53 protein-coding genes and 1 riboswitch (2 of these 54 only partly in view) are annotated in these 57671 nt (G+C 35.7%); of the genes, 29 read left to right on the top strand and 24 right to left on the bottom strand.

Annotated elements, in window-relative coordinates:
• Positions 1–987 carry the 5' portion of a 1-deoxy-D-xylulose-5-phosphate synthase gene (locus OZP07_RS19710; RefSeq protein WP_281636440.1) on the bottom strand. It extends 795 nt beyond the left edge of the window, so 987 of the gene's 1782 nt are visible here — the first part of the coding sequence; its start codon is at positions 985–987; its stop codon lies beyond the left edge, outside the window.
• A gap of 252 nt (positions 988–1239) precedes the next feature.
• Here OZP07_RS19710 and OZP07_RS19705 point away from each other — a divergent pair, with 252 nt between their 5' ends.
• The gene (locus OZP07_RS19705; protein ID WP_281636439.1) at positions 1240–2289 is read left to right on the top strand and encodes a Fic family protein; all 1050 of its coding nucleotides are present in this window, start codon (positions 1240–1242) and stop codon (positions 2287–2289) included.
• Between the two features lie 16 nt (positions 2290–2305).
• On the opposite strand, the gene OZP07_RS19700 is transcribed toward OZP07_RS19705, so the two are convergent.
• Positions 2306–3223 (bottom strand): hypothetical protein, encoded by a 918-nt coding sequence (locus OZP07_RS19700; protein WP_281636438.1) that lies wholly within the window; start codon positions 3221–3223, stop codon positions 2306–2308.
• A 114-nt stretch (positions 3224–3337) separates the two neighbouring features.
• Here OZP07_RS19700 and OZP07_RS19695 point away from each other — a divergent pair, with 114 nt between their 5' ends.
• The 4 genes from OZP07_RS19695 to pbpC all read left to right on the top strand — a co-directional run bounded on the left by OZP07_RS19695 (position 3338) and on the right by pbpC (position 12704).
• Positions 3338–3538, top strand: a complete 201-nt coding sequence (locus tag OZP07_RS19695; RefSeq protein ID WP_281636437.1) for a hypothetical protein — start codon at positions 3338–3340, stop codon at positions 3536–3538.
• Positions 3539–3553: 15 nt separating this feature from the next.
• Positions 3554–3997, top strand: a complete 444-nt coding sequence (locus OZP07_RS19690; RefSeq protein WP_281636436.1) for a nucleoside deaminase — start codon at positions 3554–3556, stop codon at positions 3995–3997.
• A gap of 329 nt (positions 3998–4326) precedes the next feature.
• A complete protein-coding gene (locus OZP07_RS19685) occupies positions 4327–10008 on the top strand; it encodes an alpha-2-macroglobulin family protein (RefSeq protein WP_281636435.1) in 5682 nt (1893 codons plus the stop codon).
• A 302-nt stretch (positions 10009–10310) separates the two neighbouring features.
• A complete protein-coding gene (gene pbpC, locus OZP07_RS19680) occupies positions 10311–12704 on the top strand; it encodes a penicillin-binding protein 1C (RefSeq protein WP_281636434.1) in 2394 nt (797 codons plus the stop codon).
• A gap of 230 nt (positions 12705–12934) precedes the next feature.
• On the opposite strand, the gene OZP07_RS19675 is transcribed toward pbpC, so the two are convergent.
• From OZP07_RS19675 to OZP07_RS19650, 6 genes are all read right to left on the bottom strand, one after another.
• Positions 12935–14470 carry an ArnT family glycosyltransferase gene (locus OZP07_RS19675; protein ID WP_281636433.1) on the bottom strand — a complete coding sequence of 512 codons (1536 nt, stop codon included), beginning with the start codon at positions 14468–14470 and terminating at the stop codon, positions 12935–12937.
• On the bottom strand, positions 14470–14847 hold the full coding sequence (locus OZP07_RS19670) for a GtrA family protein (RefSeq protein ID WP_281636432.1): 378 nt from the start codon (positions 14845–14847) through the stop codon (positions 14470–14472). The genes OZP07_RS19675 and OZP07_RS19670 overlap by 1 nt, the downstream gene beginning before the upstream one ends.
• Complete coding sequence (locus OZP07_RS19665; RefSeq protein ID WP_281636431.1) at positions 14834–15556, bottom strand: phosphatase PAP2 family protein; 723 nt, start codon at positions 15554–15556, stop codon at positions 14834–14836. The genes OZP07_RS19670 and OZP07_RS19665 overlap by 14 nt, the downstream gene beginning before the upstream one ends.
• Before the next feature lie 143 nt (positions 15557–15699).
• Positions 15700–16482: a hypothetical protein gene (locus tag OZP07_RS19660; RefSeq protein ID WP_281636430.1), complete on the bottom strand. Its 783-nt coding sequence runs from the start codon at positions 16480–16482 to the stop codon at positions 15700–15702.
• 162 nt (positions 16483–16644) lie between these two features.
• Entirely contained in the window at positions 16645–18189 is a 1545-nt protein-coding gene (locus OZP07_RS19655; RefSeq protein WP_281636429.1) for a ribonuclease E/G, read from the bottom strand.
• Between the two features lie 394 nt (positions 18190–18583).
• The gene (locus OZP07_RS19650; protein ID WP_035634379.1) at positions 18584–18874 is read right to left on the bottom strand and encodes an HU family DNA-binding protein; all 291 of its coding nucleotides are present in this window, start codon (positions 18872–18874) and stop codon (positions 18584–18586) included.
• A 133-nt stretch (positions 18875–19007) separates the two neighbouring features.
• Between OZP07_RS19650 and mutY the strand changes: the two genes are divergently transcribed.
• From mutY to OZP07_RS19620, 6 genes are all read left to right on the top strand, one after another.
• The gene (mutY, locus tag OZP07_RS19645; protein WP_281636428.1) at positions 19008–20045 is read left to right on the top strand and encodes an A/G-specific adenine glycosylase; all 1038 of its coding nucleotides are present in this window, start codon (positions 19008–19010) and stop codon (positions 20043–20045) included.
• A 290-nt stretch (positions 20046–20335) separates the two neighbouring features.
• Positions 20336–20776: a single-stranded DNA-binding protein gene (locus OZP07_RS19640; RefSeq protein ID WP_194641578.1), complete on the top strand. Its 441-nt coding sequence runs from the start codon at positions 20336–20338 to the stop codon at positions 20774–20776.
• Between the two features lie 23 nt (positions 20777–20799).
• Positions 20800–22095 (top strand): gliding motility-associated protein GldE, encoded by a 1296-nt coding sequence (locus tag OZP07_RS19635; protein ID WP_281636427.1) that lies wholly within the window; start codon positions 20800–20802, stop codon positions 22093–22095.
• 6 nt (positions 22096–22101) lie between these two features.
• Positions 22102–22665: a gliding motility lipoprotein GldD gene (gene gldD / locus OZP07_RS19630; RefSeq protein WP_194641580.1), complete on the top strand. Its 564-nt coding sequence runs from the start codon at positions 22102–22104 to the stop codon at positions 22663–22665.
• Positions 22666–22950: 285 nt separating this feature from the next.
• On the top strand, positions 22951–23175 hold the full coding sequence (locus tag OZP07_RS19625) for a hypothetical protein (RefSeq protein ID WP_281636426.1): 225 nt from the start codon (positions 22951–22953) through the stop codon (positions 23173–23175).
• 48 nt (positions 23176–23223) lie between these two features.
• The gene (locus OZP07_RS19620; protein WP_281636425.1) at positions 23224–23853 is read left to right on the top strand and encodes a hypothetical protein; all 630 of its coding nucleotides are present in this window, start codon (positions 23224–23226) and stop codon (positions 23851–23853) included.
• A gap of 221 nt (positions 23854–24074) precedes the next feature.
• Here OZP07_RS19620 and OZP07_RS19615 read toward each other — a convergent pair whose 3' ends face one another.
• Entirely contained in the window at positions 24075–24455 is a 381-nt protein-coding gene (locus tag OZP07_RS19615) for a heavy-metal-associated domain-containing protein (RefSeq protein ID WP_281636424.1), read from the bottom strand.
• Between the two features lie 111 nt (positions 24456–24566).
• On the opposite strand from OZP07_RS19615, the gene OZP07_RS19610 reads away from it, so the two are divergent.
• The gene (locus OZP07_RS19610; protein WP_194644246.1) at positions 24567–25433 is read left to right on the top strand and encodes a DMT family transporter; all 867 of its coding nucleotides are present in this window, start codon (positions 24567–24569) and stop codon (positions 25431–25433) included.
• Between the two features lie 197 nt (positions 25434–25630).
• Positions 25631–26611, top strand: a complete 981-nt coding sequence (locus tag OZP07_RS19605) for an IS30 family transposase (RefSeq protein WP_281635297.1) — start codon at positions 25631–25633, stop codon at positions 26609–26611.
• A 104-nt stretch (positions 26612–26715) separates the two neighbouring features.
• Here the strand turns inward: OZP07_RS19605 and OZP07_RS19600 are convergent, their stop codons facing one another.
• Both OZP07_RS19600 and OZP07_RS19595 read right to left on the bottom strand, forming a co-directional pair.
• Positions 26716–28764: a M16 family metallopeptidase gene (locus OZP07_RS19600; RefSeq protein WP_281636423.1), complete on the bottom strand. Its 2049-nt coding sequence runs from the start codon at positions 28762–28764 to the stop codon at positions 26716–26718.
• A 13-nt stretch (positions 28765–28777) separates the two neighbouring features.
• Complete coding sequence (locus OZP07_RS19595) at positions 28778–30103, bottom strand: M16 family metallopeptidase (protein ID WP_281636422.1); 1326 nt, start codon at positions 30101–30103, stop codon at positions 28778–28780.
• Between the two features lie 255 nt (positions 30104–30358).
• On the opposite strand from OZP07_RS19595, the gene rplU reads away from it, so the two are divergent.
• The 3 genes from rplU (at position 30359) to OZP07_RS19580 (ending at position 32297) form a co-directional block, all read left to right on the top strand.
• Positions 30359–30796 carry a 50S ribosomal protein L21 gene (gene rplU / locus OZP07_RS19590; RefSeq protein ID WP_281636421.1) on the top strand — a complete coding sequence of 146 codons (438 nt, stop codon included), beginning with the start codon at positions 30359–30361 and terminating at the stop codon, positions 30794–30796.
• A gap of 22 nt (positions 30797–30818) precedes the next feature.
• Entirely contained in the window at positions 30819–31079 is a 261-nt protein-coding gene (gene rpmA / locus OZP07_RS19585; RefSeq protein ID WP_035634391.1) for a 50S ribosomal protein L27, read from the top strand.
• A 786-nt stretch (positions 31080–31865) separates the two neighbouring features.
• The gene (locus OZP07_RS19580; RefSeq protein WP_281636420.1) at positions 31866–32297 is read left to right on the top strand and encodes a YfiM family lipoprotein; all 432 of its coding nucleotides are present in this window, start codon (positions 31866–31868) and stop codon (positions 32295–32297) included.
• Positions 32298–32454: 157 nt separating this feature from the next.
• Here OZP07_RS19580 and ahcY read toward each other — a convergent pair whose 3' ends face one another.
• The gene (gene ahcY / locus OZP07_RS19575) at positions 32455–33771 is read right to left on the bottom strand and encodes an adenosylhomocysteinase (protein ID WP_281636419.1); all 1317 of its coding nucleotides are present in this window, start codon (positions 33769–33771) and stop codon (positions 32455–32457) included.
• Positions 33772–34043: 272 nt separating this feature from the next.
• Here ahcY and OZP07_RS19570 point away from each other — a divergent pair, with 272 nt between their 5' ends.
• From OZP07_RS19570 to OZP07_RS19545, 6 genes are all read left to right on the top strand, one after another.
• Positions 34044–34679 (top strand): 4'-phosphopantetheinyl transferase family protein, encoded by a 636-nt coding sequence (locus tag OZP07_RS19570; RefSeq protein WP_281636418.1) that lies wholly within the window; start codon positions 34044–34046, stop codon positions 34677–34679.
• Positions 34680–34732: 53 nt separating this feature from the next.
• Positions 34733–35446: a phosphoglycerol geranylgeranyltransferase gene (locus OZP07_RS19565; RefSeq protein WP_281636417.1), complete on the top strand. Its 714-nt coding sequence runs from the start codon at positions 34733–34735 to the stop codon at positions 35444–35446.
• An 11-nt stretch (positions 35447–35457) separates the two neighbouring features.
• Positions 35458–36090, top strand: a complete 633-nt coding sequence (gene pnuC / locus OZP07_RS19560) for a nicotinamide riboside transporter PnuC (protein ID WP_194643963.1) — start codon at positions 35458–35460, stop codon at positions 36088–36090.
• Positions 36042–38168 carry a DUF4301 family protein gene (locus tag OZP07_RS19555; protein ID WP_281636416.1) on the top strand — a complete coding sequence of 709 codons (2127 nt, stop codon included), beginning with the start codon at positions 36042–36044 and terminating at the stop codon, positions 38166–38168. The genes pnuC and OZP07_RS19555 overlap by 49 nt, the downstream gene beginning before the upstream one ends.
• Positions 38169–38573 (top strand): alternative ribosome rescue aminoacyl-tRNA hydrolase ArfB, encoded by a 405-nt coding sequence (arfB, locus tag OZP07_RS19550; RefSeq protein WP_281636415.1) that lies wholly within the window; start codon positions 38169–38171, stop codon positions 38571–38573.
• Positions 38574–38848: 275 nt separating this feature from the next.
• Entirely contained in the window at positions 38849–41020 is a 2172-nt protein-coding gene (locus tag OZP07_RS19545; RefSeq protein ID WP_281636414.1) for a TonB-dependent receptor, read from the top strand.
• Positions 41021–41197: 177 nt separating this feature from the next.
• Here OZP07_RS19545 and OZP07_RS19540 read toward each other — a convergent pair whose 3' ends face one another.
• The gene (locus OZP07_RS19540; RefSeq protein WP_281636413.1) at positions 41198–41620 is read right to left on the bottom strand and encodes a Rieske (2Fe-2S) protein; all 423 of its coding nucleotides are present in this window, start codon (positions 41618–41620) and stop codon (positions 41198–41200) included.
• 168 nt (positions 41621–41788) lie between these two features.
• On the opposite strand from OZP07_RS19540, the gene greA reads away from it, so the two are divergent.
• The 3 genes from greA to OZP07_RS19525 all read left to right on the top strand — a co-directional run bounded on the left by greA (position 41789) and on the right by OZP07_RS19525 (position 43973).
• Complete coding sequence (greA, locus tag OZP07_RS19535) at positions 41789–42265, top strand: transcription elongation factor GreA (RefSeq protein ID WP_194643974.1); 477 nt, start codon at positions 41789–41791, stop codon at positions 42263–42265.
• A gap of 66 nt (positions 42266–42331) precedes the next feature.
• Positions 42332–42721 (top strand): HIT family protein, encoded by a 390-nt coding sequence (locus tag OZP07_RS19530; protein ID WP_281636412.1) that lies wholly within the window; start codon positions 42332–42334, stop codon positions 42719–42721.
• Between the two features lie 85 nt (positions 42722–42806).
• Positions 42807–43973, top strand: coding sequence for a transglutaminase domain-containing protein (locus OZP07_RS19525; RefSeq protein ID WP_281636411.1), 1167 nt, complete (start codon positions 42807–42809; stop codon positions 43971–43973).
• Positions 43974–43975: 2 nt separating this feature from the next.
• Here the strand turns inward: OZP07_RS19525 and OZP07_RS19520 are convergent, their stop codons facing one another.
• A complete protein-coding gene (locus OZP07_RS19520) occupies positions 43976–45121 on the bottom strand; it encodes a sensor histidine kinase (RefSeq protein ID WP_194644009.1) in 1146 nt (381 codons plus the stop codon).
• Positions 45122–45381: 260 nt separating this feature from the next.
• Between OZP07_RS19520 and OZP07_RS19515 the strand changes: the two genes are divergently transcribed.
• From OZP07_RS19515 to aat, 3 genes are all read left to right on the top strand, one after another.
• Positions 45382–46257, top strand: a complete 876-nt coding sequence (locus OZP07_RS19515) for a flavin reductase family protein (RefSeq protein ID WP_194643980.1) — start codon at positions 45382–45384, stop codon at positions 46255–46257.
• 32 nt (positions 46258–46289) lie between these two features.
• Positions 46290–46664 carry a DUF3127 domain-containing protein gene (locus OZP07_RS19510; RefSeq protein WP_194643983.1) on the top strand — a complete coding sequence of 125 codons (375 nt, stop codon included), beginning with the start codon at positions 46290–46292 and terminating at the stop codon, positions 46662–46664.
• 136 nt (positions 46665–46800) lie between these two features.
• Positions 46801–47439 (top strand): leucyl/phenylalanyl-tRNA--protein transferase, encoded by a 639-nt coding sequence (gene aat, locus OZP07_RS19505; RefSeq protein ID WP_281636410.1) that lies wholly within the window; start codon positions 46801–46803, stop codon positions 47437–47439.
• 202 nt (positions 47440–47641) lie between these two features.
• On the opposite strand, the gene OZP07_RS19500 is transcribed toward aat, so the two are convergent.
• The 10 genes from OZP07_RS19500 to OZP07_RS19455 all read right to left on the bottom strand — a co-directional run bounded on the left by OZP07_RS19500 (position 47642) and on the right by OZP07_RS19455 (position 57152).
• A complete protein-coding gene (locus OZP07_RS19500; RefSeq protein WP_281636409.1) occupies positions 47642–48352 on the bottom strand; it encodes a HesA/MoeB/ThiF family protein in 711 nt (236 codons plus the stop codon).
• Positions 48353–48474: 122 nt separating this feature from the next.
• Entirely contained in the window at positions 48475–49611 is a 1137-nt protein-coding gene (thiH, locus tag OZP07_RS19495) for a 2-iminoacetate synthase ThiH (RefSeq protein ID WP_281636408.1), read from the bottom strand.
• A 103-nt stretch (positions 49612–49714) separates the two neighbouring features.
• A complete protein-coding gene (locus OZP07_RS19490) occupies positions 49715–50491 on the bottom strand; it encodes a thiazole synthase (RefSeq protein WP_281636407.1) in 777 nt (258 codons plus the stop codon).
• Positions 50472–51110 carry a thiamine phosphate synthase gene (locus tag OZP07_RS19485; RefSeq protein WP_281636406.1) on the bottom strand — a complete coding sequence of 213 codons (639 nt, stop codon included), beginning with the start codon at positions 51108–51110 and terminating at the stop codon, positions 50472–50474. The genes OZP07_RS19490 and OZP07_RS19485 overlap by 20 nt, the downstream gene beginning before the upstream one ends.
• A complete protein-coding gene (locus OZP07_RS19480; RefSeq protein ID WP_281636405.1) occupies positions 51103–51852 on the bottom strand; it encodes a hydroxymethylpyrimidine/phosphomethylpyrimidine kinase in 750 nt (249 codons plus the stop codon). The genes OZP07_RS19485 and OZP07_RS19480 overlap by 8 nt, the downstream gene beginning before the upstream one ends.
• Positions 51825–52424: a thiamine phosphate synthase gene (locus OZP07_RS19475; protein WP_281636404.1), complete on the bottom strand. Its 600-nt coding sequence runs from the start codon at positions 52422–52424 to the stop codon at positions 51825–51827. Before OZP07_RS19475 ends, OZP07_RS19480 begins: the two co-directional genes overlap by 28 nt.
• Before the next feature lie 83 nt (positions 52425–52507).
• On the bottom strand, positions 52508–54331 hold the full coding sequence (thiC, locus tag OZP07_RS19470) for a phosphomethylpyrimidine synthase ThiC (RefSeq protein WP_281636403.1): 1824 nt from the start codon (positions 54329–54331) through the stop codon (positions 52508–52510).
• A gap of 241 nt (positions 54332–54572) precedes the next feature.
• Positions 54573–54779: a sulfur carrier protein ThiS gene (gene thiS / locus OZP07_RS19465; protein ID WP_281636402.1), complete on the bottom strand. Its 207-nt coding sequence runs from the start codon at positions 54777–54779 to the stop codon at positions 54573–54575.
• Positions 54780–54842: 63 nt separating this feature from the next.
• A riboswitch (TPP riboswitch) is annotated at positions 54843–54939 on the bottom strand.
• Between the two features lie 98 nt (positions 54940–55037).
• The gene (locus OZP07_RS19460) at positions 55038–55601 is read right to left on the bottom strand and encodes a DNA-3-methyladenine glycosylase I (protein WP_281636401.1); all 564 of its coding nucleotides are present in this window, start codon (positions 55599–55601) and stop codon (positions 55038–55040) included.
• 492 nt (positions 55602–56093) lie between these two features.
• Positions 56094–57152, bottom strand: coding sequence for a Ppx/GppA phosphatase family protein (locus OZP07_RS19455; RefSeq protein ID WP_281636400.1), 1059 nt, complete (start codon positions 57150–57152; stop codon positions 56094–56096).
• A 252-nt stretch (positions 57153–57404) separates the two neighbouring features.
• Here OZP07_RS19455 and OZP07_RS19450 point away from each other — a divergent pair, with 252 nt between their 5' ends.
• On the top strand, positions 57405–57671 hold the 5' end (the start) of the coding sequence (locus OZP07_RS19450) for an MFS transporter (protein WP_281636399.1). The gene runs 972 nt beyond the window's last position; 267 of the gene's 1239 nt are visible here — the first part of the coding sequence; its start codon is at positions 57405–57407; its stop codon lies beyond the right edge, outside the window.

The raw sequence follows: 57671 nt of genomic DNA, 5'->3' as shown, positions 1-57671 counted from the left end.
GGCACGTTTCGGGAAAGCGTCCATCATGAATTTTAGTGAACTTCCGGAAGGCATTGCTGGAGTTATTCCAACTATTTTTTCGTTCTTTTTGGCCAAATCCAAAATGGTCAGACCAAAAACATCTTGGTATTTTGGAGGTAAATGTTCTTCGTGTTTCGGGATAATTTCGCCTGTTGTGGCATCAAATTTACCTGGCGCATGATATTTCACCTGATTTTCTTCTGCCTGTTGAAGTCCTTTGCCTTTGGTGGTGATAAGGTGCAAGAATTTTGGTCCTTTTATTTTTTGCAGGCGTTTAAGTTCTTTTATTACTGCAAAAATATCATTTCCATCAATTGGTCCCGAATAATTGAAATTCAGTGACCGAATCATATTATTTTGCTTCGGATTTTTTCCTTCTTTTACTGAAGTAAGATATTTTTTGAGAGCACCAACGCTCGGATCAATTCCGATGGCGTTGTCATTAAGAATAACTAACAAGTTAGCATCGGTAACACCGGCATGATTCAGCCCTTCGAAAGCCATTCCTGAAGCAATTGAAGCATCACCGATTACGGCTATATGTTGTTTTTCGAAATCACCTTTCAAATTCGAAGCAATCGCCATTCCTAAAACTGCTGATATGGAAGTGGAAGAATGGCCTACGCCAAAAGTGTCGTAAATACTTTCGCTTCTCCTTGGGAAACCCGAAATGCCTTTCAGTTGACGGTTAGTATGAAAAATGGTTCTTCTCTCAGTCAATATTTTATGTCCGTAGGCTTGGTGACCAACATCCCAAACCAATAAATCTTCAGGAGTGTTGAAAACATAATGCAAAGCAATAGTCAATTCGACCACACCCAAGCTGGCGCCAAGATGGCCTTCTTTGGTAGCAACAATATTGATGATAAAATCCCTTAATTCCTGTGCCAATTGCGGAAGTTGCGCTTCGTCAAGCTGGCGTAAATCGGTTGGGGAGTAGATATGTTCGAGTAAATTGCTTTTCATTATTATTTAAAAAGCGAATTTACGGTTTTAAATTTAAAGTTTTATAGCCACTACCCGAGCGATAGCGAATTGGCGAAGCAATTCACTAATAATTATTCATTCGTGAATTTGTGGCAAAAGAAATGAGGCAATTATTTGTTTTATTTGCCTCAAAAAATCACTATATTTGAGGCGAATAATCTATTTAATCGCCTCATGAACTACAATTGGCAACTTCCGAATTGGCCTAAATTTATATTTAACGATTCCGTTTTGAACTCTTTATGTGTGGATTTTGCATTGGAAACAGGCGAATTAAAAGGTCTTGTAGATTCATTGTCAGGTGAGGTTCAACAGGAAACGATTTTACAGTTTATGATTGCAGAGGCGATTAAAACTTCGGAGATAGAAGGGGAATTTTATAGCAGACAGGATGTAATGTCTTCGATTAAGAAAAACTTAGGGATGACGGAGGCGATAGGTCAAATTAGAGACAAAAATGCCCAAGGTATCGGAAAACTGATGGTGGAGGTTCGAAATTCCTATGCTGAAAAATTGACCGAGATTACCATTAAGGATTGGCATGCCACTCTTATGGAATTTTCTAAGCATATTAGCGTAGGAGAGTATAGATCAGGAAGTGAGTCAATGCAGATTGTTTCTGGTTCTTTTGGCAAAGAAATTATCCATTTTGAAGCGCCTCCTTCCAATGAAGTACCTTCCGAAATGGAGAAATTCATTAATTGGTATAATGATTTTGAAATAAAACCAACTGATATTAAAAATGTACTGATCAAAACTTCGATATCGCATCTTTATTTTGAAAGTATTCACCCTTTTGAAGACGGAAACGGAAGAATTGGGAGGGCTATTGCCGAAAAATGTCTTTCGGAGTCTTTGAACCGACCTGTATTGATGAGTATTTCAAGTACTATCGAACAAAATAAAAAACAATACTATGATTCCCTGAAACAGGCGCAACTAACCCTCGAAATTACGGATTGGATTTTATATTTTTCCACATTGATTTTGGAATCTCAAAAAAGCGCCAAACAAACGGTACTTTTTACATTGAACAAAACAAAATTTATGGACAAGTTCAAAAGTCAGATGAACGAAAGACAAGCAAAGGCCGTTTTGAAAATGTTTGAAAACGGAGTTTCTGGTTTTGAAGGAGGCATGACAGCCATAAAATATGTTTCCATCACAAAAACCTCAAGAGCAACCGCCACAAGAGATTTGCAGGATTTGACCGAAAAAAGTATTTTAATTCCAAAAGGTGGAGGGAGAAGTGTATCTTATGATTTGAATTTAGGGTACTAGAGTTTTAAAACTTAGATTAATCATTTTTAAATTTGGAAATTCGTTCAAGCTTGATAGTGTCAATCTTGGGGATAATTTTGGTTCTAAAAAAAGATTTTTTAATAGTGTCCGATTTGATTGTAACAAATAATTGAAATTTGCAATTCTTTTTTTTTCCATTTTCTTCACCAGGATACCATTTTTTTGAGTCGCTTAATATTCTTATGAGTTCTTCTTTTGTACCGAATCCTAAATCCTTTGAGACATTTATTGAATCTAATTTGCCGTTTTTCGCAATGACAAAAGTAGCAATCAATGTGTCATTTAGATGTTTTGATTTTTTTGAAAAATTAAAATTTTCTTTGATGTATTTATTGAAGTTTTTTATTCCTCCAAGGTATTCAGGATATATACTAAATCCGATGCCTCCATATATTGTATTGTCTTCATAAATAATAGGAATTTCAGTTGCACTAGTTTTGGTTGTGGTAGTGATCGATTTTTTAATTTGAGGTTTAATTTGTGTATTATTTAAAGTCTTTTTCTTATTAGGTGTCGGTTCTTTAGTGATAGTGCCTTTTACTTCGAAAGAGTCTTCAACGACTTCGATTTTTTCAATCTTTTGCTTGTTTCCGTTTTTATCGGCACAGCTAAATAAAGTCGTTCCCATTGCTACAAATAAAGCCAATAAAAACATTTTGTGATATTGTGTTTGTGAAAATAATATCCGATTTGGGATTTGAATAGTTAAAGAATCCAATTGTGATTTTTTAAATCTTCCGCAAACGTTGGTATGTTGCAGAAAATAAGCTTGAATTTCTTCGGGTAATTTATTGGTAAAATCAACAACATTTTTGGAACAGCTACCGCAAAAACGACCATTTTTATTTGGTGTCATTTTATTCCAATCCTCTTGGCAAGGTTCGGGAATTGTGATTTTATATTTTCTTTCCATATGCTGTGTTTATGATTTTAAAAGTAATAAAAATTCATTCAAAAGTGTATTTTTGTTTTATGATAAACATTTTCACCTAAGAATATTTATAACTTTGAAGTAAATCAGGACAGTATGAATGTAGAAGTACAACGTAGAAATATTCTTAAGAATAATGATATTTATACCTATTCGACAGATGGGAAACCATTAACAACCACAGCATATAAAAATCATTTGGATGATATAATCAAGCTTTCGGATGCGGGAGAAGTTGGTTATACCACTGAAGAAGCCAGAAAAAAGATTGTACATCCTAAAAATTTCAAATTATAGTTTTTTAAAAAATTCATGATAAACATTTTCACCGACGAATATTTTATGAAAAAAGCTTTGCAGGAAGCCGAAATGGCTTTCGAGAAAGGCGAAATTCCTGTGGGTGCCGTTGTGGTGGTGAATAACACTGTCATTGCCCGAAGCCATAATTTAACTGAATTACTCAATGACGTTACCGCCCACGCCGAAATGCAGGCCATAACCGCATCGGCGAATTATCTCGGCGGAAAATACCTGAAAGACTGCACGCTTTACGTTACGTTGGAACCCTGCCAAATGTGTGCCGGTGCTTTATATTGGAGCCAAATTGCCAAAATTGTTTATGGTGCAAGCGACGATCATCGTGGTTTTGAGAAAATGGGAACTAAACTGCATCCTAAAACCGTTGTCATTAGCGGGGTTATGGCCGATGAAGCTTCGGAATTGATGAAAAGGTTTTTCGCTGAGAGAAGGAAGTAAAACTTTTAGCAAAACGAGATTAAAGATTTCTTGCTAAGCTTTTTCTAAATATAATTCTCGCAAAGGCGCGAAGACGCAAAGAAATCCCATTATGACTTTGCGTCTTCGCGTCTTTGCGAGAAAAAACCAAGGTTTAGTATGTTTATATTATGCATGATGCAGTAAAATTAACTTTAAAAAGCACCTCCAAAAAATAATTTTCGCGCAAAGAATTTTCTTCTTAAAATTATATACATTTACTACAATATTGTACCGGTTTTGCAGTTATGATTTTTAACTGTGAGCCGTTGCCATAGTCTTCGTTCGTAACCCATTAACTCTCAATAAAAGTGAAAACAAAAGGATTAATTTACGTGTTTTGTGTGTTTTTTTTGTTTCAGGCGTGTGGTAGAAAATCAGCCTCCGATTTTAATTCCGATTTTTCATTATTTAAAGAGTATATAGTCAGTTTTACGGGGGGAATTGTCTCGGCGCAATCGGATATTCGTGTGGTTTTGGCTTTTGACAATAATAATTGGAAAGTCAATCAGACTTTGGATAGCGATTTATTTGATATTTCTCCAAGTGTTGACGGAAAAGTCGTGGCACTTTCGAGCAATACGATTGCTTTTATACCCGATAAAAAGTTGGATTCGGGTACGGAATATCAAGTGACTTTGCATTTGGACAAATTGAATCCGAAAGTGGCCGAAAAGAATAAGGAACTTTCTAATTTCAATTTCACGATAAAAACCATTAAGCAGGATTTTATTGTCAATACACTCGATGTTCAGTCCTACAGCAAAGAATATCAATATTTGAATTGTGTTTTGAAAACCGCGGATAATATGGATTTTGAAACCGCCAAAAAGTTGGTGGAAGCGGAGCATAATGGAAAAGATTTACATTTGATTTTTGAGAAATCGAATGCAGTTGGAAAAGAATTTAAATTCAGAATTGACAGTATTCAGCGATTGGATTCTCCAAGCAATCTTGAGATTAACTTTGATGGGACTGATTATGATATGGACCAAAAAGGAACTATCGATTTCCCGATTACGGCTCTGAATGAATTCAAAGTTTTAAAAACCGAATTGCAGGAGGGAAATAACCAAATGTTGTCGATCAATTTTTCGGAACCGTTGGAAAAAGGGCAGGATTTCAAGGGCTTGGTGGCAATTCAAAACACCAATAATTTAAAGTTTTCGACCCAAGGAAATGTGTTGAAGGTTTATTTTAACAATGAAAAAGCCGTAGAGAAACCTGTTGAAGTGGCTCCTGAAGTCGTGGCTGTAACCGAAACATCGACCGTTGCAGTTGATACAGCTAGTGTTCCTCAGGACACGGCTTCGGTTGCAGAACCTGAAGAAGTTGTTACGGTTGCCGAACCTGAGCCCGTTGCTGTCGTTTCTCAAAAACTTACAGGTGAATTATTATTGGAAGTTTTTCAGGGAATCGAAAGTGAATATGGCAAAAAGCTAAATGAAAATTATTCGGAGAAGATTTCATTTGACGAAATAAAACCGAACGTTCGTTTCATCAAAAACGGAACAATTCTGCCAAGTTCGAGCAATTTAAAACTCAATTTTGAAGCGGTAAATCTTCGGGCTGTTGATGTAAAAGTGTTTAAGATTTACAAAAACAACATTCTTCAGTTTCTGCAGGATAACGAATTAAACGGTACCCGAAATCTGAAAAGAGTGGGTCAGCCAATTGCAAAATCAACGCTTACTCTTAACGAAGGGAATTTAGTCAATTCAAGTAAATGGAACACTTTTGCTTTGGATTTATCCAAAATTATAAGTCCGGAACCGGGTGCGATTTACAGAGTGGAGTTCTCGTATAAAAAGGCTTATTCGTTATACAAATGTCAAAATTCAGAAGCTGATGACAGTGAAAATGAGGAAGAAGAAGTCGATGAGAAAGACGTGAATTATAGTCAAAATGCCTACGACGATTACTATTATGAAGATTATGATTGGAGAGAAAGCCAAGATCCCTGCACGAATTCCTATTATTACAATGCTAGAATCGGAACTAATATTTTGGCGTCCGATGTTGGGGTTATCGCCAAAAGAGGCGAAAACAAATCGTATTTATTTGCGGTAAGCAACATCATTACAACCGAACCGATTGCCAACGCGAGAGTGGATTTGTACAGTTTTCAGCAACAAAAATTAGGAACCGTAGCGACAAGCAGTGAAGGGATTGCAAGTTTTCAGTTGGATACATTTGCCTATTTTGCGATTGTCACTTACGGAACGCAGTCAACTTATGTTCGACTTGATGACGGAAATTCGTTGTCGGTGAGTAATTTTAATGTGTCCGGTGAAACTTTGCAAAAAGGTCTCAAAGGTTTTATCTATGGAGAACGCGGGGTTTGGAGACCGGGAGATAATTTGTATTTGTCCTTTATTTTGAACGATGCTTCGAATAAACTTCCGTTGGGACATCCGATTAAATTCAGATTGAGTGATCCTAACGGAAAAGTCACTTATCAGACGGTCCAAAAAACAAATGAATGGAATCATTATGCTTTTACAGTTCCCACAGAAGCTGATGCGCCTACTGGAAATTGGGAAGCAATGGTCAGTGTCGGCGGTGCCAAGTTTTACAAAAGCATCAAAATCGAAACTATCAAACCGAATCGTTTGAAAATTAAAAATACGTTCAAAAGAGCGATGCTTTCGTCTTCGTATCCAAACACAAGTAATCTAGAAGTGACGTGGCTTCACGGTGCCGTGGCCAAAAATTTGAATGTCGAAATGCAGGCTAAATTTTCGCCACAAACAACAACTTTTAAGAATTACGAGAAATATACTTTTGACGATTTGGTACGTCAATTTAGTACCGAAGAAATTACTGTTTTTTCGGGTAAATTGGATGCCAACGGAAAAGCAAGTACGGCTATAAACCCCAAAATACAGGGTGTTTCACCGGGTATGCTCAAAGCTTCGTTTATCACAAAAGTATATGAGGAAGGTGGTGATTTCAGTACCGATGTTATTTCGACAGCCTATTCCCCGTTCAATACTTATGTGGGGATTAAATCGCCGGAACTCAGCAAATACGGGATGCTTGAAACCCGTAAAGTGAATCAGTTTGATATTGTCACCGTCGATGAAAACGGACGTCCAAAGTCGGTTAAAAATCTCGAAGTGAAAATCTATAAGGTTGAATGGCGTTGGTGGTGGGATGCGTCAAGCGATAATTTGTCCAATTATAATTCGGATAACGCCACGACTTCGTATAAAACTTTTAGAATTAATACCGATGCCAACGGAAGAGGAGCGGTACGATTTGCATTGACTGATGAAGAATGGGGGCGTTATTTAATTAGGGTTTCGGATGAGGTTGGCGGACACGCAACAGCTTTGACAGTAAACATTGATTGGCCGGTTTGGTCGGGAAAAACGAGAAACACTGATGCTTCAACGGCCAATATGTTGGTTTTTTCTACTGACAAAGAAAAATATGCCGTGGGAGAAAATGCCCAAATTTCTTTCCCTTCGAGTGAAGGAGGACGCGCTTTTATTTCTATCGAAAATGGCTCAAAAGTAGTGCAAACTCTTTGGGCGAAGACCCAAAAAGGAGAGACGAAAGTGACCATTCCGATTACGGCTTCGATGGCTCCGAATGTGTATTTCAATATTACGCTTTTGCAACCGCACGCTTCGACTAAGAACGATTCTCCTATCAGAATGTATGGAATTGTGCCTATTGAAGTGGTGGACAAAAACACGATACTTACGCCAAAATTATCGATGCCGGATGTATTGCGTCCTGAACAATCATTTGCCCTAAAAGTGAGTGAACAGTCCGGCAGGGAAATGACTTATACCATTGCGATTGTCGATGAAGGGTTATTGGATTTGACTCGTTTTAAAGCACCAAATGCGTGGGACAGTTTTTATGTCCGAGAAGCTTTGGGAGTAAAAACTTGGGATATTTACGATGATGTGATTGGGGCTTACGGCGGAAGAGTGAATCAGGTTTTTAGCATTGGAGGTGATCAGGATTTGGGTGGCGGAAAAGCCAAAAAAGCCAACCGATTTAAACCTGTTGTGATTTATATGGGACCTTTTAAATTGGAAAAAGGACAAACCAAAACGCATCAAATAAAATTGCCGAAATATATCGGTTCTGTAAAAACGATGGTGGTGGCCGGAGATGCGACTACGAGTGCTTATGGAAGCGTCGAAAAAGCAACCCCTGTCCGTAGTCCGTTGATGGTTTTGGCTTCATTGCCAAGAAAAATTTCTCCATCGGAAAAAGTGACGATTCCGGTTACAGTTTTTGCAATGGAAAAAAACATCAAGAATGTTACGGTTCAGGTTAAAGCCAATAACGGATTAAAAGTGATTGGCAGTGCTGTTCAAAGAGTATCATTTGCACAGCCGGATGAAAAAATGGCTTATTTTAATTTGGCTGTTGGTTCAGTGACGGGGATTGGTAAAGTGCAGATTGTGGCCACTTCGGGCAAGGAGAAATCGGTTTATGATGTGGAAATCGATATGACCAATCCGAATCCGGTGACCAATACATTTACCGATGTGATTTTAGAACCAAACAGTTCCAAAACTATTTCTTGGAAACCATTTGGCGTTGCGGGAAGCAATAAGGCAAAATTAGAAATTTCGTCGATGCCGACCATCAATTTGAACGGACGATTACAGTATCTCATTCAGTATCCCCACGGTTGTGTCGAGCAAACGACATCGTCTGTTTTTCCGCAATTGTATCTGAATGATATTGCCGATTTGGATGCCATGCGCAAAGGTTTAATTCAAAAAAATATTACTGCCGGAATTACTAGGCTTGGAAGTTTTCAGTTGTCAAATGGTGGAATTTCATATTGGCAAGGAGGAACCGTTGCCGATGATTGGGGAACTTCCTATGCCGGCCACTTTATGATTGAAGCGGAGAAAAAAGGTTACTTTTTGCCAATTAATTTTAAAACCAAATGGATTTCGTATCAACAAAAAGAAGCCAAGCAATGGCGATTTATGCCGAGTTACGGAAATGATTTGGCGCAGGCCTACCGTTTATATACTTTGGCTTTGGCCGGAGTTCCTGATTTAGCTTCGATGAACAGATTGCGCGAGACGAAAGGGATTTCGAACGAAAGTAAATTACGTCTGGCGGTGGCTTATGTGTTGGCCGGACAAAAATCGGCGGGTCAGACCTTATTCTTGAACAGTAAAATAGAAGACGATTCCAATTACAACTATTACTATTATGGTTCAGCCGACAGGAATCGGGCGATGGCTCTGGAAACGATGTTGTTGCTTGGGCAAAAGCAAAATGCATTTGCAATGGCGATAAAATTAGCCAAAGCTATGTCAAGCGACCAATGGATGAGTACGCAGACTACGGCTTATTGTTTGTATGCGATGGCTAAATTCTCAGTGAGTAATGGTGCCAAAGGAATCGATATTCAGTTTGGAAAAGACGGAAAAATGCAGGCAATTAAAACGATGAAAACAATCGCCGACAGAAGTCTGACTGTCACAGCGGGACTAAACAGTGTAACCTTAAAAAACAACAGAAAAAACAGATTGTTCGTCCGATTACTGAACACCGGAATTCTTCCAATTGGGCAGGAAAATGTGGTACAAAGCAATGTTTCGGCTTCCATAGTTTTCAAAAATAGAAAAGGCGGAGTTATCAATGTATCGAAAATTAATCAGGGAACCGAGTTCGTTGCTGAGGTTACAGTTCGAAATCAAAAGAACGAACACGTCGAAAATGTGGCGTTGTCTCAGATTTTGCCTTCGGGATTCGAAATTGTGAATACCCGTTTCACAGATTATGGTGATGCAACCAACAATTTTGCCGATTATATTGATATCCGGGACGATAGAACTAATTTCTATTTTGGATTGAAAGCCGGTGAAGCAAAAACGTTCAGAATATTGCTGAATGCCTCTTATTTGGGAACGTATTATTTACCGGGACTGCAATGTGAGGCGATGTATGACAATACGTTTTTGGCAAGAACTAAAGGGTTTTGGGTTCAGGTGGTGAAGTAGGAATTCCGTTGAATTTTGGGCCACGGATGACACGGATGGAACGGATTTTAAACGGATAGAATTTTTAAAAAAATCTGCGTAAATCTGCGAAATCTGCGTGCCACATTTTTTACACAATTTTGTCATTCCGACGCAGGAGGAATCTCCGTTAGAAGCTCGACAAAGATTGGGGATTTTGATTGCGGAATCACTTGCGGAGATTCCTCGTACCTCGGAATGACAAACTTTACGGATAATATATTGTCTAAAATATATAAATTTTGACAGTTTTCCGAACACTTGTGTTTTGGAAACCTGTTAGGATGGAAAATAAAAAAACTTTGAAAAATAAACTAATTGCGTTCTCACAACGCATCATCAATTGGATAAAAAAGAATAAAATCAAATCATCAATAGCATTTTTGCTGTTGATGGTTTATTATTTTTCGTTGCCTAGGACTTTGTTTCAGGAGCCTTATTCCACGGTGATTGAAAGCAGGGAAGGAGAATTGCTTGGTGCCAAAATTGCGCTTGACGGGCAATGGCGGTTTCCTGCTCAAGACAGCGTTCCCTATAAATTCAAGAAATGCATTGTCTATTTTGAGGATGAGTATTTCTACAAGCACCCAGGATTTAATCCTATGGCGATGTTCAATGCTTTTCAGCAAAACCGAAAAGCAGGCAAAGTCGTTCGTGGAGGAAGCACCTTGACGCAACAGGTAATCCGCTTGTCTAGAAATGGTAAGAGCCGAACCTATTTCGAGAAAATAATCGAACTCATTCTCGCCACCCGATTGGAGTTGGGATATTCCAAAAACGAAATTTTAGAATTATATGCCTCGCACGCTCCGTTTGGAGGAAATGTGGTAGGTCTTGAAATGGCTTCTTGGCGGTATTTTGGGGTGCAAGCCCACCAATTGTCGTGGGCAGAAAGCGCTACTTTGGCTGTTTTGCCTAATGCGCCAAGTTTAATTTATCCGGGAAAAAACCAAACAGAATTACTGAATAAACGCAACCGGCTTTTGTTGAAATTGAATAAAGAAGGAGTAATTGACAAACAGACCTACGAACTTTCGATAGACGAACCCTTGCCACAAAAGCCGTATGATTTGCCCCAAATTGCTCCCCATTTGTTGCAACGTGTTGCCAAGAATCAGTCGGGAAAGAGGGTGAAAACTACTATTGAAATTGGATTGCAAAACAGGGTCAATCAAATTGCGAAGTATTACTATAATCAATACAAACAAAATGAAGTCCATAATTTGGCTATTTTGGTCATTGATGTGTCCAATAGAAAAGTGATGAGTTACGTGGGGAATTCGCCTACGGATGGTAACCACCAAAAAGATGTGGATATTATCGATGCACCCCGAAGTACAGGAAGTATTCTCAAACCGCTTTTGTATGGGGCAATGCTCGACGACGGGGAATTGTTGCCCAATACATTGGTGGCAGACATTCCGACGCAGATTTCGGGTTATACACCGCAAAATTTCAACCTGACATTTGATGGTGCTGTTCCGGCACACAGGGCATTATCGCGTTCCCTGAATATTCCTGCCGTATTGATGTTGCAGGATTTTGGCGTGAACAAATTTTACGAAGAATTACAACGGTTCAAGTTGCGCGATATTTCAAAACCGCCGGATCATTATGGTTTGTCGCTCATTTTGGGTGGAGCCGAAAGTAATTTGTGGGATTTGTGCCGAACTTATGCAGGCTTATCTTCCACTTTGAATTATTTCAATAAAAATAATGGACAATACAGAACCAATGAATTTGCAGAACTCAATTATGATGATCGTTTTCAAGTAGATTTTGGGGACGAGACGAAGCAAAAGAACATTTTGGGAGCCGGTTCGATTTGGCTTACGTATAACGCAATGGAACAAGTCAACCGCCCTGAAGGTGACGAGGCTTGGAAATTTTATGACAGTTCGCTCAAGATTGCTTGGAAAACCGGAACCAGTTTTGGTAATCGCGATGCGTGGGCGATAGGAACGAACGCGAGATATGTTGTAGGAGTGTGGGTAGGCAACGCTACAGGGGAAGGAAGACCAACATTGACGGGAGTTAGCAGTTCTGCTCCTATTTTGTTTGATGTTTTTAATTTGTTGCCAAGACAGAGATGGTTTGATACTCCGTATAAGGATTTGGAAGAGGTTGAGGTTTGTAATTTGAGTGGATATATTGCCAAAGAAGGCTGTCCGACAATTAAACAATGGGTTCCCAAAAAAGGAAAAAACACGGCTGTTTGTCCCTATCACAAAACGGTGCATTTGGACAAAACACTGCAGTTTCAGGTCAACAGCAGTTGTGAAAGTGTCGATAATATTGTGACCAAAAATTGGTTTGTTTTGCCTCCCGTAATGGCTTGGTATTACAAAAGCCAACACATAGAGTATCTGCCGTTGCCCCCGTTTAGAAATGATTGTATGGGATCGCAAACCACAACAATGGATTTTATTTATCCCAAAACCAACAGCAAAATCTATCTTACCAAAAATTTTAATAGCGAGGTACAGCCCGTAATCCTGAAAGTAGCCCATTCGCAACGCGAAAGCAAACTGTTTTGGTATGTCGATAATGCTTTTAAAGGCACAACCAAAACTTTTCACGAAATGCCTATTTCGGCCACGACGGGATTCCATTACATCACCGTAGTCGATGAATTTGGAAATGAAATCCGAAGAAAAATTGAGATTGTGAAGGAGTAACTTTAGAACGAATGAATGTTAACCCGTTGGATGAAATTCAAATTAAATAAAAAATTAACCACATAGAGACATAGATTTATAATTAATCGTCAAAGAATAGATAGAAAACAGCACTGTTTTTCACATAGATTGGCTATGCGAAAAGTAAAACGCCTATCAAATTCTTTTAAATACATAGGAAATTCTATGTTTCTATGTGGTTAAAAATAATTTAACCCAATGGGTTGAAGTTATTCTCCAGTATAATTCTGAAGTAAATAAACCAGCATATTTCGAACAGGTTTTTTATTCCTGAATTGTTTAATAATTATTGGGGGATTAATTTTTTCAAAACTCTTTTTGTATAATTCATTCGGATCACTAAAACTATTCGAAACAGTAATAAAATAAGCATCATCACCAATTTTTAGCTGTTTTTTATAGGCATTTAACCAATCATAAGTATGAATGTCTTCCAGCTTTCCTAAAGCTATAAAGTCTAGACCCAGAGGCTGTGCAATATAATTGTCAATATGCGCTCCAGGAAACCATTTGTTATTTATGACGAAAGTGGTTTTTGTTATACCCGATTCTATGTTTTTATTGCGGACTTTTTCAAATTCAGTTTTGAAGAAGTTCCAATCATACATATCAAGTGTAAAGTCCTTTTTGCCCAAGGATATTTCATTTTTGCTTCCAATTGTTCCTGGATAGAAATTTATGGTTAGGATGCCTGCCAGCGCAATTAGAGAAATCAATACACAGGAGGTATTTACTAATTTTCTCCATGTTGAATTTCTGTCCTTGGTTTTTTCTATTTCATCTGAAATGTAGCAGGAAGTGAGTATCAAGAGTGTGACAAAAGCCGGACCCGACCAATGTGGTAAAGTGTCTCTGAAGAATGAGATAGAAAGTAACAATAGAATTAAAGGAAGGCTTATCAAAAGAAGCAGTCTTTTGACAGCTGTGGAAATGTCGATTTTGTTTTTCCAAATGGCAGTTAAAGAGCAAAATATCAAAAAATAATTAATCGGATTGTTATAAAAAAGGCCTCCGAAAAACTCCCTAAAAAAGCCGGAAATATTGATTCCCCTGCTAATTGAGACTCTTTGGCTGTGATAGGTATAGGTTATAAAATGGTTTTCGATGTTCCAAATTAAAATTGGCGAAATAATGAGCAAAGTAATCAGGACTGATAAATACAGATAACCATTTTTTAGTAAAGTTCTTTGGTAGCATAAAATGTACAACCCAAAACCAGCCCATAAAAAAATCCCGTGAATTTTGCTCATAATACACAATCCGCTGAATAAACCAAATAGAATTAGGCGGTTATTAAGTTTTTTAGCTTCGGCTGTTCCTGAAACAATCTGAATTAAAAAATGAATACTAATCAGCCAAAAAAATAATTGAGGAGAGTCCGGTAAAATAAATACTCCTGCAATTATGCTCGAATACAAGGAACCTGAATAAAGCAACGAAGCAATTAAACCCGCTTTTTTATTTTTAATTCCTTTGCAGATGTAATAAATAAGATAAGTGTTAACAGCTCCAAAAATAATTGATCCCAAACGCACAAAAAGCTCATTAGTCAAATTGAGATTAAAAGTTGTCAGCCGAATTAGCAACGCAACCATTGGCGGATGGTCAAAATAATTCCATTGCAGGTGCTGGGCATACGTCAGATAATACACTTCGTCGTTGCCCAAGCCTATTGATACGGCAATAATAGATCTAGCAAGTGTTGCTAGCGCTATAATTAAGGTTAATTGCTGATTTTCTTTCATTATAATTTAAAGGTGTACAATGAGTTTGCGGTAAAATTCCAGACAAAAACAATTATTGTTACGATTGCCTTGCAGACATAGAAATTGATTTTGGTGTTTTTTTGAAGCAGATAAAGAAACGAGGTATTCAATAAAAAACCGATAACGGAGATAATCAGAAAGCTTAAAAATTGAGTTGCAAGATGGTTATCGGTATTGTGAAAAGTGAAATATTTATTCAGAAAATAATTGTTTACAACACCAAAAAGGAATCCAAATGAATTGGAAAGGTATTTATTAAGCAACAATTTTTCTTTACAAATCCAAGTTATTGAGAAATCTATCAGGAGTCCAGAAAACCCAACCAATCCAAATTTAAAAAATTTAATAAGATCCATTTATTTTTGGTTTATGCTGAGTTTTAAAATTATGCATCGCTAAATTGTATTGCCTAGTAATTTGAATACCCGCTTTTTTGATCTTGAATTTATTTTTTCTGTACCATAAAATGCTGAAAGTACCCGATAGAATGCCTAAAGCAGCTCCCGCTAATACATCAATTGGGAAATGATGGGCCAGATAAATTCGGGAATACCCTATCGCCATCGCGAATAATAATGAAAAAGCCCAGATATGCCTTCTTTTAAAATAATTTGTAAAAACGGTCACCATTGCAAATGCCGAGGCGGTATGACCTGAAGGGAAGCTTCGAAATCCAATTCTGCAATTTGAAAAAGTGTCCAAATAATAGCTGTAATGAAGAGATTCGAAATATACGCTGGGTCTTGGAGACATAACAAAATGTTTTATGATTTGGGATAAAATTCCGGAACTTAAATACCCAAGGAGCAAAAGCATTCCTAATTCTCTATGTTTTTTGAAGGAAAGCATAATAACCGCAAATAGCAATAAAGTGAAAAGGCCATCTCCGCAAATAGTAATATTTTGAAAAAAGACTGTTAGTGAAGGTGTGTGAAAGCCATTCAGAATAATGAAGCTGTCAGCCTTTGTATTAGTGCATAAAAAAAGAACAGCCGAGATAGTCAATAGCAAACTGCCAATATAAAAAAAGTTGTTTTTGTTTATTATTTCTAAAAGCTTCTTCATTTTCATAAAATTAATAATGGTAAAAATAAAACCTTACTTTTTTTATTTGTTTAAAAATGAGATTATTAAAATCCGATGAAATCGTAAATATAATGTTATGCAAGGATTTTAAATGAAGTGATTTTTCGCCAGACAGATTCGTTTTAAAACCCAATTCGGAGTGGAATATAGGCTTTATTGTTGTTAGTGAGTCTGAAGGTCAGCCCAAAAGTAAAACCTTTTAATTCCGGTTTTTCATCTTGTGTTAAAGGATAGGAATAGCCAAATCCGAGGTCGATAAAATTCAAAAATGACAGTCCGGCAAGTGAATACAGGTTACGGTTTGAACCTCCGGCTTTAATAAATATGGCGTTTCCCGTGTTCAAAGAAAAATATGCATCGGGAATACCAAAGTATTTACCGTCATAACTGCTTATTCCATATCCTAAACCCATAAAAAGTTTGGTTTTATTCTCGCAGTCTAGGCAAAATTCCAAACCGCCTGTAAATTGGCTTTTAACTGTTATGGAATAATTAATGTAAAAAATGGGTTGCCAGTCCAGAAGTTTTGGAGTGTGGCTTTCTTTGCGATTAAAGTTTTGGGTTGATACGAGTGTTTCGTTTTCGTCATACCATGTAGAAATACCGATTAATTCCTGTCCTTCTTTGTCTTTGGAATAACCTTGAAATTGTAATTTATGATTTTTTAAATAATAGTCTTTTATACAATAGGCAGAATCAATATTCCTGATATGATAGCCGACTGCTTTTTTGGTTTCTATTTTTTCAGACGGAATACGGTAATATATTGCCTGATCTTTTGGGCAGTTTTTCCAGCAATAATCAAAGTAAATGGTGTCTTTTTGGGCAAAGGAACAGGAAAAAAGAAATAAACATAGAAGTGTAAAAAGCTGAGTTCTTTTCTTTTGACTTTGTAATAGTTTCACTTCGTATCTCATCTTAATGGTACCGCAAAAATTTAAGAAAATAGTTGCTTTTATATATAGTGAAAATAATAAAAAAAGCTTTTTTAACAGCTGCTTCTTTTGATAAATATTTTTTAAAAATGCACAAAAAAACCGCCAATCTTTCGAAAAGCGGTTTTTGTTTTATTCGTTGATAACATTTCCTTTTTTGTCATAGAAATGGTACTCTAAATACGTGTAAGCGTCACGTGGTATGATTTTCACCCATTTTTTGTGTTCAAAAAACCATTTTGAACGCAATGATGGAAAACCTTTACTGAGGTATGCAGCCACAAAAGGATGTACATTAAGCACTACTTTTTTGTGGGTTTTTAATACTCTTTCAAGATCGGAAGCGATTTTGTCAATGATTAAAATAGGCGCTTCAATTTCGCCGTTTTCATTGTTTGGATCTTCTTCTCTTGTTTTGATAATAACTTCTGGTCTTACGCGTTGTCTGGTAATCTGGACCAGCCCAAATTTACTCGGTGGTAAGATTTTGTGTTTCGCTTTATCGTCGCTCATTTCTTCCCTCAGGAAGTCGAACAGGACTTTACGATTTTCGGGATTCGACATATCGATAAAATCAACTACTATGATACCGCCCATATCTCTAAGACGTAATTGTCTTGCTATTTCGGCGGCTGCAATCATATTGACTTCCATGGCTGTGTCCTCTTGGTTGGTGGCTTTGTTAGAACGATTGCCGCTGTTTACGTCTATAACGTGCAGCGCTTCGGTGTGTTCTATGATAAGATAAGCTCCTTTACTCATGGAAACGGTTTTCCCAAATGAAGTCTTGATTTGTCTCTCTATATTGTATTTCTCAAAAATAGGAGTGTCCTTAGACTGATAGAACTTAACAATTGATTGTTTGGATGGTGCAATTTCCTGCACATAATCCTTTGTCTGGTGGTACAACTCTTCATCATCAATCTGGATACCGCTGAAGGTATCATTAAATACATCTCTTAATATAGAAGAGGCTCTGTTGAGTTCTCCTAATATTTTGGATGGATGATGAGCAGTTGGTAATTTTTTACACATTGCATTCCATCTGCTTAGCAGGTTCTGCAAATCTTTTTCTAATTCTACTGTGCTTTTGCCTTCGGCTACTGTGCGAACAATAACGCCAAATCCTTTTGGTTTGACTGATTGTACAAGACGTTTCAAACGTTCCTTTTCTTTTTTGTCTTCTATTTTCTGAGAAATAGAAACGCGGTCAGAAAACGGAACCAAAACAATAAATCTTCCTGCCAGAGAAAGTTCTGCGCTTAATCTAGGACCTTTGGTCGATATTGGTTCTTTGACGACTTGTACCAAAACAGACTGATTGGCGCTGATTACATCTGTAATTGTACCGTTCTTGTCTATTTCTTTTTCAAACTGAAAGTTTTTAAGGGAGAAATCTTTTATTTTACCTGCGCTTACAAGTTTTATGAATTTCAGCTGGGAAGCTAAGTTAGGTCCTAAATCGTGATAATGTAAAAAGGCATCTTTCTCGAAGCCTACATTTACAAAAGCAGCGTTAAGTCCAGCAACGGGTTTCCTTATTTTGGCAATAAAAATATCGCCAACCTGAAAGTTGCTTTTCTCTTCTTCTTTGTGTAATTCAATTAGTTTTCCATCTTTTAATAAGGCAAAATCTACGAAATCAGAACTAGATCGAATGATTAATTCTTTATTCATTTGTAAATTTTTATCCAAACTTTTTAGCTGTAGGCATTAGGCAATAGGCATTAGGCAAAAAAAGCTTAAAGCTTATAGCTTAAGACTTAAGGCTTAAATGTAAGGATGGATTAAACAATATTTGAACAGGTTTGTTTACCCGGTGAGGAAAAATATCTTTGAGATGCAAGATGAAAGAATAAAGATTTTTGGTCTTTCTTCTGTTTTCTTTCTTCTATTTTCTTTTCCTCGATTTCAATGAACGTTTAAAAAAGAAAAAAGTAGTTTAAAACTACTTTTTCTTTTTGTGACGGTTAGCTCTCGCTCTTTTTTTGCGTTTGTGCGTTGCTACCTTATGTCTCTTTCTTTTTTTACCACTTGGCATATCTAATAGATTTATAATTAATTAATAGTGTTATTTTGCTTCGTTGTTCACTTTTACGCCTTCAACAAAAACTTTTGCAGGTTTGAATGCAGGAATATTGTGTGCAGGAATTTTGATAGTGGTATTTTTGGAAATATTTCTTCCAGTTTTTTCAGCTCTTGTTTTAACGATAAAACTACCGAAACCTCTTAGGTAAACATTGTCACCAGTCTCTAGTGAGTTTTTTACTTCGTTCATAAAAGTCTCTACGGTTGCTTGCACATCCCCTTTTTCAAGACCTAATTTTTCTGAAATCTTCGCTACGATATCTGCTTTCGTCATTTTCTTTCCTTTTTATTATGTTGTAATAATTTTTTTGAGTTTGCAAATATATGAATTAAAAAAAGAATAAATCAACCTAAATCGTTAAAATTTAATTACATAAACAATTACTTTTGTTTTCTAAAATATTAAGATGATTTTTTATAACGATCTAATTAAGTGGTACTTGCAGAATAAACGGGATCTGCCTTGGCGCAAAACTGTCAATCCGTACCTGATTTGGCTTTCCGAAATTATGCTTCAGCAGACAAGAGTAGCGCAGGGATTGCCCTATTTTTTATCTTTTATCGAGGCTTTTCCGACGGTTTTTGATTTAGCAGACGCCAATGAGGAAAAAGTACTTAAACTCTGGCAGGGATTAGGCTATTATTCCCGTGCCAGAAACCTGCACAAAACAGCACAGATAGTTGCTTATGAAATGAACGGTGTTTTTCCGGATAATTATAAAGACTTATTAAAACTGAAAGGAATTGGTGAATACACCGCCGCCGCAATTGCATCTTTCTCCTATAATGAATGTGTTCCAGTAGTCGACGGAAATGTGTTTCGAGTGCTTTCGCGTTACTTTGACATAGAAACTGATATTGCTCAGGCTTCTGCCAAAAAAGAATTCGCTGCTTTGGCTTTTGAATTAATGCCAAAAGATAATCCTGCATTATTTAATCAGGCGATAATGGAATTTGGAGCCCTGCAGTGTGTGCCGAAAAACCCCAATTGTGCTGAATGTGTATTTAATAACAGCTGTGCCGCTCTGCAGAAAAAGAAAGTCGGTCAATTACCTGTTAAATTAAAGAAGACCAAAGTCCGAAACCGCTACTTTAATTATATAGTAGCTGTCGATGAATTGGAAAACACCGTTATTCAAAAACGTACTTCCAAAGGAATCTGGCACAATCTGTATGAGTTCCCGCTGATCGAAACCGACAAAGCCGAAGATTTCGAAACCGTAGCCCAGCAGATCAACAGTCATTTTTTCAAGGGAAATAAGATCGAGAGCCTGATGGAATATAATGAAGAAAGTATTGTTCATAAACTTTCGCACCAGCATCTGTACATCAAATTTTGGAAAGCAAATTTAAAAGGGACTATCGAAGACGGAATTGATATCAAAACCGCCAAAACATTTCCCTTTCCCGTAGTTATTCACAATTTTATTGAACAGGAATTGTAAAACAATTTGGGGGTGCCGCTATAAAGAAGCGGGGCCAGCTCATAGGAACGGGTATTCGGCCCCACTGCTTTATAGCGTCGGGCTGTCCGCGTTACTTCGGTAACCAGCTTCCATCCCTCACCCGAAACCAGAAAACGATGAGTTTTTGTTCTTTAAATTGAATTGTGAAATTGTGAAATTTTTAATTCATGCGATTCATGTCTCAGACTTTTAAAATCAGCTGTCTCTTATAAAACCTAATAAATATGTATTAAAAAATAATGTACCTTTGGTAGAAATACCACCAAATCATGAACGGAACATTAAATAAAGTGATGCTTATAGGCTATCTTGGCGATGATGTCAAAATGCACTATTTTGAAGGAGGAAACTGCATCGGCCGATTTCAGCTGGCTACCAATGAAGTCTATGTCAATAAAACGACCAACGAAAAAATTACTTCGACCGAATGGCATAATCTGGTTGTGCGCAACAAAGCAGCCGAAATATGTGAAAAATATCTTTCCAAAGGAGATAAAATTTATGTGGAAGGCCGTATAAAATCGCGGCAATGGCAAGCCGAGGACGGTTCTGTTAAGCATACAATGGAAATACAGGTTACGGAGTTTACTTTTTTGAACACCAAAAAGGAAACTGAAACCAATAGGGCAATAAATTCTTCGGAATCAGCAAAAAACACTAACTTTGAATCTCAAAATAACGACTTGCCTATTAATGACCTGCCGTTTTGATTGTTTAACTAATTCATGCCAATTTGGACCCAGAGCCCAGTTTAGAGATAGCTTCTCAAGTTGACTTTACCTTAATTTTTGGTTTTGTCGGAATCATAATTTTGCTGTTTTGTTCCGCAATAGTTTCAGGTGCTGAAGTTGCTTTGTTTTCCTTATCACAAAAAGATTTGGACGATTCTATACAGGAAAATAACACCAAGGGTAAAATAATTGCACGGCTATTGGAAAAACCCAAAAAACTTTTAGCGACACTTCTCGTTGCAAATAATTTCATTAATATCGGAGTGGTGATTTTGTTTTCTTTTGTTGGGAAAAACATTTTTGCTTCTATCGATTCACCGGTTTTAAAATTTATAACCGAAGTAATTTTAGTTACTTTCCTGTTATTGCTCTTTGGTGAAGTGCTGCCAAAAGTGTATGCCAGCAGAAACAATATAAAGTTTGCTCAATTAATTGTTTATCCCGTTTCAGGATTAGATAAAATTTTGTCGCCTATAAGCATACCAATGCGTTCGATAACCTTGTTTTTGCAGAATAAACTTGGGAAACAAAAATCTAATTTTTCAGTTGATCAATTATCGCAGGCACTGGAACTGACAGACAGTTGCGAAACTACTACCGAAGAGCAGAAGATTTTAGAAGGAATTGTTTCTTTTGGCAATACCGATACTAAGCAGGTGATGAGTCCAAGGATTGATGTTTTTGCATTGGAAATAACAGAGCCTTTTGCTGCAATTTATCCGAAAATTATTGAAAAAGGGTTTTCAAGAATTCCAGTGTTTCGCGAGAGCATTGACCAGATCGAAGGAGTACTGTTTGTTAAGGATCTGCTTCCGTATATTAATGAAGCCGAGTTTGATTGGGTGACTTTACTGCGTGAGCCTTTTTTTGTACCCGAAAATAAAAAACTGGATAATCTGCTCAAAGATTTTCAAAGCATGAAAAGTCATTTGGCTATTGTAGTGGATGAATACGGAGGAACATCAGGATTGGTATCACTGGAAGATGTTATTGAAGAAATAGTGGGCGAAATAAATGATGAGTATGATGATACATTTGTTAATTTTTCGAAACTCGATGATAAAAATTATATTTTTGAGGGCAAAATAAACCTGAAGGATTTCTTCCGAATTATTGATGTTGATGAAGATTTATTCGAAGAACAAAAAGGGGAGGCAGAAACATTGGCTGGGTTTATTTTAGAAATTTTAGGTAATTTTCCTAAAAAAGGACAGAAAATAGTTTTTGAAAACTGTACGTTTGTCATCGAATCTGTTGATCAAAAACGGGTCAAACAAATTAAAGTAACGATTGAATAATATAAAATGCTTAATAAAATTACTGCTCTTTTTGTGTTTTTTGCTTTCTTCCTGTCTTTAGCAGGATGTAAAAATGATGTTTTGCCTAAACCAGCGAGTTATCTAAGGCTGGATTATCCAGAAGCGGAATATGTTGGTCTTAAAGGACACTGCCCATTTGAATTTGATATGAACTCCAAAGCAATAATAAAAGAAGATAAAGACTGCGGTTACTCGATTACATATCCAAAGATGAAAGCAACTATTTACCTGACCTATAAACCGGTAAATAATAATATAAATAAATTGCTTAGAGATGCTCAGAAACTAACTTACGAGCATGTTATTAAAGCTGACGATATTCTGGAACAGCCATATATAAATCAAGATAAAAAAGTGTATGGCATGTTTTATCAGGTAGATGGAAATGCCGCGACCAACTCTCAGTTTTATGTAACTGACAGTGTTAAACATTTTGTTACAGGATCAGTTTATTTTTATGCTAAGCCTAATTATGATTCCATTATGCCTGCGGCAAGTTATATTAAAAATGATATGCAGCGATTGATGGAAACTTTGAAATGGAAATAGATTTTGTTTTATTTTTTTATAATGTATTTCAAATTATCAAATAAACGCAAAATTAATCGTCTGTCGTTGGTGATTATTTCTGCTGTTCCCTTTGCTTCAAATTTAAAACCCAAAACAGTACCATAATTGGTTTTTAATTGTTGTGGAAAATCGGCCATAATAATATATACATCGGTAATTAGTTAAGGATGTATAAGTCCTGCATCAGGTGGTGTTGATGTAAACGTATTTTCTAATTTTGCAGATCAATATTTTAATAGGTCATATATAACATCTACTAATCAATTGAGTAGTTTTATTGTTGCTGGTGGTACAAATTTTGCAGTTGGTATTTATCGTGCTTATAGTTCAAATGGAGTTTCTTCAAATCTTCATGCTGTAGTAATAACAGGGATAACTGCTGATGGTTCTAAATATATTTGTAGTGATTCTCAAAATGGTGTTATAATAAAATATATTGACATTGATTGTATGGAAAAATATGCAGGCGTAAGTGGATTATGTCAATAGAATATTTCTTGATAAGATAATTTATATACTTTTTTAAACTTTTAATATATGATACACAAATCATTAATAAAGAAAGGGTTTGAACTTGTTTTTGTATTAATAACAATCGTTTATTTTGACTTTTCTTTGCATGCACAAAACCAATTAGATGAAAAATTTAAAGAAAAAGCAGGTAATAAGTGGTATAATATGGTATATCAAGCTCCTAACAGTTATTATGGGATAGAGGTAGAAAGTTGTTATAATGGCAATGAAAATTTTATACAAAGTGCATTTGATCATGGTATAAAAAGCAAAACGCATGATATTGTAGTTGCTTTTGCTATGATTTATACCATGGCTGACGATACACCAAGAGGGAAACGCATAAGGGAAGTTTTTGGAAACCCAACAAAGATTAATCTAGAGGCGATAGCTTATGAGGCTGATACTACATGGTATAAAGTGAAGTATCTCGATTCTCTTCAATTAAAAAAAATAAGTGCTGATAGAGGTATAATTTACAACATGAAGATAACGAAAAAGTATAAAGGAATTTATGACAGATGTAAAAAAATAATAGAATATAAAGATAATGTGGGAAGAGCTGAGATATTGTTTTTTTATAATAAAGGGGATGATGCTCTTGTTGATGAAGAGATAAAGAACACGTGGGGGATGCTGAAATTTAAGTCTTAAAGGCAGTGCTATGATCTTAGAATTCTGAATATATTTATTATTAACTATTTTTACTGCCTTGATAACTTTAAATAAAGATAAATTATTATTAGGGAATAATCCTTAGTCCTTTGCTGAAACATATGATTTATAAATAACTCGTAGATTATTCGAACGTTTTCCGTTTTCTAATGATTTAAAATCTAGAGACTCAGGATTATTCACTAATTATTTTTAACTATTTAAGACTTCATATTAGAAACTTTATATGTTTTTCCGTCACCGGTTGCCTGAACTACTTTTGTTAAGTTTTCTGGAGTCTGAACTGTTTTGTCAAATGTAACGGTAGCAAGTTTTTTGTCAAAATCAACTTTAGCTTCCTGTACACCGTCCAGTCCTGTTAATTCTTCCTGGATTGTTGCAGCGCATCCTACTGCACAAGTCATTCCTTCGATAGTAAAACTCGCTGTCTGGAGATTGGCTGCAGCAATTTCTTTTTTAGCTTTTGGAGCTGGTGCTTCAGCTGCAGCAGTTTCGGCTTTAACTTCTGATTTACTGTCTTTACAGCTGGAAAAAAGTAACCCTGATATTGCTATAATTGCGATTGATTTTTTGAAATTCATTATGATGAGATTTTTAATTAATTTTTTGTTTTTTGTAATTTACTGCAAAATTAATTAAAAAAGGAGTAATAGTTGCTAAAAATATTACAATTTTGCATCAAAATACAATTTATCATGACTAAACAGTTAAAGTGGATCTATTTATTGGTGCTGTCCTTAATTTGGGGAAGTTCTTTTATATTGATAAAAAAGGGCTTGATTGGACTGACTGCTCTGCAATTGGGTTCCCTGCGGATTATTTTTGCTGCATTGTTTTTGTTTTTGATTGGATTCGAGAGTTTAACTAAAATTCCAAGGCATCAATGGAAATATATTATGCTGACCTCTTTATTTGGTACATTCATTCCAGCCTATCTTTTTGCTATAGCAGAAACTCAGATTGACAGTTCAATTACGGCTATTTTAAATTCATTGACACCATTAAATACACTGATTTTAGGTGCTGTTTTTTTTGGGATTACTTTTCGAAAAAGTCAGATATGGGGTGTAATTATAGGGCTTCTGGGGTGTCTGCTTTTAGTTTTTAATGGGGCAGTAAATCATCCGGAGCAAAATTATTATTATGCTGTTTTGGTATTGGCTGCATCTATCTGTTATGCAGCAAATGTCAATTTAATCAAAAGGTATTTGTCGGATCTGACTCCTTTGAGTATAACTACCGGGAATTTTTTAATCTTGCTTTTTCCTGCTTTAGGAATTTTGTTTTTTACTGATTTCTTTGAAGTTGTTCATGTTGAAAAAGTACAGCATTCTCTTTGGTTTATATTGATTTTAGGAGTTGTAGGTACTGGAATTGCCAATGTTATTTTCTTTAAATTAATCCAGATTTCATCGCCTGTTTTTGCAACTTCGGTTACCTATCTTATTCCTGTAATTGCTATTTTTTGGGGATTGCTGGATAATGAGGTGCTGACTTTTGTTCAGTGTGTAGGTGCTTTTATTATTTTAATTGGGGTTTATTTATCTGCTAAGAAATAGGACGCTTTTTTTACAGCAGCTGCGTCTTTAAATCTTTTGTATTTTGCTGAATTTGAACTTAATTATAATCTTAGATTCAAGTAATAAATGCAACGTGAAAAAAAACTCTAGTGTTATTCTTTTGACCTAGGTCAAAAGAATAACACTAGAGTTGGCGAAAAAATCATCATATCTTTGGGTTGCAACACTCAAAATAGATGGCACATTTAACGTTAGAACAAAGATACAAAATAGAAGTATATAGAAATGCCGGTATCAGTATTTCCGAAATTGCTGAATTGGTAGATAAAAACAAATCAGTTATTTCTCGAGAAATAAAACGTAATTCTGATCAAAGAAGTGGTGTTTATAAAGCTGTTTTGGCGGATAAAAAAGCTTTAAACAGGCATAAGGTTAAGATCAAAAAATGCACTTTAACCTCAGAAGTTGAAGCAAATATTTTGTTTTATTTAAAGCAAGATTACAGTCCTGAACAAATTGTTGGCAGAGCAAAAATTGACAAAAGAGCAATGGTTTCTAAAGAAAGAATCTATCAATATATTTGGGAAAATAAACGCAAAGGAGGACTCTTATATAAACATCTTAGGACCAAGGGTAAAAAGTATAAAAAAAGAGGACATTTAAAGGATAAAAGAGGACTTATTATTGGTAGGGTCGATATTAGCGAGCGTCCAAAGATTGTAGAAAAGAAAAGTAGATTGGGCGATTTAGAGATTGATTTGGTCATTGGTAAGAATCACAAAGGAGCGTTACTAACTATCAATGACAGAGCCTCTGGAATACTTTTTATGGGAAAAGTAGAAAGCAAAGAAGCTAGTGCAATACAGCAGAAAACAATTGAATTATTGAAAGATTGGAAACCAATAATCAAGACCATTACTTCGGATAATGGAAAGGAATTTGCCAATCATCGGGCCATTGCAGAAGATTTAGATATCGATTATTATTTTGCCAAACCCTACCATAGCTGGGAACGAGGAGCCAATGAAAATTTAAACGGATTAATAAGACAATATTTTCCTAAAAAATCTAACTTTGAAAACATCGAAGAACAACAAATAAAAACAGTAGTTAATACATTAAACAACAGACCCAGAAAAAGATTTGGCTATAAAACACCTAATGAAATTTTCGCCGAAAAAATCAATAAATTGAATACTGTTGCATTTATATGTTGAATCCACCAATCTTTAAGTGGTTGAAAAATTTAGTCATAATTTTTAATTTTAAATAAAAAAGACTGCCGATTAAAGCAGTCTTTGTTTTTTTTGAATGTATAAGACTATTGAAAGTCAGTGTCTTTTACTCCCTCGTTTATTGTAACTTCAGATATTTTGATGTTTAATTCTATACCTACGTTTTGAATAATATTGAATGGCACTTTTATGCTTTTTACTTCTCTGTAATCTCCAAAATTTGTAGTCACTGTCATTTTTTGGCCTCCCTGTTCTAGGTTTTTGGTTTCGGCAAGTTTTAATCCTGTTTTGGTGTCGTAGAAGTATGTTGTTTTGTTGTTTTTGATAGCAAAAGCATCACTTCCATTGATATTTTCAATTCTGTCGATGATAAGAGCCGGATTTTTTAATAAAAGCACTTCTTCAAACGGTGTTGCTGATGCTTTCATTTCGGCTAATTCTGCTCCTTCAAAATCCTTGCGCAGTCCCTGCTGAATAGCGTAAGCTCCTTTTTGATTAACGACCTGTTTCATTATACTCATAGGTCCCATTGCGATTTCTATTAATGAGTTTCCTTTGATGTCTGTTTTTGAAGTGAAAGTTAAAGGAGATGGGGCCTGCGGTACAGAAGTTGTTCCGCTTACAGCAATAGATTTTACAGCAGCTACTGCTTTTTCTCCTCCAATTGCTTTTATGTAGTTTTCAAATACATTTTTAGCTGTAATTCCTGCTGGAATTTCTTTTTTCAACACAGGTTTTTCTAAAGGATTAGCATATTTGTCAAAATAAAACATTGGAATCTTTAATTTTTCCAAACCTGGTCCTATTTCAGATGCCTTTCCGGCAATAACTATTCGGATATTGTCTATTAAGAAATATTTGTTGGCAACACGCAGTATGTCATCAGCGGTTACTGCGTTTATGGTCTGTATGTATTTTTCGTAGAAATCGGCTGGAAGTTTTTCGGTTTCAATGTTTAATGCATATCTGGCTACTGCCTGCGGTTTTTCGACCTGCATCACAAAACGTCCAATGTAGCCTGCTTTTACAGTAGCAAGTACTTCTTCGGTTACCTTTTCAGTTCTTATTCTTTTTATTTCTTTGACAAATTCTACTACGGCACTATCGGTAACGGAGTTTCTTACAGCTGATTTTGCAAAGAATTTATTAGTGTATTTTCCTGCTCCGACATTTGATCTTGCGCCATAGGTCCAAGCATGTTTTTCGCGTAGATTCATATTCAGATAACTGTTGAAGTCACCTCCTAGAATCTGATTGGCAATAACTGCAGGGAAAAAATCTGGATCTCCCATTTTTAAGTTTACAGTATTTACAAGTGTAATTTCAGACTGAACAGCATTTGGAACGTCAACTAAGTTGATTTGCAGATTAGAAACATTTACTGGGATATCGTAGGATGTTTTTGGTGCGCTTTTTTTCGGCCATTTGCCAAATAGTTTTTCTACCGCCTCTTTTACATTTTTATATTTGATGTCACCAATAACTACTAAATAAGCGTTCTCTGGAACAAAGTAATTGCTGTAATTGGTTTCAATGTCTGCGAGAGTAATATTGTTTAATGTTGCTTCTGTAACAAATTCACCAGAAGGATGAGTTTTGCCGTAAGCTAAAGCATCTACCACACGATTAGCAATTGCTGGAACGCTTTTTTCTTCGGCTTTCATGCCTTCAATCATTTTGGCTTTTTCTTTGTCAAATTCTTCTTGGGTGAAATTTGGATTTAAAGCACCTTCAGCCATTAGTTCTAAAACTCTTCCGCTGTATTTAGAAAGAGAATTGGCAGTAGCTCCCTGTGAACTGAAATTAATGTCAGCTCCAAGAAAGTCTATTTCTTCATTGAAAGCAGTTTTTGATGTTTTTTTACTTCCATTACCTATTAAGTTACTCGTCAATTCATCGACTCCTTTTTTATTTCCTTCTGCAAATGGTGCATTATCCAAGGTTAAATTGAAAGAAACCCTTGGCAGTTTATGGTTTTCAACTACCAATACTTTCATGCCGTTTGCTAAAACAAAGGTTTGTGGTTTTTTGATATTAATTGTAGGTGATTTTCCGGGTTTGGGTTGCGTGCGGTCTTGTGCTTGCATGATTCCTGTTAAAAATAGAAGGATGAATAGTATACTTGTTTTTTTCATGATGTTGGTTTCTTTAGTTAAGAGGTTTTGCTTTGGCTGGTACATAATCTAAAAGTAAACGCTGGTTTGGATTTAGGTATTTTTTAGCAACCTCTCTTATTTCTTCACGTGTAATAGAATGGTATAATTCGATTTCTGTGTTGATTAGATTTACATCTTTGTACAGCAGATAGAAGGATGCTAGATTGTTAGCAATTCCTTCAATAGTAGAATTAGCGTTTACGAAGCTGTTATCAAACTTGTTCTGTAATTTTTGATAGTCATTTTCGGAAATTAATTCAGTTTGTATTTTTACAATTTCTTCGTCTATCTCTTTAAGAATATCTGTTGTTGTGAAAGTTCCCATTGGCAGGCCATATAATATGTACATACCGTAATCTTCCTGACTGAAACCAACTGCGCCAATCTGCAGTGCCATTTTTTTGTCATCAACTACTTTTTTGTAAAGTTTGGAACTTTTTCCGTCACTTAGATAAGATGAAATCAAATCCAAAACTCTTGCGTCCCTGCTTTTCATTGAAGGAGTGCGGTAGCTGGCTACTAACATTGGGATCTGAATATTAGGGTCTTCGTAAGTAGCTTTGATAGTCTGCGTTATTGGTTCTTCGGTATAGATTTTTTTAGGAGTTACCTCGCCTTTGGCAATTGGTCCAAAGTATTTTTGAATCCATTCTTTTGCCTGGTTTTTTTCGAAATCACCAGCTACTACCAATACAGCATTGTTTGGCAGGTAAAACTTTTTGTTGAATGCTTGAAATTCTTCAAGAGTAGCAGCATCCAAATCTTTCATTGAACCAATAGTTGTCCAGCGGTACGGATGATTTTTAAACATGTTTTCTTTTACAGCAGTCAGAATGTTCCCGTAAGGTCTGTTGTCGTAACTTGTTCTTTTTTCTTCTTTTACCACTTCGTTTTGAGTATCTACCCCAATCTTATTGATTATTGGATGCATTAATCTTTCGGATTCCATCCAAAGTCCTAATTCCAAATTGTTTGATGGGAATATTTCATAATAATAAGTTCTGTCATCGGTGGTGTTAGCGTTATTGGTGCCTCCATTCGAAGTTACAATTTTGAACCATTCGCCTCTTTTAATGTTTTCGGTTCCTTCAAATAATAGATGTTCAAAAAAGTGGGCAAAACCAGTACGGTCCGGTTTTTCGTCTTTGGCGCCTACATGATACATAACAGACGTAATTACAACAGGGGCAGAGTTGTCGTGATGTAATATAACGTGTAATCCGTTATCTAAATCGTATTCTTCGAAAGCTACTTTTTGAGCCGAAGCTACTCCTCCTAACATTAATGCAGCGCTTAACATCATTATTGATTTTTTCATAAAGATTAATAATTTGATTATATAGGTATTGGTTTTATGGATTTGTTACACAAAAGTACTTTTTTTATTGGACAGAAAGTAAGTAAATACAGTATTAAGAATTTATTAACGCTCTTTTGTTTTTTGGCTGTAAGTGTTTCAAAAAGAGGCTGAAACAGGTTTTGAAAATCAATTAAATATTTTTTTATCAAAGGATTGCAGGGTAAATATTTAATTGTATATTTGCATCCTTAAAAATTATTAAAACAATTCAGTATGTATGCAATCGTAGAGATAGCAGGGCAACAGTTTAAAGTTAGCAAAGACCTAAAGGTTTACGTTCACCGTTTGGCAAATGAAGAAGGATCAAAAGTTTCTTTTGATAAAGTTTATTTGGTAGATGATAACGGATCAATCACAATAGGCGCCCCAGCTATAGAAGGTGCTTCAGTAGAAGCTAAAGTGTTACAACACTTAAAAGGTGATAAAGTTATCGTTTTCAAAAAGAAAAGAAGAAAAGGATTCAAAAAAAGAAACGGTCACAGACAATATCTTACTCAAATTGTAATTGAAGGTATTACTGCAGGAGGAACAGTTAAAAAAGCAACAGCTCCAAAAAAAGCAGCAGCTGAAGCTTCAACAGAAGATGCTGAAGTAGCAGCTCCTAAAGTAAAAAAAGCTCCTAAAGCTAAAAAAGAAGATACACAAGAATAATAACAAAATAAACTAATACGTCATGGCTCACAAGAAAGGTGTCGGTAGTTCGAAGAATGGTAGAGAATCAGAATCAAAACGTTTAGGCGTTAAGATTTTTGGTGGTCAGGCTGCTATTGCTGGGAACATCATCGTAAGACAAAGAGGTTCAAAACACAATCCAGGTGAAAACGTTTACATCAGTAAAGATCATACTTTACATGCAAAAGTTGATGGAGTTGTTGTTTTCCAAAAGAAAAGAGATAACAAATCTTATGTTTCTATACTTCCATTCGAAGCATAATCATAAAGATTTCTCATTATACAAAACCCGTCTCGTTAAATAATACGAGACGGGTTTTTGTTTGTTTTGTCTCGTTCTAAAAAAAGTTGACTATAATTACTTTAATTATGTCACTATCAAGTAAAGAATTCAAAAAAAAGCTTCCCTGTAGAAACTTATAGCGAGGTATTTAAAAAGCAAGTAGTAAAAGAGTTTGAATTGGGATTATTTACTAAAACAGAACTCCGTAGGCGTTACAAGATTAAGAGTTATAGTTGTATTGATATTTGAAAAGGTATGTCTAAAGGAAAAAATATCATAATGCTGCAAGAGTTCTAATTATGTAATGCTTCGTTAATTTGTTAAAACAGGAATTGTGAATTCTTTATCAGTAATCCAAGAAAAAAAGAAGAAAATACTTATTTTATAGTTTTGAATTTTAGCTCTTATGTAGAGATTTTTACATGATTTTGATGTGATATTTCTGATTCAGAATAAAATAGGTAAGTGAATTATTTGTAATTTTTATGTTAAAATTTTTAGGTTATATTGTTTTTAGTTTTTATTTGTAATAATATGATAATTTAAGTGATTTTTTTCTCGTTTTTAGGATTGAATTTAACAGTTTAAAATAAAAATACTACTATTTTATTTTGTCCAAAACGAATGAATAAACTGATTATTTTGTGAAATGTTTTTGTTTGGTCTAGTATACTTGTTTATTAGTCTTATTAGTGTTAAAATTAAAAGGGTTACACCTGATTTAGGATGTCTTTTTTTTAACTTTAAGTATAAAAATATAAGATTATGAAAACATTTTCCCTGATTTTTTTGTACTCTGCATCCTTAATTTCTCAAATAGATGTTAAGCAGGATAAATTGGCGCATTTTGGCGCAGGAGCATTAGTGTCTGTATTGGCATATGGACCGATTCATAAATTAACAAAGAGTGCTCCAAAGGCACTTCTTTATTCGACTGCTTGTGCTGTTTTAGTGGGAGCAATGAAAGAGGCTTATGACCTGAAATATGGTAAGACTGATTTTAATGGTGCAGATTTGGCTATGACAGCATTTGGAGGGTTTACGGCAAGCTCGGTCATTATAATATCTGTTACAAATAAAAGCAAGCGTAAGCAGTTAGAAAAAATTGAAAAATTAAAAAAAGAAGAGCAATTACTGCCAAAAGAAATTCCTGTTACAGCTACGATAACAGATGTGGGTTTGAATCTGAATGACTGATGCTGGATGTACTGACAGATTTGGTATGTTATCTTTTATTACGGATCATTCGATGCTTTTGAAGTAGATAATATCATTAAAAACCCTTGCAATCTGATAATGAATCAGTTTACAAGGGTTTTTTAATGATATTTTAGATCTTACAATCTATACTTATTTAGTATCTATAATATTCTGGTTTGAATGGACCTTGAACTTCAACACCAATGTAAGCAGCTTGATCTTCTCTTAGAACTTCAAGTTCAACACCTAATTTAGCTAAGTGTAAAGCGGCAACTTTTTCATCTAAATGTTTTGGTAACATGTAAACTTCATTTTTGTATGCAGCGCTGTTTTTCCACAATTCGATTTGAGCCAAAGTTTGGTTTGTGAACGAGTTACTCATTACAAAACTTGGGTGACCTGTAGCGCAGCCAAGGTTTACCAAACGGCCTTCAGCCAAGATGATGATATCTTTTCCGTTGATGTTGTATTTGTCAACCTGTGGTTTGATTTCGATTTTAGATGCACCGTGGTTTTTGTTTAACCATGCCATATCAATTTCATTATCGAAGTGACCGATGTTGCAGACAACAGTTTTGTCTTTCATTTGCTCGAAGTGCTCCCCAAGAACGATATCTTTGTTTCCTGTAGTTGTAATGATGATATCTGCATTAGCAATTACAGTGCTTAATTTTTTAACTTCATAACCGTCCATTGCGGCCTGTAACGCACAGATTGGATCGATTTCAGTAACTGTTACAATAGAACCAGCACCTCTGAAAGAAGCAGCAGTTCCTTTTCCAACGTCACCGTATCCACAAACGATAACTCTTTTTCCTGCTAACATCAAGTCAGTTGCACGGCGTACTGCATCTACAGCAGATTCTTTACAGCCGTATTTGTTGTCAAATTTAGATTTAGTAACAGAGTCATTAATATTGATTGCAGGCATTGGAAGAGTTCCAGCTTTTACTCTTTCGTAAAGTCTGTGAACACCAGTTGTCGTTTCTTCAGAAAGACCTTTGATTCCAGGAACTAATTCTGGGTAACGGTCAATAACCATGTTAGTTAAATCGCCACCATCGTCAAGAATCATGTTCAATGGTTTTCTGTCTTCTCCAAAGAATAAAGTCTGCTCAATACACCAGTCAAATGATTCTTCGTCCAGACCTTTCCATGCGTAAACTGAGATTCCAGCAGCGGCAATTGCAGCAGCAGCCTGATCCTGAGTAGAGAAAATGTTGCAGGAAGACCAAGTAACTTCAGCACCAAGAGCAATTAAAGTTTCAATCAAAACAGCAGTTTGGATAGTCATGTGCAGACATCCAGCGATACGAGCACCTTTAAGCGGCTGTTCATCTTTGTATTCAGCGCGAAGTGCCATTAAACCTGGCATTTCAGCCTCAGCTAGTTCAATTTCTTTTCTTCCCCAAGCTGCTAGAGAAATGTCTTTTACTTTGAAAGCCACATATGGCGTAGTCGTTGTACTCATTTTTTTATAGTATATTTGTATAATTACTTCGTCCGTTCGCTTTTTCAGGCTCGGGATTGAAATTTTTGCAAATTTACATAATAACTTATTATTTAAAAAGCGTTCGGGAATATTTATGATTTGTTTAATCCCGTAATCGAAAGTATTTCAGATTGTAGATTAGCGATTTAGGATTTTTGATTTAAGAAAAATAAAACAAAATGGAATTTCTTAAATGGTATCAGAACTCTAAATCTGAAATCTGAAATCACTATATAAAATCTAAAATCACAATGCCTTTATTCAAAACTATAGACGTCAATCCTACAACACAAATCCTGATTTGGAAAGTAACCGAATCCTTTGATGAGCTATTTCAAAAGGTAGTTTTAAAAGAAAAAACACAGCTCAGATTAAACGGAATGAAATCCGAATTGCATCAGCGTGCTTTTTTGAGTGTGCGAATGCTGATACAAGAAGCTGGAATTAGTGACTTTGATCTGCATTATGATGAATTTGGTAAACCTTATTTAGATGATGGCCGTTATATTTCGATTACTCATTCTCACAATTTTGCCGCAGTTATTGTCAGTGAAGAAACCGTGGGAATCGACATGGAATTACAGCGTGAGAAAATAATCCGTATTGCAGATAAATTTGTAAACGAAAAAGAATTGAAGCGTTTGCAAAGTTTTGATACGCTAGATTACATTAAAAAACTCACGGTTAAATGGGGTGCCAAAGAAGCAATTTTCAAAATCAGAAACGAAAAAGGAATCAGTTTTAAGGATCATATTCAGGTGGCGTCATTTTCTTTAGCAGAAAATAAAACCCATGCCTGTCTTTTTTTTGATGATTTGGAAAAAATGTTCGAAGTAAATTATCTGGAAGTAGAAAACTTTATTTTGGTTTATGCTTTCGAAAAATAGTTTTTAATCTTTGTACCTCTTTACGCTAACTTTGCGCATCTCTTTGAATTTCTATGGCTATATATAAACAAATTCTTCAATCAAAAGAAGCTAATCAGAAGCTGCTTGCCATTCTTCTGGATCCCGATAAAATTATTTGGGCAAATTTGGACTGTTTAATCGAAAAAATCAAGCAGTCACCAGCAACCCATGTTTTTATTGGCGGAAGCCATGTTCAGAATAATATTCTGGATGATTTGATCAAAGCTTTAAAACAAAAGATAAGTCTGCCTGTTGTTCTTTTTCCGGGAAATCCGTCCCAAATTTCAGATAAGGCCGACGCAATTTTGTTTTTATCTTTGATTTCAGGGCGAAACCCTGATTATTTGATAGGCCACCAAGTGGATGCAGCACCAATTTTGAAGAAAACAAAACTTGAAATTATCTCAACAGGTTATATGCTGATAGAGAGTGGAGGAGAAACCGCTGTAGAACGTATTAGTAAAACCAAACCATTAGAAAGACTAAAGCTGGATTTGGCTGTTGCTACCGCTCAGGCGGGAGAGATGTTAGGTAATAAGCTGATTTATCTCGAAGGCGGAAGCGGTGCAAAGCAGGCTGTTCCATTAGAAATGATTCAAGAAGTTGCTCAAAATATTGAAATTCCCCTTATTGTTGGCGGCGGAATTACAAATTTGCAGGGTATTCAAAACGCATACGAATCGGGTGCCGATTTAGTTGTTATTGGAACAGCGTTTGAAAATGATTCCGATTTTTTTAATACATAACTTGAAATAAAATGTTTGATTATTTTTTTGCCCAATATAAAGATTATCCAATTCACGAAGTGTATTTAGAACTTATTGCAGTTTTTTTTGGGCTGTGCAGTGTCTGGTATGCTAAGAAAGATAATGTTTGGGTTTTTCCAACAGGGTTAATCAGTACGTTTATATATGCTTATCTGCTTTGGCAATGGAGTCTGTTGGGAGATTCTATGATAAATGTTTATTATTTTATAATGAGCATTTATGGATGGTATCACTGGACACGAAAAAAAGGCGATATCGATGAATTTCCAATTTCTACGACGAACGGTAAAGAGAGGGGGATTGCTGTGATTATTTTTGCATTAACTCTTGTTTTTGTAGTTGCTGTATATCTTTATTTTAATAAATTTACCACTTGGTATTCCTATTTGGACACCATATTGACTGCAATTTTCTTTGTTGGAATGTGGTTAATGGCAAAAAGAAAAATTGAAAACTGGCTTTTTTGGATTGTAGGAGATTTACTTTCTATTCCGCTTTATTTTGCAAAAGGTTATACTTTTACCAGTTTTCAATATACAGTATTCACAATTATTGCCGTGTACGGTTATTTAGAATGGAAGAAAATCTTAAACAGCTCGCAAAATCCGGAGTTACACCAATAATAAAAATTGCTATTTTTGGACCGGAGTCTACTGGAAAAACTACTTTGGCAACACAGCTTGCGGAGTATTATAAAACTGTTTGGGTTCCCGAATTTGCGCGCGATTATCTGCAGGAAAAATTAGACAGCGGCCGTGGAATCTGTGATATTGACGATATGATGCCCATCGCTTATGGTCAGACAAAATTAGAAAATGAAAGTGCATTAATTGCTAATAGATATCTTTTTTGTGACACTAATCTGTTAGTGACAAAGGTGTTTTCAGAGCTGTATTATAATTTTTGTGATTCATTATTGGATAAAGCGGCCCGTACCCATCAATATGATCTGTTTTTTTTGACAGATATCGATGTGCCTTGGGAGGACGATGGTCTGCGTGACAGTCCTGAGGGAAGAGAAAGTATTTTTGAAGTATTTAAACAGTCATTGATTGATAATAAAAAAACATTTATTACAATTTCTGGCGATAAAGAGACCCGCTTAAAGAAGGCTGTAGCTATTATAGAGCAATTAACTGCAGCTTTAGAGATGGGGTTCTCTTCTGCTGATTTTTTGCAGATTTACCAGCACGGCATTCCAATAGAAAATATAAAAAGACAGCTTTGTATTTTCAAGGAAGGTATGCAGAAAACGATATTGGTTAATCCAGCAACAATAAATCATGGGGTTTTAAAATTATCTGATGTTGAATTTGAGCAAAAAGCGGACTTTTTTGTCGCTAATAAATCAAGTCTCAAACTGCTGAAATTTGTTCCGGCTTCTGGTGCTGCAACAAGAATGTTTAAGTTCTTGAGTACTTTTTTGAATGACTTTAAATTAGGTCATGAAACAATTAATGCCTACATTAACAGAAAAAAAGATACTGAATTATCCTTATTTATTGTTGGGATGGATAAGTTCCCTTTTTTCAAGGAAGTGGATGAAAAGCTGCGTGAAATATATCCCGATTTTAATAAACTGAAAAGTGATTATAAAAACTACTATTTTATAAAGACTCTCCTGTCGCCTGAATATTTCAACTTTGCTAATAAGCCGAAAGGAATTCTTCCATTTCATAAATATCCAGCGAATATAGTTACCCCTATTGAAGAGCATTTGCATGAGTGTGCTTTTTATGCAACTTCGAATAATCATTCCAGTCTGCATTTAACGGTTTCTGAGAATCATCAGGAACAGTTTGAAGCTATTATTGAAAGGATTAAAGAAAGAATTGAAATTAAATCGAATTCAAAAATAGAAGTTAGTTTCTCTTTTCAAAAAAAAGAAACGGATACCATTGCTGTAGATTTAGACAATAAACCTTTTCGAGATGATAATGGAAAGCTGGTTTTTCGGCCTGGAGGACATGGTGCTTTGATAGAAAACTTAAATGCAATTGATGCGGATGTTGTTTTTGTTAAAAATATAGATAATGTAATCCAGAATGACATTCATCAAATTTCATTTTATAAAAAAAGCTTGGCAGGAGTCTTGTTAGAGTTGCAATTTCAGACTTTTGAATATTTGAAAGTATTGGATAGCGGTGATGTATCTGAAGAAATATTGAGCGGGATTTTGGTCTTTATTAAAGAAAAACTGAATATTGAATTGAATAATGATTTTTTTAAATTTAAACAAAAAAATCAAATTGGTAAATTAAAGGATCTGCTCAATAAGCCCATTCGTATTTGCGGTATGGTAAAAAATGAAGGAGAACCTGGCGGAGGTCCTTTTTGGGTAAGAAGTATTGAAGGTAAGCAGACTCTGCAGATTGTTGAGAGTTCGCAGATTGATTTGAAAGACAGTAAACAATTGAAAATATTTGGAGATTCAACGCATTTTAATCCTGTAGATTTGATTTGCGGATTGAAAAATTATCAAGGTCAAAAGTTCGATTTAAAACAGTTTATAGATCCCGAAAGCGGTTTTATTGTGCATAAGAACCATGCAGGAGTTGATTTAAAGTCGTATGAGCTTCCAGGCTTGTGGAATGGAGCTATGGCAAATTGGCTGACTGTTTTTGTAGAAGTGCCTTTGTCAACTTTTAATCCCGTAAAAACGGTAAATGATTTATTAAAAAAAGCACATCAGCCTTTATAAATGGAAGTTCAAACTGCCCTTTTGGAGGTAAAATATAAAGCAGTAAGAAGCAGCGGTGCCGGAGGGCAGAACGTAAATAAAGTTTCGTCCAAGGTTGTGCTGACTTTTGATTTGCGTAATTCATTGGCACTTTCTCAAGAAGAAAAGCTGGTTTTGGAAACCAATTTACAGCATCGGCTGACTTCAGATTTAATGCTGATTTTGAATTGCGATGAAGATCGCAGTCAGCTCAAAAATAAAGAGATCGTTACTAAACGATTTTTGGATATTTTAAAAAAAGGATTGTATGTGCCAAAAGTGCGGAAGCCTGCCAAAATACCCAAAGCTGCTATCAGAAAAAGAATTAAAGACAAAAAGAATGTTTCTGAGATTAAACAATCACGTAAAAAACCGAATTTAGATTAAATATTCTTATTGTAATTTGATATTGAATTTTGTCATTGCCATTGATTTTTGTCATTGCTATTGATTTTTGCAATTTTTAATATTACTTTTGCAAAGTCTCAAAGGGGTGCTCCAAATAACGAGCTGAGATCATACCCAAAGAACCTGGGCAGGTAATGCTGCCAAGGGAATAAACGGCAAAAAAAATAGTAACTGCACTATCTTTTGCCGTAGAACAATCATTTATTAATTTAAACAAAAGAATAATTCCCCCTTTTATTCGTAAATCATTACGGATGAAAAATCTATTTTTTAAAAGGACTCAAGAGTCAAAAAATGAAAAGACAAAGAAGAATGGTTTTTTAATATCTTCTTTGTTTCTTCTTGTTTCTGTTTTGTCAAGTGCACAGGAAGCCCAAAAAGATACAACAAAGGTTAATCAATTGGATGAAGTGCTGGTTTCAGCATTGAGAGTTACTACAAAAACACCAGTAAGTTTTTCTAATATGAGTAAAGAAGAATTGGCGGCGCGAAATCTGGGTCAGGATATTCCTGTGCTGATGAATTACCTGCCTTCTGTGGTAACGACTTCAGATGCTGGTAATGGTTTAGGTTATACAGGGATTCGTGTTCGCGGCAGTGATGCGACTCGTGTAAATGTAACAATTAACGGAATTCCTTATAATGATTCTGAAAGTCATGGGACCTATTGGGTAAATATGCCTGATTTTGCTTCTTCGGTACAGAGTTTACAGCTGCAGCGCGGGGTTGGAACTTCTACAAACGGAGCTGGTGCTTTTGGAGCGAGTTTGAATATGCTGACAGATAGTTATGCCAAGAAAAGTACAGGCGAAATTTCGAATTCCTTTGGAAGTTTCAATACTCAAAAACATACAGTAAAATTTAGTACTGGGCTGATGAATGATCATTTTGAAATTGCAGGACGTTTATCGGCTTTAAAATCGGATGGTTATATAGACAGAGCCAGCAGTGATTTGAAATCGTATTTTCTGCAGGGAACTTATGTAGGGAAAACTACTTTAATTAAAGCCCTGACTTTTGGAGGTACTGAAAAAACGTATCAGTCATGGAACGGAATAGATGCGATTAAATTGGCGGAAGACAGAACTTATAATTCCGCTGGAGCGTTTACCGATGAATTTGGAAATCCTCGTTATTATGATAATGAAACCGACAATTACCATCAAGACCATTATCAATTGCATTGGAATGAAAAAGTATCCGATAACTGGAGCACCAATTTAGCTTTTCATTACACTAAAGGCAAAGGTTATTATGAGAATTATAAAGAAAATGCAGCTATGGCTGATTATGGTTTACTGCCTGTCGGATCTGTTACTACAACTGATCTGATTCGTCAAAAATGGCTGGATAATGATTTTTACGGAACTACTTTTTCGGCAAATTATAAAGCAGATAAACTAGATGTAATTCTTGGCGGCGGATGGAATAAATACGAAGGAGACCATTTTGGAAAAGTAATCTGGTCGAGATATGCTTCGCAAAGTGAATTAGGAGATCATTATTACGATGATTTTTCGACAAAAACGGATGGGAATGTTTTTGCAAAAGCCAATTATCAATTGTTAGAAAATTTAAGTGTTTACGGAGATCTGCAATACCGTAATGTGCGATATAAAGCTAATGCAGCAGAAACAGGCTTGGTTGATGATAATTTTAATTTCTTTAACCCAAAGGCTGGACTTACGTATAATATTAATGAAAAAAATGCTTTGTATTTTTCATATGCCAGAGCAAATCGTGAACCTAACAGAACGGATTATGAAGGAGGAAGTGATGTAAGACCTGAAAAATTAAATGATTATGAATTGGGCTGGAGATTAAAATCTGGTAAAATTCAAGTGAATTCTAATGTTTATTATATGAAATACACTGATCAGCTGGTTTTGACAGGAGAGCTGGATGACGTGGGTTCTCCTATGCGCAAGAACAGCGGCGATAGTTATAGATTAGGATTAGAAGTTGATGCGGTTATTAAATTTGCAAAACAATGGTCTATTTCGCCAAATTTTACACTTAGCAGTAATAAAAATGTTGATTTTGTTTCTGATGCCAACGGGAGTTTAGTTAATTTAGGAAATACTAATATTGCTTATTCTCCTGATTTTATTGCAGGGAACATTTTGACTTTTGCACCTGTATCAGCATTTAAAGTTAGCTGGCTGTCTAAATTTGTCAGCGATCAGTATCTTAATAATATTGATGATACTACTGGTAAATTAAAAGATTATTTTGTGAATGATTTAAATGCTTCTTATGAGATTAAAATGGCTTCGGTTTTTAAATCGATAGGATTCAATGTTCTGGTGAATAATATACTGGATGTTGATTATGTTTCAAACGGAGCTGATTATGGAGGAGGTTATGTTTATTATTTTCCACAGGCGGGAATTAATTTCCTTGCTGGATTAACTTTGAAGTTTTAAACAGGAAAATTTAATAATCTTCAGGATTTTTCAAAATTAAATGCTGTGGGTCACGCGTTTGGTGATAGCAGCTAGATGCTGAAGCAGTGCGTATAGCCCGACAGGATAAAAAAAGGGAGCGGATCACCAGTGCGATGATTAGCTCCCTTTGTTTTATAGAGGCACGCCCCAATAGTATTAATTGTAAATCCGAATTTGGGTTTCGCTCACTATCTGCACTCGGTATTGTTTCATTGGATAAGTTACAGCTGTAGTTCCCTGACCAGTAAAAAGGTTATATTCTTTGCTGTCACATGCGCAAAGCGCATTGATTCCTTTGAGGGTCATAGTAGAACAGCTGCTGATTTCCTGATTTGGACAGGCTGCATCAAATGCATTATAACCAGTGCCGGTATTGAAAACGATTATACCCTTTGCACCCGCATTGGAATAATAGATGCCGTTGCCAGGGCTTTTAAGATTTGAATAGAGCGGTAAATTTAGGTTGAGATCTACAGTGAAGCTGTAATTCGTGATATAAGGGTTTTTGTTGGAGTTTTGATTGTCGCTGCATCCCAGAAAAAATAGAGATACAATAAGTAATAGAATGTATTTTTTCATTATTTAAAATTAAGTCGAAAGAATTTAGTTAAACAAATTTAATTTATTTAACTTTGAAATTGTTATGATTAACATATTATTGTAAACTAAAAATAAAAATATAGTATCTTTGTGAAAAGAAATCCCGTCCCGATGGGATTTTTTCTATTTTATATAAATGAGGAAATTATGAGCGCAATATCGTATTACACAGCGGAAGGGTTAAAAAAATTAAGAGAAGAGTTAGATTATTTAAAAAGCGTGATGCGTCCAAAAGCATCTCAGGATATTGCTGATGCTAGAGATAAAGGAGATTTATCTGAAAATGCAGAATATGATGCAGCCAAAGAGGCGCAGGGAATGCTTGAAATGAGAATCGCAAAACTAGAAGAGATTCATGCAAATGCAAGACTGATTGATGAGTCTAATCTGGATTTGTCTAAAGTGTTGGTTTTGTCAAATGTGAAAATCAAAAACCAGACTAATGGTATGGAAATGAAATACACTTTGGTAGCCGAAAGCGAAGCTGATCTGAAAACGGGTAAAATATCAGTTACTTCTCCTATCGGAAGAGGATTGTTAGGAAAGAAAGTAGGCGAAGTTGCCGAAATCACTGTACCTAACGGTGTTTTGAAATTTGAAATCCTTGAAATTTCAAGAGAGTAATTAGAAGTCAATGACAATAATAATGTCAAATACCAAAAAATCTAACTTCTAATATCTAATTTCAAGATGAGTACCATTTTCAAAAAAATAATTGACGGAGAAATTCCTTGCTACAAAGTGGCTGAGGATGAAAATTTCTTAGCTATTTTGGATGTAAATCCAAATGCTAAAGGACATACACTTTGTATTCCAAAGAAAGAAGTGGACAAGTTTTTTGATATTGAAGATGATTTATATCTAGGTTTGATGGCTTTTTCTAAAAAAGTTGCGATTGCACTAGAGAAAACAGTTCCATGTTTACGGGTTGGGGTGGCAGTTGTAGGGCTCGAAGTACCACATGCACACGTTCACTTGATTCCGTTAAATGAAATGGGCGAAATGACTTTCAGACACAAGGTAAGTTTGACAAAAGATGAGTTTGAAGCATTAGCGAGTAGTATTCAAGCAAATTTGTAAAGAAAATATAAAGGCTGAAAACACAAATCTTTTTAAGAAGTATTCTAAAGATTTGTGTTTTTTTATGTTTAAAAATGAAATGATTATGAAGAATATTTTTTTGTTTCTAATGTTTACGGTTATCAGTTTTGGCCAAGCTAAGAAGCCATATGCTTTGATAGATGCTAAAATGGATAAAATTCCTTTGGATTTATGTACTTCGACAGATGGAATTGCTAAATATATTAATGAAAACTTTAAATCGGAAAATGATAAAATCCGTGCCGTGTTTTATTGGACCGCATCAAATATCAGCTATGATATTGAGAACATTGCATCTATAGATTTCTCTGAAGTTTCTCCTGATAAAATTAAAAACACACTATTAACAAAGAAAGGTGTCTGCATCCATTATGCTGAAGTCTTTAATGATATTGCTCAAAAGGTGAACCTCAAATCCTATATTGTTGGCGGATATACTAAGCAAAATGGTAAAGTAGACGTACTATCACATGCTTGGTGCGCCGCAAAAATTGATAATGCTTGGTGGCTGTTTGATCCAACTTGGGGGGCTGGTTATATTCAGAATAAAAAATTCTTCAAAAAAATAAATGATCTTAATTTCAAAGTGGCACCAAATCAATTTATTGCAACACATATGCCGTTCGATTATTTATGGCAGTTTTTGAATTATACTGTCACCAATCAAGAATTTATCGACGGAAAAACTGAAATAAATAAGACCAAGCCAAAGTTTGATTTTCAAGGTCAAATTGAAGAATATGAACGGATGTCAGAAGTTGATAAAGCAAGAACTGCTTTAATTCGGATTCAGAATAATGGCGTCAAAAACAAATTGATTCAGGAAATGGTTCAATTCAAAAAGAATGAAGCTGATGGTCTGCAAAATAACGAGGCGATGGCCAAAATGCAGGACATTAGTGATAATTATAATCAGGCGATAGCGCAGTTTAATGATTTTATAATGTATAGAAATAATAGATTCAAGCCGCTTTTGCCAGATGAAGCGATTAAGGAAATGATTTTAGCTCCAAAGCAAAAAATACTAGATTGTCAAGACCGGATTTATAAGATTGGTAAGTTCAATGATAATAATATTTCCAATGTGAAATCATTGAAGAATTCAATCATAGATGTTCTTAAACAAATTGAAGTACAGGAAAAATTTGTAAATGATTATTTGAGCAAAAGTAAATCAGCGCGAAAAGGAATGTTTACAAAAGTTACATGGTTTGGAGTTCCTTTAAAATAAAGCTATGCTTTTCTTAGGCTAATCTGCATTGTCGTTCCTTTTCCTATTTCCGAATGAAGAACTTTTATGGTGCCGTTGTGGTATTCCTCAACTATTCTTTTGGTAAGAGACAGTCCAAGTCCCCAGCCTCTTTTTTTGGTAGTGAAACCAGTTTCAAAAATGTGGTGAAATTCTTTTTTGGGAATTCCGCTTCCTGTGTCTGTTACGTTTATTTTTATATGATGTGGATCTTCTTCAATTTCTATTGCCAATTTTCCTCTTCCTTTCATGGCATCAATGGCGTTCTTGACTAGATTTTCTATCGTCCAGCTGTGCAAAATTGGGTTTAGCAGAATGCTGATTGGTTTTGAAGGTCCTTTGAATGAAAACTCAATTTGATCAGAGAAACGCGAAATCAAATAATTATAGGATTGTTTCGTTTCTTCGACTGCGTCCTTTAACTCCAGTTTAGGTTCTGATCCAATTTTTGAAAAACGGTCGGTAATGGTCTGCAGGCGTTCGATGTCTTTTTCGATTTCCAGTGTAATTGATTCATCAATATTTTCCATTTTCAAAATCTCCAGCCAGCCAATCAAAGATGAAAGCGGAGTTCCAATCTGGTGTGCTGTTTCTTTGGCCATTCCCGCCCACAGTTTGTTTTGGGTTGATATTTTATGGCTCAAGTAGAAATTGTAAATTAAGATACCGCAGAGAACAATAATCAGCGATAATGCAATTGGATAATATTTGAGTTTGTCAATCAATGAAGAATCTCCGTAATACAATTCTTGTGATTTTCCTGGCGCATAAATAATGGTGATTGGCTCATTTTCGCCTTTTAATTCATCCAGATATTCTTTAGCTTTAGCTTTGTTTTTTATGATTTCCTCATCAATGTTTTTAGAGGTGATAATGCTGTCATTTTCGGTCAGAATTACGGGAATAGTAGTGTTGTTGTCGAAGATTTGTAGAGGTAAATCAACTTCGGTATCGGCTTTTGCGTTAATTAATGTTTTTTCGGCTATAGCCCAAAGATTCATTTTTACACGTTCTTCCTGTTTGAAAATTTGAAAAAAAGTATACGTATTCCAAAGAATAATAGTAATTATTGCAAACGAAATAAAAATAATAATCCAGCGGATAGGATTTCTGTTTTCGGAAAAATTCATAAAAGTACATTTGTGGTATAAATATAACGAAATAATGAACTTCAGATTGTGCGGGTTTTCAAAATCACTATTATTTGGAGATGATTACTTCGTTAATTTACCATCGCTCGTGTCCTGCTGTCCACTATGTTTTTTGTCCCGAACTCCGTAATAAAAGGATGCTGTTTCCATTAGGTTCAGAGCATCTGCAGTCATAAATATATTTATAATTAATCAAAAATCCTGTAGCTATTTTGTTATTTTTGTTCAAATGAAAAATTATGGTTAGCATTGATCCAAAAAGCATTGACACGGTAAAACTGCAGGGATATTTACAAAGTTCAGTCGGGCCTCGGCCTATTGCTTTTGCGAGTACTCTCGGTAAAAATGGGATTCCAAATCTGTCGCCTTTTAGTTTTTTTAATGTCTTCAGTGCGAATCCGCCGATACTGATTTTTTCGCCCGCAAGGCGTGTGAGAGACAATACGATAAAGCATACCTTAATTAATGCTGAAGCCACTGGCGAAGTCGTTATCAACGTGGTAAATTATGATATGGTTCAGCAGACTTCGTTGGCCAGCACAGAATATGCCGAAGGGGTTGACGAATTTATAAAAGCCGGTTTTACACCGATCCCATCGGATGTCGTAAAACCATACAGAGTAAAAGAATCACCAGTTCAGTTTGAGTGCAGAGTAACTCAGATAATTCCTTTGGGAACTGAAGGAGGTGCTGGAAATTTAATACTTTGTGAAGTGCTCCGCATTCATATTAACGAAGCAGTTCTCAACGAAAATGGAACTATTGATCAGCATAAAATCGACTTAGTTTCCAGATTGGGATCCAATTGGTATTCCCGATCGAATCAAGGGCTGTTTGAAGTGCCAAAACCGCTGACAACACTAGGGGTAGGAGTAGATGCCATTCCTGATTTTATCAAAAAAAGTTCTGTTTTTGATGGGAATGATTTAGGTATATTAGGTAATATCGAAGCCTTGCCTACAACTAAAGAAGTTAGTATATTTGTAAACCAAAATTTTGCCGTCAAGGCAGTCTTGAGTTCCGATGACCTTGAAAAACAGCATTTGGAAGCCAAAAAATATCTTTTGGAAAATGACGTGCTTTCGGCTTGGAAAGTACTTTTAGCAAAAAAATAAATTCAAAGTAACAATAATTAAACAAAAAGAAGATGGAAGTATTAGGGAAAATTAAAGTTGTTAATCCAGAGCAACAAGTAAGTGCAGCATTCAAAAAAAGAGAATTAGTTGTTACTACAGATGAGCAGTATCCGCAGCACATTCTGATTGAATTTACTCAAGATAAATGTGATTTGTTAAGCAGTTATAATATTGGCGAAGCGGTAAAAGTTTCTATCAATTTAAGAGGGAGAGAATGGGTGAATCCACAAGGGGAAACAAGATATTTCAATAGTATTCAAGGCTGGAGAATCGAAAGATTAGCTGCAGAAGCACCTGCACAGCAAGCACCACCAATGCCAGCGGCTGCAACTTTTGCGCCAGCAGCTAACTTAAACGAAGAAGAAGCAGACGATCTGCCATTCTAAGAAAAAAAGAAAGCAGAAACCAGAATTTAGAAACAGTATCAGAAGTCAGAAGTTTGAGTTTACTTGAATTTCTGATTTTTTTTTAATTGAATTTTGCAATTGCTATTGATATTGAAATTGATTTTTGAAATTGAACATGTATTATTTATCCAAAGATTTATTTTTCCCTCCAGTTTCCCACGCCGACAGCGATGGAATTCTTGCCATTGGAGGAGATTTGTCATCGGAACGGCTGAAACTAGCTTATAACAGCGGAATTTTCCCTTGGTTCAACGAAGGCGAACCTATTATTTGGTGGTCGCCTAATCCGAGAATGGTTTTGTTTTTGGACGAATTAGTGGTATCTAAAAGTATGCGCAGCATTCTCAATCGAAACATTTTTACGGTTACTTTCAACCAAAATTTCAGAGAAGTTATTTCCAATTGCCGGCAGGTAAAACGCGAAGGGCAAGCTGGAACCTGGATTACTAATGAAATGATCGAAGCCTATTGCAGACTCAATGAATTGGGAATAGCAAAGTCAGTTGAAGTTTGGCAAGACAATCAGCTTGTCGGTGGATTGTACGGAATCGATTTGGGAGGTGTTTTCTGTGGCGAAAGTATGTTTTCGCTCGTTTCGAATGCTTCCAAAGCGGCATTTATTACTTTGGTAAACCAACTCAAAAAAGACAATTACCGCTTGTTGGACTGCCAGGTTTACAATGAGCATCTTGAAACTTTGGGCTGTAGGGAAATTGATCGTGAAGATTTTATGGCAATTTTGAAAGGGGAATAATTTTTAAACATATAAGTCATTTAAGTTAAACGAAATTAGTTTTTTAGTTAGTTTTTGCTGCCTATAAGATATAAGTTTAAAAAAGTACTTGAAAAACTTTAAAACTTTACTTTTATTGACTGTTAATTTTACTTCAATTTATCCAAAGTGAAAACTTCTATGACTTATATGTTTAAATTTAATGTCGTTGAGTGCCTTTTCCTTAAAATTTAAGCTTTGTAAAACTCCAATTCAAAGTACTGAATAATACTAATTCATTATTCAATGCAGGCAAATCCATTATCAATTTCAAGGTTTCATGTGCCATCATTGTACCGATTATTCCAGGTAATGTTCCCAATACACCATTCAGACTGCAATTCGGAACATCTTTTGGATCGGGTGGTTCCGGAAATAAATCCCTAAGATTTTTGGTTCCGTTGTGATTGAAAATGGCCAATTGTCCCTCAAAACCTAAGATACTTCCATAAATTAGTGGTTTTTTTAAAGTAACACAAGTGTCATTTACCAAATAACGTGTGGTGAAATTATCGGAGCCGTCTACTACAAAATCAAAATCATCAATAATTTTTGAAGCATTGTTAATGGTTAATTTTTCTTCAAAAGCCAAAACGGAAATCAGCGGATTTAATTTTTCAATAGTAGCTTTAGCTGTGGTAGCTTTGGAGAATCCCACTTGATCTTCAGTATATAAAATTTGACGATGCAAATTATGAATCTCAATTTTGTCAAAATCAACAATACCGATTGTTCCCACTCCAGCTGTGGCAATGTATTGCAAAATAGGGCAGCCCAAACCACCAGCACCTATAACCAAAACTTTGGCATTCTTGAGTTTTTCCTGCCCTGAATCACCGATTTCGGGTAACATTACTTGGCGGTTATATCTTAAATATTCTTGAACGATACTCATAGGATTTTAGATTTCTGATTAACGATTTTAGATTGAAGAAGTTTTTGCTTCATTTGCCTGTTATTATTCGATTTTATTTGATAATAAATAGAATTGTAGAATTTTTGCGTCAAATCAGAAATCTAAAATCTAGAATCTGCATTCTGAAATCTAAAAGTTCTGTCCCAATCTTTCCAAACCGGTTCGTATCCTTTATCACTGATTATTTTGGCGATTTTTTGAGCCGAGCGCTCATCACTAATTTCAAACTGTTCCAATGATTGCGGGTCGACGACATAACCGCCCGGATTGGTTTTGGATCCCGCACTCATACTCGTGACTCCAATTGGAATGATGTTGTTTCTGAAAGTTTCGTTTTCTCGGGTCGAAATTGAAATCTCTAAATCTTCATTCCACAAACGATAAGCGCAAATCAATTGCGTCAAATCTTTGTCATCCATAATAAAATTGGGTTCAATGATTCCTTCAGCTGGGCGTAGTCTTGGAAACGAAACCGAATATTTGGTCTGCCAATAGGTTTTCTGCAGATAATCTAAATGCAGGGCATTGAAAAAACTATCCGTCCGCCAATCTTCCAACCCTAATAAAACGCCTAAGCCTATTTTGTGAATTCCCGCTTTCCCGATTCGGTCAGGTGTATCCAAACGAAAGTCAAAATTGGATTTTTTGCCTTTAGTATGGTATTTTTTATAGACTTCCTGATGATAGGTTTCTTGATAGACCAAAACCGAATAAACGCCGGCTTCGTGCAGTTTTTGATATTCTTCGGTGGAAAGCGGCTGCACTTCTACCGAAATGATTGAGAATTGCTTTTTTATCTGTTCAATCGCATTTAGGAAATAATTGATGTTGACGGTGTAATTGGCTTCGCCAGTAACCAATAATGCGTGGTCAAAACCAGCTGATTTCAATGCTTCAGCTTCAAGTTTTATCTCTGAATCAGTTAGTGTCTTGCGTTTGATTTTATTGTCCAGGCTGAAGCCGCAATAGGTGCAGATGTTTTGGCATTCATTGCTCAAATACAAAGGAGCATACATTTGGATGGTTTTTCCAAAACGCTTTTTTGTCAATTCATGACATTCCTGTGCTATTTGTTCCAAATAAGTTGTTGCGGCAGGCGAAATCAAAGTCAAGAAGTCGTCTAGATTTCTTCTGCTTTTTGCCAACGCTTGTTCAACTTGTTTGGTGGTGGTTTGGTATATTTTGGTTTGAATGGTATCCCAATTATACTGTTCAAAAACCGATTTGAATGTGTTCATTTTTTTATTTTTTTACGGCAAGGTTCGCAAAGATTTACGCTAGGAACGCTATCAATGCCTTGCGAACTTCGCGTAAATCTTTGCGCCCTTTGCGGTTAAATAGTTACTCATATAAAAACGAAGTCAAAGGACTGGAAGCAACTGCATGTTTATATTGTTTTCCCAGTTTGGCTTCATAAGCTTTTCGTCCTGCAATAACCGCTTCCTTAAATGCTTCGGCCATCAGTTTTGGATTTCCGGCAACGGCAATCGCAGTATTTACCAAAACGGCGTCAGCTCCCAATTCCATCGCTTTTGTGGCATCTGACGGCGCACCAATTCCGGCATCAATAATTACGGGAACTTTACTTTGTTCGATTATGATTTCCAAAAAATCGATAGTTTTTAATCCTTTGTTACTTCCAATTGGAGAACCCAACGGCATTACGGCTGCTGTCCCCGCATTTTCCAAATGTTTGCACAAAACCGGATCAGCGTGGATATAAGGCAAAACGATGAATCCTAATTTTGCCAGTTCTTCAGTTGCTTTCAAGGTTTCGATTGGATCGGGCATCAGATATTTTGGATCCGGATGGATTTCGAGTTTCAGCCAATTGGTTTCCAATGCTTCTCGGGCGAGTTGAGCCGCAAAAATCGCTTCTTTGGCATTTCGTGCTCCCGAAGTATTGGGCAATAAATTGATTCTAGGATGCTTTAAGTGATTCAAAATAGCATCAGTATCAGTTTCCAAATCGATTCTTTTCAATGCCACGGTTACCAATTCGCTTTCGGAAGCCAGAATTGCTTCTTCCATTTCTATATTGGAACCAAATTTTCCGGTGCCTAAAAAAAGTCTCGATTCTAATGTTTTGTCTCCGATTTTAAGTAGTGACGCTGCCATATAGTATTTCGTTAAGTTGAGTAATAAGTTGTTGTTTTTTGTCGCTTTTGGTAATAATGCCCGAAACGGCAATACCATGGATTCCGGTTGTCATTAAATTATTGACATCTTCCAAAGTAATTCCGCCAATGGCATAAACAGGAACTTCAATTTGCGATTGTTTCATTTGCGCAATTATGGAACTATAGCCTTCCAACCCTAGAATGGGACTGAGTTTGTCTTTGGTTTTTGTAAATTGAAAAGGACCTAATCCAATATAATCACAGCCATTGTTGGTTTGACGGACAATGTCTTCAAAAGTATTTGCCGTAGCTCCTATGATTTTTGTCCTGCCAAAAATAGCTCTTGCTTCGCTAACATCCATATCCGAAAGGCCAAGATGAACGCCATCTGCATTGACTTGTTTGGCCAGATGAACATCGTCGTTGATAATGAAATTGGCTAAGTATTCTTCACACAAAAATTTTACGGCTTCCGCCAAAGCAAAAGTTTTTTTTGGTTTCTGATTTTTAAATCGCATTTGGATCCAATCACATCCATTGTCTAATGCCTCATGAATATTGTACAATTGTTCTTCGGCACTTTCTCCCTGTGAGATGTATTGCAGTTTGTTATACATAATGGAATCCTAGTTTAGTTGTGTTGGATAATAAGTAGTTTTCGGTATAAATTTTGGCATTTTGGCAAGCTGTTTCCAAATTTTGGCCTAATGCAAGATTGGCTGTTATAGCCGACGAAAGCACACATCCTGAACCATGTTTTTCGTAGCAATTGTCGATCTTCGGTAAATATTTATAAATACCGTTTGGGGTATATAAATAATCCACTCCGACTTTGTTCGGATTGTGACCGCCTTTAAGCAAAAGTCCTCGAATTCCCGAAGGCGGGGATTTGGATAGCAGATTAAATTCGGGAAATAGTTTTTTCATTTCGTCGTAATTGGGTGTTATCAGGTCGATTTCTTTCAGTTTTTCAATCAAATCTGTTTGGTTTTCTATATCTAAAAAATCAAATTCGGTTGATGATTTTAAAACTGTGTCCCAGACTATTTTTGTTTTTGGTGAAAGTTTTTTTACAGACCAAATAATCTTTTTCAAATAACTGAAAGACGGTACAATACCAATTTTTACTGCTTTGATAGTGTAATTCTCGAACAGTTTTTCCAAAGAATTCAAAACAAAATGTATGTCGGTCCATTGGATTTCATAAAAAACATTTTCGGTTTGTATCGTATTGCCTGTGTTGATGGCGAATCCATACACTTTGTGCTGCTCAAAGGTTTTGATGTCTGCCAAAACACCTGCGCCGCCTGATGGATCGAATCCTGCAATGGTTAATACGAATGGACGATTTGCTGACATAGTTTAAAATTTTCTATTGGATTAGTACTGTTCCAAATGGTTCCTAACAGAACTGCATCATCAAACCCATTTTCTAATGTTTGTTTGATGTTTTTCGATTCTATTCCGCCCAAAGCGATGAGTTTTGTGGCGTAGTTAGTTCTGTTTTTAACAGCTTCGAATAAATCAGTTTCCGAAGAATAACCGGTTTTGGAGATACTTGGAAAAACAGGACTCAAAAAAGCGTATTCAAAAACACTTTCCAAAGCATTGAAATCGGCTATTGAATGAACCGAAGCTGATAAATGAAATCCTTTTGTTTTGTAGGTTTCCAAAGCTAATCTGTCTTTCTTTTTTCTTTTGCTTTCGCTAAAGTGAATTCTATTGATGCCAAATCCTGAAGCTAACTGATGGTGACTGTGCAGAACCAATTGTTTTCTCAAATCCGATTTTATTTCCGTTATGAAAGTTATCATATCTTCTTCCGAAAAATTTGGCTTCCGAACATGCAGTAATTCCAATCCGTTCTCAAAGATAGAATGGATCGTACTGATTTCATTAGCTATCGGAATTGGATTTGTGATTACAATCATACTTGACTTAGATGAGCGATAAAAGACGAAGAGATAATAGATTTGCTGGGTCTATCATCTTTTCGTCTATTATCTATATTCTTCTATACATAAATTTCCTTTCCTTGTTCTATAAACTCTTCCGATTTGGCTGCCATACCTTTTTCAGCTTCGGCAACATCACGGATTTCCTGTGATATTTTCATTGAGCAGAATTTAGGCCCGCACATTGAACAGAAATGGGCAACTTTGGCACCGTCAGCCGGTAAAGTTTCATCGTGGAATTCACGGGCAGTATCTGGGTCTAATGACAAGTTGAACTGGTCTTCCCAACGGAATTCAAAACGGGCTTTGCTTAAGGCATTGTCACGGTATTGTGCTCCCGGATGACCTTTGGCTAAATCGGCGGCGTGAGCGGCAATTTTATAAGTGATAACACCGTCTTTTACGTCTTTTTTGTTTGGTAAACCAAGGTGCTCTTTTGGTGTTACATAACAAAGCATCGCACAGCCATACCAGCCAATCATTGCAGCACCAATGGCCGAAGTAATATGGTCATAGCCTGGGGCAATGTCAGTGGTTAATGGACCTAAAGTGTAAAATGGAGCTTCATCACAATGTTCCAATTGTTTGTCCATGTTTTCCTTAATCATGTGCATTGGAACGTGACCTGGACCTTCAATAAATGTCTGAACATCGTGTTTCCAAGCGATTTTGGTTAATTCACCAAGAGTTTCCAATTCGGCGAATTGTGCGGCGTCATTGGCATCGGCGATAGAACCTGGACGTAAACCATCTCCTAATGAAAAGGCTACGTCGTACTGTTTCATGATTTCGCAAATTTCTTCGAAATGGGTGTATAGAAAGTTTTCTTTGTGGTGAAACAAACACCATTTTGCCATAATCGATCCGCCACGGGAAACAATTCCGGTAACGCGGTTGGCGGTTAAATGAATGTAACGCAATAACACTCCGGCGTGAATAGTGAAATAAGAAACCCCTTGTTCTGCCTGTTCTATTAAGGTGTCGCGGAAAATTTCCCAAGTCAAATCTTCAGCGATTCCGTTTACTTTTTCCAAGGCTTGGTAAATAGGCACAGTTCCGATTGGTACCGGAGAGTTGCGAATAATCCATTCTCTGGTTTCGTGGATATTTTTTCCTGTTGACAAATCCATAATGGTGTCGGCTCCCCAACGGCAAGCCCAAACGGCTTTTTCAACTTCTTCTTCAATGCTGGATGTTACCGCACTATTTCCGATGTTGGCGTTTATTTTTACCAAGAAATTACGCCCCACAATCATTGGTTCGCTTTCGGGATGGTTGATGTTGTTCGGGATAATGGCACGACCTCTGGCTACTTCGCTACGAACAAATTCGGCAGTGATTTTTGATTTTTGAGTATTGGCTCCAAAACTATGACCTGTGTGTTGGCATTGCATGGCTTTGGTTTGCTCATTTAACTGCTCGATGCGTTGGTTTTCACGAATGGCGATATATTCCATTTCGGGAGTGATGATTCCTTGTTTTGCATAGTGTAATTGGGAAACGTTGGCTCCTTTTTTGGCACGCATTGGTTTGTGTAAATACTCAAAACGCAAATGATTTAATTTTTCGTCATTCAAACGTGATTTTCCGTAGTCTGAAGTGATCTCGGTCAGTTCTTCGACATCATTACGGTCTAAAATCCATTGCTCACGGATACGTGGCAATCCTTTACGAACATCGATGTCGATGTTTGGGTCGGTGTAAGGCCCTGAAGTATCATAAACTGTTACTGATGGGTTTTTTTCGATTCTGCCGTTGGATAATTTGGTGTCGGCCAACGATATTTCGCGCATGGCTACTTTTATCGGGTGGATTTCACCATCGATATATACCTTTTTGGAGTTTGGAAAAGGGGTTCTTGAGATTTGTTCTTCGTTGTTCATAGCTTAGTGTTTTACCTCACCCCAACCCTCTCCAGAGGAGAGTGAGCAGAGAAAGTGTTAGTTAGATTATTTTGATCGTTGTTTCTTGTCTTGAAAATGAAAAGTTCTTGTTTTGCAGAAACCGCGTGAGGGATGGAAGCTGGTTACCGAAGTAACGCGTACAGCCCGACCGCATTGAGGAAAAGGGCTGTGTGGCCGGCTTGGTGAGTAAGCCCTTTTTTTCAATGGGGTCACGCCCCAATTATCCGCCTTGTGTGGCTGATATGATTAGGATATCGTCGGTTTCTTGTATGAGGTGGAAATTCCAATCGGATTTTGGAATTACGGTGTTGTTGATGGCTAGGGCAATTCCGTTTTGTTTTTCGGGAATTTCCAAGTCAAGAAGCGCTTGTACAGTGAGACTGTCAAGTGCAAATTGTTTGATTTGATTATTGATTTTGAGTTCCATTCCTTTTGAATTTAGTACATAATTATACTTTAGGAATGGCTACGGGTGTACGCAATGGTACATGGAAGTCATCTTACTTTTTCCTACGCTAGTATGAACTAGATCAGGTTCGAGGGTAAAGTCTCAGCCTGCAATTTTGCAGACACCCCTAAAGTGCGAAGCAAATGTAGAGAAAAAAGTTTGAAAGTTTAATCGTTTAATTGTTTAAAGTTGTTACAGTTGTAACTTATGCTTTTTAGGTTAAAACGGTTATTTGAGTTAGTTTCTTTTCCAGCAATCGGCTACGTGATCGTCTACCATGCCTGTGGCTTGCATGTGGGCGTATACTACAGTGGAGCCGACAAATTTGAATCCGCGTTTTTTTAAATCCTTGCTGATGGCATCCGAAAGGGGAGTTGTGGCCTGTACTTCGCTTAAACTTTTTCGGTTGTTTATAATGGGCTTTCCATCGACAAAACCCCAAATGTATTTGGAAAAGCTTCCGAATTCTTCTTGGATTTTGATAAAGGCGACGGCATTTGATACAGCCGAACGAACCTTTAGTTGATTGCGAATAATGCCTGGATCTTGTAGTAAATTCTGAATCTTGTCTTCGGAATAGCGGGCTATTTTTTTATAGTCGAATGCGTCAAAGGCATTTCTGAAATTCTCTCTTTTATTTAAAATCGTAATCCAACTCAGTCCTGCCTGAAAAGTTTCCAATAGCAGAAATTCGAAAAGTTTGAGGTCGTCATAAACGGGAACACCCCATTCTTCGTCATGGTATTTTTGGTATAATTCGCTGGAATTGCACCAACCGCATCTTACAAGTTTTTTTTGCATTTTTCTTTTCCGATTTGACAATAATATCCTTTTACAGAAGGAATATGAGCTGTACGTCCTTTGAGGTATAAATTGGGGTACAATTTTTTTGTATTTAATACCTTTAGAACCGCCTTATGCATTTTTTTTGTTTTTTGAAACTTACTTTTAGCCTTCCGTCATTGAATTTTGCTTCAGAATTTTTTTCTACAACATAAGTAGTTTGCCATTTCATGTTAAGTTCATTAGCCGCTACTTTGGTAATAGTTTTAACTAACTGTATGGCTTCTTTAGAAATCTTCCTGAGGAATTGTCCAGGTAAATGTTATTTTGATATTCTTCATGATTATCTTTTGTGATGCCAGAACAATTATTCAAAGTTAATCTATTTTTTGAGTTTAATAATAAGCTGAAAAAAAGGTTTGTAATTGATTAAAAAAAATAAGGCTGTCCTATAAAGGCAGCCTTATTTTTTTTACGATAAAGTATTTGAAAACTTTAAAAATTATACTTTTAGTAAATTTGTTTTACTCCTTTAGCACTGTCGAATACATAACTTACCAGCCAAGCAATCTGACCTTGTTTAGCAAAAAATATTTTTTTGTTTTGAATGTTAGGAATTACTTCTAATGAAGTTTCCAAAAGATTAAATGCTGCAATTAAATATTTTTGTTGGTACGTTTTTAATACTTTTTGCATTTCAGTATTACTTTCAGAATTAGTTACAAATCTTTGATAGTTGTTTTCTGCAATAGTTCTAATTGATAAAATATCATCATATTTTATCTGCGTGAAATTTTCTTCTGCTTTTACTCCCGTTAATAGAGTATAAAAAGCCCAAGCAGCTCCACCAGAGATGTAAACATTATTTTTTTCTTGTGATTCAGCTCTGCTTGTATACATTTTTTTGAAGCTCTCTCTGATAGTCGGCAAGTAATCAAAAAGGTTTTCGTTAAATTCGAAAACAGTTTTTTGTTTACATTTTTTATTGATTATTTCTGTTAAAGTAACAGTTCCTAAATCACATGATATTGGGAAAAATACAGAAGCACCATTGATGTCCTTTGCATATCCTCCTTTAGTATTACCTCCACCTATGTCAATAATTACTGAACTTAAGTAGTTTTTTGGTGGAATACATCCTCTTAAAAGCAACTTTGCTTCAAGTGAAGAAGAGATAATTTCAATTTTTTTATTAGTAAGAGTTTTGATTTTTACAACTAAATCATTCGTGTTATTTGCTAAACCAACTCCAGAAGATGCTACAATGAAGATGTTTTTGTCTTCAATTTTGTACTCGTTAAGCATTTTTTTGTAGTTGTTGTAAACTACATTACCAGCTTTTTCGATATCCTCTTGCAATAAAGTACCGTCTATTCCGATACCAGTTGCAATACCAACGTTTTCAGTCCAGAACTCTTTTACGTCATAAGTATTTCTTTTGATGCTTTCTACATCAAGAACGGTCATTTTTATACCTTTACTTCCTATTTCTATTCCGCCGTATAGTTGCGCTTGTGTCGAATAGGAAAGCACTAGGCAAACTATTAAATAGTAGATTTTTTCTTTCATATTTTAATTATTTTGGGGTTTCTTAGAAATGCAAATCTATATTAAAAATTGAATAATCCCTCAGTTTTATTTTTTTTTTTAAAAAAAATGTTTTTTGTAAAATTTTTCTAATTGTTTTTAAATTGTTTTTAAATTGTTTTGAGGATGTTTGGAAAATGTTTTGTTTTTTAACTGTTTACTTGTTGCTTAATTCAAAAAAAAATCTATTTTTGCCTAGATGAACAAAATTTTTTGCCCCAAAAAAAATTAATTATGATAAAAAAATACTTCGACAATTTTAAAGGTTTTCCAAAAGAGGTTTGGATTTTAACTTTGATAACATTTATTAACAGAGCAGGGACAATGGTTATTCCCTTTCTGTCAAAGTACATGAAAGAAAATTTAGAATTTACTTACAGTCAAATTGGCTGGGTAATGGTTTTCTTTGGAATAGGTTCTATAATAGGGACTTGGTTAAGCGGTAAGCTGTCAGACAAAATTGGCTTTTATAAAGTCATGGTGTTTAGTTTATTTGCTAGT

Origin of the sequence: Flavobacterium marginilacus, from assembly GCF_026870155.1 — a bacterium.
Classification (GTDB): domain Bacteria; phylum Bacteroidota; class Bacteroidia; order Flavobacteriales; family Flavobacteriaceae; genus Flavobacterium; species Flavobacterium marginilacus.
This window is presented reverse-complemented; position numbering and strand designations above follow the sequence as displayed.

Coding starts and splice junctions, on each gene's coding strand:
- OZP07_RS19700 (WP_281636438.1), bottom strand. CDS start 3,223: ATGGAAAGAAAATATAAAATCACAATTCCCGAACCTTGCCAAGAGGAT.
- OZP07_RS19695 (WP_281636437.1), top strand. CDS start 3,338: ATGAATGTAGAAGTACAACGTAGAAATATTCTTAAGAATAATGATATT.
- OZP07_RS19690 (WP_281636436.1), top strand. CDS start 3,554: ATGATAAACATTTTCACCGACGAATATTTTATGAAAAAAGCTTTGCAG.
- pbpC (WP_281636434.1), top strand. CDS start 10,311: ATGGAAAATAAAAAAACTTTGAAAAATAAACTAATTGCGTTCTCACAA.
- OZP07_RS19675 (WP_281636433.1), bottom strand. CDS start 14,470: ATGAAAGAAAATCAGCAATTAACCTTAATTATAGCGCTAGCAACACTT.
- OZP07_RS19670 (WP_281636432.1), bottom strand. CDS start 14,847: ATGGATCTTATTAAATTTTTTAAATTTGGATTGGTTGGGTTTTCTGGA.
- OZP07_RS19665 (WP_281636431.1), bottom strand. CDS start 15,556: ATGAAGAAGCTTTTAGAAATAATAAACAAAAACAACTTTTTTTATATT.
- OZP07_RS19655 (WP_281636429.1), bottom strand. CDS start 18,189: ATGAATAAAGAATTAATCATTCGATCTAGTTCTGATTTCGTAGATTTT.
- OZP07_RS19650 (WP_035634379.1), bottom strand. CDS start 18,874: ATGACGAAAGCAGATATCGTAGCGAAGATTTCAGAAAAATTAGGTCTT.
- mutY (WP_281636428.1), top strand. CDS start 19,008: ATGATTTTTTATAACGATCTAATTAAGTGGTACTTGCAGAATAAACGG.
- OZP07_RS19640 (WP_194641578.1), top strand. CDS start 20,336: ATGAACGGAACATTAAATAAAGTGATGCTTATAGGCTATCTTGGCGAT.
- gldD (WP_194641580.1), top strand. CDS start 22,102: ATGCTTAATAAAATTACTGCTCTTTTTGTGTTTTTTGCTTTCTTCCTG.
- OZP07_RS19620 (WP_281636425.1), top strand. CDS start 23,224: ATGATACACAAATCATTAATAAAGAAAGGGTTTGAACTTGTTTTTGTA.
- OZP07_RS19615 (WP_281636424.1), bottom strand. CDS start 24,455: ATGAATTTCAAAAAATCAATCGCAATTATAGCAATATCAGGGTTACTT.
- OZP07_RS19605 (WP_281635297.1), top strand. CDS start 25,631: ATGGCACATTTAACGTTAGAACAAAGATACAAAATAGAAGTATATAGA.
- OZP07_RS19600 (WP_281636423.1), bottom strand. CDS start 28,764: ATGAAAAAAACAAGTATACTATTCATCCTTCTATTTTTAACAGGAATC.
- OZP07_RS19595 (WP_281636422.1), bottom strand. CDS start 30,103: ATGAAAAAATCAATAATGATGTTAAGCGCTGCATTAATGTTAGGAGGA.
- rplU (WP_281636421.1), top strand. CDS start 30,359: ATGTATGCAATCGTAGAGATAGCAGGGCAACAGTTTAAAGTTAGCAAA.
- rpmA (WP_035634391.1), top strand. CDS start 30,819: ATGGCTCACAAGAAAGGTGTCGGTAGTTCGAAGAATGGTAGAGAATCA.
- OZP07_RS19580 (WP_281636420.1), top strand. CDS start 31,866: ATGAAAACATTTTCCCTGATTTTTTTGTACTCTGCATCCTTAATTTCT.
- ahcY (WP_281636419.1), bottom strand. CDS start 33,771: ATGAGTACAACGACTACGCCATATGTGGCTTTCAAAGTAAAAGACATT.
- OZP07_RS19570 (WP_281636418.1), top strand. CDS start 34,044: ATGCCTTTATTCAAAACTATAGACGTCAATCCTACAACACAAATCCTG.
- OZP07_RS19565 (WP_281636417.1), top strand. CDS start 34,733: ATGGCTATATATAAACAAATTCTTCAATCAAAAGAAGCTAATCAGAAG.
- pnuC (WP_194643963.1), top strand. CDS start 35,458: ATGTTTGATTATTTTTTTGCCCAATATAAAGATTATCCAATTCACGAA.
- OZP07_RS19555 (WP_281636416.1), top strand. CDS start 36,042: ATGGAAGAAAATCTTAAACAGCTCGCAAAATCCGGAGTTACACCAATA.
- arfB (WP_281636415.1), top strand. CDS start 38,169: ATGGAAGTTCAAACTGCCCTTTTGGAGGTAAAATATAAAGCAGTAAGA.
- OZP07_RS19545 (WP_281636414.1), top strand. CDS start 38,849: ATGAAAAATCTATTTTTTAAAAGGACTCAAGAGTCAAAAAATGAAAAG.
- OZP07_RS19540 (WP_281636413.1), bottom strand. CDS start 41,620: ATGAAAAAATACATTCTATTACTTATTGTATCTCTATTTTTTCTGGGA.
- greA (WP_194643974.1), top strand. CDS start 41,789: ATGAGCGCAATATCGTATTACACAGCGGAAGGGTTAAAAAAATTAAGA.
- OZP07_RS19530 (WP_281636412.1), top strand. CDS start 42,332: ATGAGTACCATTTTCAAAAAAATAATTGACGGAGAAATTCCTTGCTAC.
- OZP07_RS19525 (WP_281636411.1), top strand. CDS start 42,807: ATGAAGAATATTTTTTTGTTTCTAATGTTTACGGTTATCAGTTTTGGC.
- OZP07_RS19520 (WP_194644009.1), bottom strand. CDS start 45,121: ATGAATTTTTCCGAAAACAGAAATCCTATCCGCTGGATTATTATTTTT.
- OZP07_RS19515 (WP_194643980.1), top strand. CDS start 45,382: ATGGTTAGCATTGATCCAAAAAGCATTGACACGGTAAAACTGCAGGGA.
- OZP07_RS19510 (WP_194643983.1), top strand. CDS start 46,290: ATGGAAGTATTAGGGAAAATTAAAGTTGTTAATCCAGAGCAACAAGTA.
- aat (WP_281636410.1), top strand. CDS start 46,801: ATGTATTATTTATCCAAAGATTTATTTTTCCCTCCAGTTTCCCACGCC.
- OZP07_RS19500 (WP_281636409.1), bottom strand. CDS start 48,352: ATGAGTATCGTTCAAGAATATTTAAGATATAACCGCCAAGTAATGTTA.
- thiH (WP_281636408.1), bottom strand. CDS start 49,611: ATGAACACATTCAAATCGGTTTTTGAACAGTATAATTGGGATACCATT.
- OZP07_RS19490 (WP_281636407.1), bottom strand. CDS start 50,491: ATGGCAGCGTCACTACTTAAAATCGGAGACAAAACATTAGAATCGAGA.
- OZP07_RS19485 (WP_281636406.1), bottom strand. CDS start 51,110: ATGTATAACAAACTGCAATACATCTCACAGGGAGAAAGTGCCGAAGAA.
- OZP07_RS19480 (WP_281636405.1), bottom strand. CDS start 51,852: ATGTCAGCAAATCGTCCATTCGTATTAACCATTGCAGGATTCGATCCA.
- OZP07_RS19475 (WP_281636404.1), bottom strand. CDS start 52,424: ATGATTGTAATCACAAATCCAATTCCGATAGCTAATGAAATCAGTACG.
- thiC (WP_281636403.1), bottom strand. CDS start 54,331: ATGAACAACGAAGAACAAATCTCAAGAACCCCTTTTCCAAACTCCAAA.
- thiS (WP_281636402.1), bottom strand. CDS start 54,779: ATGGAACTCAAAATCAATAATCAAATCAAACAATTTGCACTTGACAGT.
- OZP07_RS19460 (WP_281636401.1), bottom strand. CDS start 55,601: ATGCAAAAAAAACTTGTAAGATGCGGTTGGTGCAATTCCAGCGAATTA.
- OZP07_RS19455 (WP_281636400.1), bottom strand. CDS start 57,152: ATGAAAGAAAAAATCTACTATTTAATAGTTTGCCTAGTGCTTTCCTAT.